This is a genomic window from Lactobacillus panisapium (genome assembly GCF_019469265.1).
Taxonomy (GTDB): Bacteria; Bacillota; Bacilli; order Lactobacillales; family Lactobacillaceae; genus Lactobacillus; species Lactobacillus panisapium.
Map to the genome: position 1 here is coordinate 527501 of NZ_CP048268.1, position 57285 is coordinate 584785.

The 57285-nt window shown below is 37.8% G+C and carries 57 protein-coding genes, 27 tRNA genes, 2 rRNA genes, 1 pseudogene and 1 riboswitch (2 of these 88 only partly in view); of the genes and pseudogenes, 82 read left to right on the plus strand and 5 right to left on the minus strand.

Annotated elements, in window-relative coordinates:
- The 39 genes from GYM71_RS02520 to GYM71_RS02710 form a co-directional block, all read left to right on the plus strand.
- A 23S ribosomal RNA gene (locus GYM71_RS02520) occupies window positions 1-388 on the plus strand; it begins 2520 nt to the left of the window's first position.
- A gap of 76 nt (window positions 389-464) precedes the next feature.
- A 5S ribosomal RNA gene (gene rrf / locus GYM71_RS02525) occupies window positions 465-581 on the plus strand.
- A 6-nt stretch (window positions 582-587) separates the two neighbouring features.
- A tRNA-Val gene (locus tag GYM71_RS02530) sits at window positions 588-660 on the plus strand.
- Window positions 661-666: 6 nt separating this feature from the next.
- Window positions 667-739: transfer RNA gene (locus GYM71_RS02535), tRNA-Lys, on the plus strand.
- A 12-nt stretch (window positions 740-751) separates the two neighbouring features.
- Window positions 752-833: transfer RNA gene (locus tag GYM71_RS02540), tRNA-Leu, on the plus strand.
- 35 nt (window positions 834-868) lie between these two features.
- Window positions 869-941, plus strand: a tRNA-Thr gene (locus GYM71_RS02545).
- Between the two features lie 12 nt (window positions 942-953).
- Window positions 954-1025, plus strand: a tRNA-Gly gene (locus GYM71_RS02550).
- Window positions 1026-1035: 10 nt separating this feature from the next.
- Window positions 1036-1121, plus strand: a tRNA-Leu gene (locus GYM71_RS02555).
- Window positions 1122-1129: 8 nt separating this feature from the next.
- A tRNA-Arg gene (locus tag GYM71_RS02560) sits at window positions 1130-1203 on the plus strand.
- A 5-nt stretch (window positions 1204-1208) separates the two neighbouring features.
- Window positions 1209-1282: transfer RNA gene (locus GYM71_RS02565), tRNA-Pro, on the plus strand.
- Window positions 1283-1314: 32 nt separating this feature from the next.
- Window positions 1315-1388: transfer RNA gene (locus tag GYM71_RS02570), tRNA-Met, on the plus strand.
- Between the two features lie 13 nt (window positions 1389-1401).
- A tRNA-Ile gene (locus GYM71_RS02575) sits at window positions 1402-1475 on the plus strand.
- Window positions 1476-1510: 35 nt separating this feature from the next.
- Window positions 1511-1584 (plus strand) — tRNA-Met (locus GYM71_RS02580).
- A 3-nt stretch (window positions 1585-1587) separates the two neighbouring features.
- Window positions 1588-1661: transfer RNA gene (locus tag GYM71_RS02585), tRNA-Asp, on the plus strand.
- 6 nt (window positions 1662-1667) lie between these two features.
- A tRNA-Phe gene (locus tag GYM71_RS02590) sits at window positions 1668-1740 on the plus strand.
- Window positions 1741-1760: 20 nt separating this feature from the next.
- Window positions 1761-1831: transfer RNA gene (locus GYM71_RS02595), tRNA-Gly, on the plus strand.
- A 4-nt stretch (window positions 1832-1835) separates the two neighbouring features.
- Window positions 1836-1909: transfer RNA gene (locus GYM71_RS02600), tRNA-Ile, on the plus strand.
- 5 nt (window positions 1910-1914) lie between these two features.
- Window positions 1915-2004, plus strand: a tRNA-Ser gene (locus tag GYM71_RS02605).
- A gap of 72 nt (window positions 2005-2076) precedes the next feature.
- Window positions 2077-2826: a hypothetical protein gene (locus GYM71_RS02610; RefSeq protein ID WP_220220806.1), complete on the plus strand. Its 750-nt coding sequence runs from the start codon at window positions 2077-2079 to the stop codon at window positions 2824-2826.
- Window positions 2827-3073: 247 nt separating this feature from the next.
- Window positions 3074-3145 (plus strand) — tRNA-Glu (locus tag GYM71_RS02615).
- Between the two features lie 30 nt (window positions 3146-3175).
- Window positions 3176-3262: transfer RNA gene (locus GYM71_RS02620), tRNA-Ser, on the plus strand.
- A gap of 9 nt (window positions 3263-3271) precedes the next feature.
- Window positions 3272-3345: transfer RNA gene (locus GYM71_RS02625), tRNA-Met, on the plus strand.
- A gap of 3 nt (window positions 3346-3348) precedes the next feature.
- Window positions 3349-3422: transfer RNA gene (locus GYM71_RS02630), tRNA-Asp, on the plus strand.
- A gap of 6 nt (window positions 3423-3428) precedes the next feature.
- Window positions 3429-3501 (plus strand) — tRNA-Phe (locus GYM71_RS02635).
- A gap of 7 nt (window positions 3502-3508) precedes the next feature.
- Window positions 3509-3590: transfer RNA gene (locus GYM71_RS02640), tRNA-Tyr, on the plus strand.
- Window positions 3591-3594: 4 nt separating this feature from the next.
- Window positions 3595-3665: transfer RNA gene (locus tag GYM71_RS02645), tRNA-Trp, on the plus strand.
- Window positions 3666-3676: 11 nt separating this feature from the next.
- A tRNA-His gene (locus tag GYM71_RS02650) sits at window positions 3677-3749 on the plus strand.
- A 7-nt stretch (window positions 3750-3756) separates the two neighbouring features.
- Window positions 3757-3828: transfer RNA gene (locus tag GYM71_RS02655), tRNA-Gln, on the plus strand.
- Between the two features lie 21 nt (window positions 3829-3849).
- Window positions 3850-3920: transfer RNA gene (locus tag GYM71_RS02660), tRNA-Cys, on the plus strand.
- 33 nt (window positions 3921-3953) lie between these two features.
- A tRNA-Leu gene (locus GYM71_RS02665) sits at window positions 3954-4038 on the plus strand.
- A 121-nt stretch (window positions 4039-4159) separates the two neighbouring features.
- Complete coding sequence (locus GYM71_RS02670) at window positions 4160-5338, plus strand: glycosyltransferase family 4 protein (protein WP_220220807.1); 1179 nt, start codon at window positions 4160-4162, stop codon at window positions 5336-5338.
- On the plus strand, window positions 5325-6368 hold the full coding sequence (locus GYM71_RS02675) for a glycosyltransferase family 4 protein (RefSeq protein ID WP_220220808.1): 1044 nt from the start codon (window positions 5325-5327) through the stop codon (window positions 6366-6368). The genes GYM71_RS02670 and GYM71_RS02675 overlap by 14 nt, the downstream gene beginning before the upstream one ends.
- Window positions 6368-7393 carry a lysylphosphatidylglycerol synthase transmembrane domain-containing protein gene (locus tag GYM71_RS02680; RefSeq protein WP_220220809.1) on the plus strand — a complete coding sequence of 342 codons (1026 nt, stop codon included), beginning with the start codon at window positions 6368-6370 and terminating at the stop codon, window positions 7391-7393. The genes GYM71_RS02675 and GYM71_RS02680 overlap by 1 nt, the downstream gene beginning before the upstream one ends.
- Before the next feature lie 69 nt (window positions 7394-7462).
- Complete coding sequence (locus GYM71_RS02685) at window positions 7463-9526, plus strand: LTA synthase family protein (protein WP_220220810.1); 2064 nt, start codon at window positions 7463-7465, stop codon at window positions 9524-9526.
- A 70-nt stretch (window positions 9527-9596) separates the two neighbouring features.
- Window positions 9597-9830, plus strand: a complete 234-nt coding sequence (gene secG, locus GYM71_RS02690) for a preprotein translocase subunit SecG (RefSeq protein WP_103751948.1) — start codon at window positions 9597-9599, stop codon at window positions 9828-9830.
- Between the two features lie 73 nt (window positions 9831-9903).
- Window positions 9904-12234: a ribonuclease R gene (rnr, locus tag GYM71_RS02695; RefSeq protein ID WP_220220811.1), complete on the plus strand. Its 2331-nt coding sequence runs from the start codon at window positions 9904-9906 to the stop codon at window positions 12232-12234.
- A gap of 9 nt (window positions 12235-12243) precedes the next feature.
- Window positions 12244-12702 (plus strand): SsrA-binding protein SmpB, encoded by a 459-nt coding sequence (gene smpB / locus GYM71_RS02700; RefSeq protein WP_103751950.1) that lies wholly within the window; start codon window positions 12244-12246, stop codon window positions 12700-12702.
- Between the two features lie 475 nt (window positions 12703-13177).
- Window positions 13178-13834, plus strand: a complete 657-nt coding sequence (locus tag GYM71_RS02705; protein ID WP_220220812.1) for a nitroreductase — start codon at window positions 13178-13180, stop codon at window positions 13832-13834.
- 77 nt (window positions 13835-13911) lie between these two features.
- Window positions 13912-15264, plus strand: coding sequence for a hemolysin family protein (locus tag GYM71_RS02710; RefSeq protein WP_220220813.1), 1353 nt, complete (start codon window positions 13912-13914; stop codon window positions 15262-15264).
- Between the two features lie 40 nt (window positions 15265-15304).
- Here the strand turns inward: GYM71_RS02710 and hpt are convergent, their stop codons facing one another.
- Window positions 15305-15874, minus strand: coding sequence for a hypoxanthine phosphoribosyltransferase (hpt, locus tag GYM71_RS02715; protein WP_103751952.1), 570 nt, complete (start codon window positions 15872-15874; stop codon window positions 15305-15307).
- A 227-nt stretch (window positions 15875-16101) separates the two neighbouring features.
- Between hpt and GYM71_RS02720 the strand changes: the two genes are divergently transcribed.
- The 4 genes from GYM71_RS02720 (at window position 16102) to GYM71_RS02735 (ending at window position 19410) form a co-directional block, all read left to right on the plus strand.
- A complete protein-coding gene (locus GYM71_RS02720) occupies window positions 16102-17184 on the plus strand; it encodes a M42 family metallopeptidase (protein WP_220220814.1) in 1083 nt (360 codons plus the stop codon).
- Window positions 17185-17254: 70 nt separating this feature from the next.
- Window positions 17255-17346: riboswitch (TPP riboswitch) on the plus strand.
- 44 nt (window positions 17347-17390) lie between these two features.
- Entirely contained in the window at window positions 17391-17969 is a 579-nt protein-coding gene (locus GYM71_RS02725; RefSeq protein ID WP_103751954.1) for an ECF transporter S component, read from the plus strand.
- 163 nt (window positions 17970-18132) lie between these two features.
- Window positions 18133-18879: a tyrosine-protein phosphatase gene (locus GYM71_RS02730; RefSeq protein WP_220220815.1), complete on the plus strand. Its 747-nt coding sequence runs from the start codon at window positions 18133-18135 to the stop codon at window positions 18877-18879.
- 42 nt (window positions 18880-18921) lie between these two features.
- On the plus strand, window positions 18922-19410 hold the full coding sequence (locus GYM71_RS02735; RefSeq protein ID WP_220220816.1) for a cupin domain-containing protein: 489 nt from the start codon (window positions 18922-18924) through the stop codon (window positions 19408-19410).
- 73 nt (window positions 19411-19483) lie between these two features.
- Here GYM71_RS02735 and udk read toward each other — a convergent pair whose 3' ends face one another.
- Entirely contained in the window at window positions 19484-20125 is a 642-nt protein-coding gene (gene udk, locus GYM71_RS02740; protein WP_103751957.1) for a uridine kinase, read from the minus strand.
- 182 nt (window positions 20126-20307) lie between these two features.
- Between udk and GYM71_RS02745 the strand changes: the two genes are divergently transcribed.
- The 20 genes from GYM71_RS02745 (at window position 20308) to GYM71_RS02840 (ending at window position 37609) form a co-directional block, all read left to right on the plus strand.
- Complete coding sequence (locus tag GYM71_RS02745) at window positions 20308-21183, plus strand: LysR family transcriptional regulator (RefSeq protein WP_220220817.1); 876 nt, start codon at window positions 20308-20310, stop codon at window positions 21181-21183.
- 94 nt (window positions 21184-21277) lie between these two features.
- The gene (locus GYM71_RS02750; protein ID WP_220220818.1) at window positions 21278-22753 is read left to right on the plus strand and encodes an FAD-binding protein; all 1476 of its coding nucleotides are present in this window, start codon (window positions 21278-21280) and stop codon (window positions 22751-22753) included.
- Between the two features lie 13 nt (window positions 22754-22766).
- A complete protein-coding gene (locus GYM71_RS02755; protein ID WP_220220819.1) occupies window positions 22767-23501 on the plus strand; it encodes an SDR family NAD(P)-dependent oxidoreductase in 735 nt (244 codons plus the stop codon).
- Window positions 23502-23514: 13 nt separating this feature from the next.
- Window positions 23515-24960: a vinyl phenol reductase gene (locus GYM71_RS02760; protein ID WP_220220820.1), complete on the plus strand. Its 1446-nt coding sequence runs from the start codon at window positions 23515-23517 to the stop codon at window positions 24958-24960.
- Between the two features lie 3 nt (window positions 24961-24963).
- The gene (locus GYM71_RS02765) at window positions 24964-26157 is read left to right on the plus strand and encodes an MFS transporter (RefSeq protein ID WP_220220821.1); all 1194 of its coding nucleotides are present in this window, start codon (window positions 24964-24966) and stop codon (window positions 26155-26157) included.
- Between the two features lie 178 nt (window positions 26158-26335).
- Window positions 26336-26806, plus strand: a complete 471-nt coding sequence (locus GYM71_RS02770) for a hypothetical protein (protein ID WP_220220822.1) — start codon at window positions 26336-26338, stop codon at window positions 26804-26806.
- Window positions 26807-26809: 3 nt separating this feature from the next.
- Window positions 26810-27538 carry a GntR family transcriptional regulator gene (locus GYM71_RS02775; RefSeq protein ID WP_220220823.1) on the plus strand — a complete coding sequence of 243 codons (729 nt, stop codon included), beginning with the start codon at window positions 26810-26812 and terminating at the stop codon, window positions 27536-27538.
- Between the two features lie 121 nt (window positions 27539-27659).
- Window positions 27660-28082 carry a PTS sugar transporter subunit IIA gene (locus tag GYM71_RS02780; protein ID WP_220220824.1) on the plus strand — a complete coding sequence of 141 codons (423 nt, stop codon included), beginning with the start codon at window positions 27660-27662 and terminating at the stop codon, window positions 28080-28082.
- An 18-nt stretch (window positions 28083-28100) separates the two neighbouring features.
- Window positions 28101-28574 (plus strand): PTS sugar transporter subunit IIB, encoded by a 474-nt coding sequence (locus GYM71_RS02785; RefSeq protein WP_220220825.1) that lies wholly within the window; start codon window positions 28101-28103, stop codon window positions 28572-28574.
- Window positions 28575-28589: 15 nt separating this feature from the next.
- Window positions 28590-29375 (plus strand): PTS mannose/fructose/sorbose/N-acetylgalactosamine transporter subunit IIC, encoded by a 786-nt coding sequence (locus GYM71_RS02790; protein WP_220220826.1) that lies wholly within the window; start codon window positions 28590-28592, stop codon window positions 29373-29375.
- Window positions 29365-30207, plus strand: a complete 843-nt coding sequence (locus tag GYM71_RS02795; RefSeq protein ID WP_220220827.1) for a PTS system mannose/fructose/sorbose family transporter subunit IID — start codon at window positions 29365-29367, stop codon at window positions 30205-30207. The genes GYM71_RS02790 and GYM71_RS02795 overlap by 11 nt, the downstream gene beginning before the upstream one ends.
- A 19-nt stretch (window positions 30208-30226) precedes the next feature.
- Window positions 30227-31231, plus strand: a complete 1005-nt coding sequence (locus GYM71_RS02800; RefSeq protein ID WP_220220828.1) for an SIS domain-containing protein — start codon at window positions 30227-30229, stop codon at window positions 31229-31231.
- Window positions 31232-31517: 286 nt separating this feature from the next.
- Window positions 31518-32243: a GntR family transcriptional regulator gene (locus GYM71_RS02805; protein WP_220220829.1), complete on the plus strand. Its 726-nt coding sequence runs from the start codon at window positions 31518-31520 to the stop codon at window positions 32241-32243.
- The gene (locus GYM71_RS02810) at window positions 32243-32932 is read left to right on the plus strand and encodes a GntR family transcriptional regulator (RefSeq protein ID WP_244986842.1); all 690 of its coding nucleotides are present in this window, start codon (window positions 32243-32245) and stop codon (window positions 32930-32932) included. The genes GYM71_RS02805 and GYM71_RS02810 overlap by 1 nt, the downstream gene beginning before the upstream one ends.
- A gap of 14 nt (window positions 32933-32946) precedes the next feature.
- Window positions 32947-33414 (plus strand): PTS sugar transporter subunit IIB, encoded by a 468-nt coding sequence (locus tag GYM71_RS02815; RefSeq protein ID WP_103751960.1) that lies wholly within the window; start codon window positions 32947-32949, stop codon window positions 33412-33414.
- Between the two features lie 17 nt (window positions 33415-33431).
- Complete coding sequence (locus tag GYM71_RS02820) at window positions 33432-34259, plus strand: PTS mannose/fructose/sorbose/N-acetylgalactosamine transporter subunit IIC (protein ID WP_103751961.1); 828 nt, start codon at window positions 33432-33434, stop codon at window positions 34257-34259.
- Window positions 34240-35061 carry a PTS system mannose/fructose/sorbose family transporter subunit IID gene (locus GYM71_RS02825; protein ID WP_103751962.1) on the plus strand — a complete coding sequence of 274 codons (822 nt, stop codon included), beginning with the start codon at window positions 34240-34242 and terminating at the stop codon, window positions 35059-35061. Before GYM71_RS02820 ends, GYM71_RS02825 begins: the two co-directional genes overlap by 20 nt.
- Window positions 35062-35082: 21 nt before the next feature.
- A complete protein-coding gene (locus GYM71_RS02830; RefSeq protein ID WP_220220830.1) occupies window positions 35083-36153 on the plus strand; it encodes an SIS domain-containing protein in 1071 nt (356 codons plus the stop codon).
- Window positions 36154-36184: 31 nt separating this feature from the next.
- Window positions 36185-37180, plus strand: coding sequence for an SIS domain-containing protein (locus tag GYM71_RS02835; protein ID WP_103751964.1), 996 nt, complete (start codon window positions 36185-36187; stop codon window positions 37178-37180).
- A gap of 15 nt (window positions 37181-37195) precedes the next feature.
- Window positions 37196-37609: a PTS sugar transporter subunit IIA gene (locus GYM71_RS02840; protein ID WP_220220831.1), complete on the plus strand. Its 414-nt coding sequence runs from the start codon at window positions 37196-37198 to the stop codon at window positions 37607-37609.
- 277 nt (window positions 37610-37886) lie between these two features.
- Here GYM71_RS02840 and GYM71_RS02845 read toward each other — a convergent pair whose 3' ends face one another.
- Window positions 37887-39791: an alpha/beta hydrolase family protein gene (locus GYM71_RS02845; protein WP_220220832.1), complete on the minus strand. Its 1905-nt coding sequence runs from the start codon at window positions 39789-39791 to the stop codon at window positions 37887-37889.
- 325 nt (window positions 39792-40116) lie between these two features.
- Between GYM71_RS02845 and GYM71_RS02850 the strand changes: the two genes are divergently transcribed.
- The 4 genes from GYM71_RS02850 to GYM71_RS02865 all read left to right on the plus strand — a co-directional run bounded on the left by GYM71_RS02850 (window position 40117) and on the right by GYM71_RS02865 (window position 41547).
- Window positions 40117-40332 (plus strand): hypothetical protein, encoded by a 216-nt coding sequence (locus GYM71_RS02850; protein WP_103751967.1) that lies wholly within the window; start codon window positions 40117-40119, stop codon window positions 40330-40332.
- 119 nt (window positions 40333-40451) lie between these two features.
- Entirely contained in the window at window positions 40452-40688 is a 237-nt protein-coding gene (locus GYM71_RS02855) for a hypothetical protein (RefSeq protein ID WP_220220833.1), read from the plus strand.
- A 149-nt stretch (window positions 40689-40837) separates the two neighbouring features.
- The gene (locus GYM71_RS02860; RefSeq protein ID WP_103751969.1) at window positions 40838-41173 is read left to right on the plus strand and encodes a PTS sugar transporter subunit IIB; all 336 of its coding nucleotides are present in this window, start codon (window positions 40838-40840) and stop codon (window positions 41171-41173) included.
- A 14-nt stretch (window positions 41174-41187) separates the two neighbouring features.
- Window positions 41188-41547 carry a PTS sugar transporter subunit IIA gene (locus GYM71_RS02865; protein WP_103751970.1) on the plus strand — a complete coding sequence of 120 codons (360 nt, stop codon included), beginning with the start codon at window positions 41188-41190 and terminating at the stop codon, window positions 41545-41547.
- Between the two features lie 85 nt (window positions 41548-41632).
- Here GYM71_RS02865 and GYM71_RS02870 read toward each other — a convergent pair whose 3' ends face one another.
- Complete coding sequence (locus tag GYM71_RS02870; RefSeq protein ID WP_103751971.1) at window positions 41633-43078, minus strand: 6-phospho-beta-glucosidase; 1446 nt, start codon at window positions 43076-43078, stop codon at window positions 41633-41635.
- A 154-nt stretch (window positions 43079-43232) separates the two neighbouring features.
- Here GYM71_RS02870 and GYM71_RS02875 point away from each other — a divergent pair, with 154 nt between their 5' ends.
- From GYM71_RS02875 to GYM71_RS02945, 15 genes are all read left to right on the plus strand, one after another.
- The gene (locus GYM71_RS02875; RefSeq protein WP_220220834.1) at window positions 43233-43733 is read left to right on the plus strand and encodes a PTS cellobiose transporter subunit IIA; all 501 of its coding nucleotides are present in this window, start codon (window positions 43233-43235) and stop codon (window positions 43731-43733) included.
- 91 nt (window positions 43734-43824) lie between these two features.
- Window positions 43825-45180: a PTS cellobiose transporter subunit IIC gene (gene celB / locus GYM71_RS02880; protein WP_103751973.1), complete on the plus strand. Its 1356-nt coding sequence runs from the start codon at window positions 43825-43827 to the stop codon at window positions 45178-45180.
- 153 nt (window positions 45181-45333) lie between these two features.
- Complete coding sequence (locus GYM71_RS02885; RefSeq protein ID WP_220220835.1) at window positions 45334-45921, plus strand: hypothetical protein; 588 nt, start codon at window positions 45334-45336, stop codon at window positions 45919-45921.
- Window positions 45922-46023: 102 nt separating this feature from the next.
- Window positions 46024-46494, plus strand: coding sequence for a Dps family protein (locus GYM71_RS02890; RefSeq protein WP_103751975.1), 471 nt, complete (start codon window positions 46024-46026; stop codon window positions 46492-46494).
- Window positions 46495-46620: 126 nt separating this feature from the next.
- On the plus strand, window positions 46621-47313 hold the full coding sequence (gene rpiA, locus GYM71_RS02895; RefSeq protein WP_103751976.1) for a ribose-5-phosphate isomerase RpiA: 693 nt from the start codon (window positions 46621-46623) through the stop codon (window positions 47311-47313).
- Between the two features lie 145 nt (window positions 47314-47458).
- On the plus strand, window positions 47459-48379 hold the full coding sequence (locus GYM71_RS02900; RefSeq protein ID WP_220220836.1) for a nucleoside hydrolase: 921 nt from the start codon (window positions 47459-47461) through the stop codon (window positions 48377-48379).
- A 12-nt stretch (window positions 48380-48391) separates the two neighbouring features.
- Window positions 48392-49117, plus strand: coding sequence for a GntR family transcriptional regulator (locus GYM71_RS02905; protein ID WP_220220837.1), 726 nt, complete (start codon window positions 48392-48394; stop codon window positions 49115-49117).
- A gap of 81 nt (window positions 49118-49198) precedes the next feature.
- The gene (locus GYM71_RS02910) at window positions 49199-51190 is read left to right on the plus strand and encodes a BglG family transcription antiterminator (protein WP_220220838.1); all 1992 of its coding nucleotides are present in this window, start codon (window positions 49199-49201) and stop codon (window positions 51188-51190) included.
- Complete coding sequence (locus GYM71_RS02915) at window positions 51183-51644, plus strand: PTS sugar transporter subunit IIA (protein WP_220220839.1); 462 nt, start codon at window positions 51183-51185, stop codon at window positions 51642-51644. The genes GYM71_RS02910 and GYM71_RS02915 overlap by 8 nt, the downstream gene beginning before the upstream one ends.
- Window positions 51645-51652: 8 nt before the next feature.
- Entirely contained in the window at window positions 51653-51967 is a 315-nt protein-coding gene (locus GYM71_RS02920) for a PTS fructose transporter subunit IIB (RefSeq protein WP_220220840.1), read from the plus strand.
- Between the two features lie 24 nt (window positions 51968-51991).
- The gene (locus GYM71_RS02925; RefSeq protein ID WP_220220841.1) at window positions 51992-53041 is read left to right on the plus strand and encodes a PTS fructose transporter subunit IIC; all 1050 of its coding nucleotides are present in this window, start codon (window positions 51992-51994) and stop codon (window positions 53039-53041) included.
- 13 nt (window positions 53042-53054) lie between these two features.
- Window positions 53055-54449, plus strand: a complete 1395-nt coding sequence (locus tag GYM71_RS02930; protein WP_220220842.1) for a glycoside hydrolase family protein — start codon at window positions 53055-53057, stop codon at window positions 54447-54449.
- A 6-nt stretch (window positions 54450-54455) separates the two neighbouring features.
- Window positions 54456-55229, plus strand: coding sequence for a Cof-type HAD-IIB family hydrolase (locus GYM71_RS02935; RefSeq protein ID WP_220220843.1), 774 nt, complete (start codon window positions 54456-54458; stop codon window positions 55227-55229).
- Window positions 55230-55242: 13 nt separating this feature from the next.
- Window positions 55243-55623 (plus strand): VOC family protein, encoded by a 381-nt coding sequence (locus GYM71_RS02940; protein WP_220220844.1) that lies wholly within the window; start codon window positions 55243-55245, stop codon window positions 55621-55623.
- A gap of 5 nt (window positions 55624-55628) precedes the next feature.
- Window positions 55629-56501, plus strand: coding sequence for an ROK family protein (locus GYM71_RS02945; protein WP_220220845.1), 873 nt, complete (start codon window positions 55629-55631; stop codon window positions 56499-56501).
- A 68-nt stretch (window positions 56502-56569) separates the two neighbouring features.
- On the opposite strand, the pseudogene GYM71_RS02950 reads toward GYM71_RS02945, so the two are convergent.
- Window positions 56570-57285, minus strand: a pseudogene (locus tag GYM71_RS02950) (IS1182 family transposase); it runs 1061 nt beyond the window's last position.

A 57285-nucleotide genomic window follows, 5' to 3' on the forward strand; every position in this document is an offset into this window, starting at 1 on the left:
CTCGTCGCATCCTGGGGCTGAAGTAGGTCCCAAGGGTTGGGCTGTTCGCCCATTAAAGCGGCACGCGAGCTGGGTTCAGAACGTCGTGAGACAGTTCGGTCCCTATCCGTCGTGGGCGCAGGAAATTTGAGAGGAGCTGTCCTTAGTACGAGAGGACCGGGATGGACATACCGCTGGTGTACCAGTTGTCTTGCCAAAGGCATAGCTGGGTAGCTAAGTATGGACGGGATAAGCGCTGAAAGCATCTAAGTGCGAAGCCCCCCTCAAGATGAGATTTCCCATACGAAAGTAGTAAGACACCTCAAAGACTAAGAGGTAGATAGGCTAGGAGTGGAAGAGCCGTGAGGCTTGGAGCGGACTAGTACTAATCAGTCGAGGACTTGACCACAGGCTCAAGCAATCTGGTGAGGTTTTTTTAGAGGATTATATTTAGTTTTGAGTGTAAGAACTCAAGCAAAGAAAAGTACGGTGGCAATAGCAAGAAGGAAACACCTGTAACCATGCCGAACACAGCAGTTAAGCTTCTTCACGCCGAGAGTAGTTGGTGGGAGACTGCCTGCGAGGGTAGGAAGCTGCCGTGCTTTGATGGAGGATTAGCTCAGCTGGGAGAGCATCTGCCTTACAAGCAGGAGGTCACAGGTTCGAGCCCTGTATCCTCCATTTACCGAGTCGTTAGCTCAGTCGGTAGAGCATCTGACTTTTAATCAGAGGGTCGACGGTTCAAGCCCGTCACGACTCATGGCCCCATTTTGCGGGTGTGGCGGAATTGGCAGACGCGCTAGATTTAGGTTCTAGTGTTTTCGGACGTGTGGGTTCAAGTCCCACCACCCGTATTCGCCATAATAATTATATACCATATTTACATCTTGCCGATTTAGCTCAGTTGGTAGAGCATCTGTCTTGTAAACAGGGGGTCGTACGTTCAAATCGTATAATCGGCATTTCATATTAATGCGGAAGTAGTTCAGTGGTAGAACATCACCTTGCCATGGTGGGGGTCGCGGGTTCGAATCCCGTCTTCCGCTTTCATTACATGCCGGGGTGGCGGAATTGGCAGACGCACGGGACTTAAAATCCCGCGGTTGGTTTCAACCGTACCGGTTCGACTCCGGTCCTCGGCATTAATGATGCGCCCTTAGCGCAACTGGATAGAGTGTCTGACTACGAATCAGAAGGTTGAAGGTTCAAATCCTTCAGGGCGCATATCCCGGGAAGTGGCTCAGTTTGGTAGAGCACCTGGTTTGGGACCAGGGGGTCGCAGGTTCGAATCCTGTCTTCCCGATTGTAATTTGTTAATTAACGGTTACATTTGTTGGCGGTGTAGCTCAGCTGGCTAGAGCGTCCGGTTCATACCCGGGAGGTCGAGGGTTCGATCCCCCCCGCCGCTATTTGCTAGAGCTTGGACCTTTAGCTCAGTTGGTTAGAGCAGACGGCTCATAACCGTCCTGTCGTAGGTTCGAGTCCTACAAGGTCCATTAAACATGGGTTTTGTACTTTTATATTTTAACATCGCGGGATGGAGCAGTATGGTAGCTCGTCGGGCTCATAACCCGAAGGTCGGTGGTTCAAATCCACCTCCCGCAATATGGTCCATTGGAGCAGTGGTTTATCTCGTCTCCCTGTCACGGAGAAGATCATCAGTTCAAATCTGATATGGACCGTAGAATGGCTCGGTAGCTCAGTCGGTAGAGCAAAGGATTGAAGCTCCTTGTGTCGGCGGTTCGATTCCGTCCCGCGCCATTTTTTATTAGTTTGTTTTTGCGGGTATGGTTTAGTGGTAAAACGAAAGCCTTCCAAGCTTTAGTCGCGAGTCCGATTCTCGTTACCCGCTTTTGGGGCCTATAGCTCAGCTGGTTAGAGCGCACGCCTGATAAGCGTGAGGTCGATGGTTCAAGTCCATTTAGGCCCATTAATGGAGACTTACTCAAGTGGCTGAAGAGGCGCCCCTGCTAAGGGTGTAGATCGGGTTATTCCGGTGCGAGAGTTCAAATCTCTCAGTCTCCGTAATTAATAAGTTTGTGAGTGTTAAAGCTTGCAAGCTTTTTTTGTTGTTATGCATATTACCGGGTAAAAAAGATGAAAGTAAATGTTCTAAAGTCAATCGAACACATTGCACAGATGTACGAGGATGGCGTTTTCGGATCTAAAGAATTGCCTGAAGATACCAATCCACATCTTGCTCAAGATTCTGAAGAAAATGCATTGTATTTTACTTTGCCAACAGCACTTAACTATCAGCGAAATTCGTATTCTTTATGGGTGAGTGCAAAGAAGACGTATTTAGATGAATCGACTAACTTCCTCTTTAACCCCAAAAAAGTTGCTGAGAGCGATTTTAGCACTGTTCAGGCAGCTTTAACCAAATACCGCTTAGCTTTACAAGAAAACAAGCAGACGGCTATTTGGTGCCAAATATGCCAAACACTGAATGATAATTTCGCTGGCAGTGTATTAACCTTATGTCATGAAAATCATGATGACGTGGTTCAAATAAGAAAGTATCTGCAAATTGATAATAAAGCCGGATTTCCTTATCTTTCTGGCAGAAAGCTCTGCAATTACTGGTTATTTGTTTTGGATCATTATACAAGTCTTCAATTAAAAAACGTGTCTAAAATTTCTATTGCAGCTGATCGTCACGTGATAAAGGCTAGTAGAAAATTAGGTTTGATTACAGCTGAAGAAGAAAATAGTTCAAAAAAGCAGGATCTTGTTATAACTGCCTGGTTTGATTTACTGAAAGATACCAAGTACAGACCAGTTGATTTTCAAACGCCAATTTGGTTTTGGGGAAGAAGTGGCTGTCCAGCAATAATTGAGAAATAAGCCTAATTCTAAAGCTTTTGTACTAGGTTTTTGCGCCCTGATAAAAGCAAAAGTAATGCAATCATTACAAAAAATTCATCTTTTTGAATAAAACTCTTGCAAGATGACTAGGAATCCTGTATTATAAATAACGTTGTGATTGAGGAATCGCAATTGATACACGAATTAATAAAAATAAAAAGTTGTTGACATTTTAAATTAAATTCGGTATTATAATTAAGCGTCTTGTGACGTAAGAAGAGAATATGACCCGTTGGTCAAGTGGTTAAGACATCGCCCTTTCACGGCGGTAACATGGGTTCAAATCCCGTACGGGTCATTACCAACGTTTATTGGTATTTTTACATTTGGAGGATTACCCAAGTGGCTTAAGGGGACGGTTTTGAAAACCGTTAGACGGTCTTGCCGTGCGTGGGTTCAAATCCCACATCCTCCTTTATAACATCGCGGGATGGAGCAGTATGGTAGCTCGTCGGGCTCATAACCCGAAGGTCGGTGGTTCAAATCCACCTCCCGCAATATGGTCCATTGGAGCAGTGGTTTATCTCGTCTCCCTGTCACGGAGAAGATCATCAGTTCAAATCTGATATGGACCGTAGGATGGCTCGGTAGCTCAGTTGGTAGAGCAAAGGATTGAAGCTCCTTGTGTCGGCGGTTCGATTCCGTCCCGCGCCATCAGCCTGGAGGAGTAGCGAAGTGGCTAAACGCGGCGGTCTGTAAAACCGCTCTCTCTGAGTTCGGCGGTTCGAATCCACCCTCCTCCATAATAGGGATATAGTATAAAGGTAGTACATCGGTCTCCAAAACCGCTAGTGTGGGTTCAATTCCTACTATCCCTGTTTACCTCATGGCGGAATTGGTGAAGGGGTTAACACACCGGTTTGTGGATCCGGCATACATGGGTTCGAATCCCATATTCCGCCCTAGCATTGGGATATAGCCAAGCGGTAAGGCACTAGACTTTGACTCTATTATGCGCTGGTTCGAATCCAGCTATCCCAATCTATTAAATAAATATTCAATGGCGGTGTAGCCAAGTGGTAAGGCAGAGGTCTGCAAAACCTTAATCGTCGGTTCAAATCCGATCCCCGCCTTAATGGTTCACTCATTGAACTTCATAAAATTATGGCGGTGTGGCGGAATTGGCAGACGCGCCAGACTCAAAATCTGGTGTCCGTTTAGGACGTATCGGTTCGACCCCGATCACCGCTATTAGGTAACAGCTTCTATACATGAAGCTGTTTTTTGTTTATAAAATTACGCGCTTTTTCTATTATAAAAATTGCACAAGCAAAGCGGAATCTTTATAATACCTTTATACGGAGGTATTCAAATGAATATTGGTATTTTTACCGATACATATTTTCCACAAATCAGTGGTGTAGCAACGTCAATTAAGACTTTAAAAGACGCCCTTGAAGAGCAGGGACATAATGTATTTATTTTTACGACGACGGATCCGCACGTGAAAAAAGGTACTATTGAGGCTAACGTTTTTCGCTTCAGTAGTGTGCCATTTATTTCATTTACAGATCGCCGAGTAGCATTTAGAGGATTTTTTGAAGCAACTAAAGTAGCACGTGAAGTAAAACTGGATGTTGTTCATACGCAAACAGAGTTTGCTTTGGGAATGATTGGTAAATATGTCGCTCACCAATTAAAAATACCGGCAATTCATACTTACCATACGATGTATGAAGACTATTTACACTACGTGTTAAACGGGCATTTGTTGCGGCCATATCACGTTAAGCAATTTACCAATGTTTACCTTAAGAACATGGATGGTGTTATTGCCCCTAGTAAGCGCGTTGAGGCTCTTTTGAAGCGCTATGGTGTATCTATACCTTTACGTGTAATTCCGACTGGTGTGGATGTTAAGAGCTTGAATAAGCCCGCAACCCATGATGTGCGTCATGAACTAGGAATTGCTCCCGATGTCCCCGTTTTGTTAACCTTGAGCCGAATAGCTGGGGAGAAGAAAATTAATCGGATTTTAAATGTTATGCCAGAAATTGTCGATGAATTTCCTAACGTACAGCTTGTGATAGCGGGAGATGGCCCAGACGTCGAGATCTTGCAAGAGCAAGTTGAGCGACTGACTTTAGAGGATAACGTTCAGTTTGTTGGCGATGTTCCTCACGATGATGTTGGGGCATTTTACAAGATGGCCAATTTGTTTGTTTCAGCAAGCGATACTGAAACGCAAGGTCTTACCTATATTGAGGCACTCGCTGCGGGCACAAAGTGCGTTGTTTATGATACCGAATATACGGAAAATGTCTTCGATAACCCTTGCTTTGGCAAAGTTTTCACTCGGCCTAGCGAAATGCGTGACGCAATTTTATCTTATTTAAGAGAAAATCAAACTGAAATTCCGCCAGATAAGTTGAAAGCTAAAATGAAGCAAATTTCGGCTGAACGTTTTGCTAGCGAAGTACATCAGTTTTATAAAGAAGTAATCGAAAATTACCAGGAAGAGCGCGAAGAGGATAGCAATGATAAGAATTAATATGTTCTCACAAGCTGATTCAGTTAAGGGCCAGGGTGTTGGCTCTGCCTATAACGAGCTGATCAACTTATTAAGAACCCACTTAGTTAATGAATTTTATGTAACGAATAATAAATATGGTGCCAGCGATTTAACCCACTATCACACCATAAATCCTACTTATTTTGTTAACAGTTTTTCCCCAGCGCGTGGACGTAAAATTGGTTATGTCCATTTTTTACCAGAGACTTTAGAAGGCTCGGTCAAGCTGCCGAATTATGCCAAAAAAGTCTTTTATAAATATGTCATCGACTTTTATCAAAGAATGGATCAAATTGTTGTGGTTAACCCTATTTTTATTGATAAATTGGTTAATTACGGTATCAAACGGGAAAAGGTTAAGTACATTCCTAACTTTGTGGCAAAAGATGAATTCTATCCTGAACGGCAGGAAAAAAAGAATGCCTTTCGGCATCAATTAGGTATTCCTCTTGATAAATTTGTAGTCTTTGGTGATGGGCAAGTTCAGGCTCGTAAAGGAGTCGATGATTTTGCAAAATTAGCACAGGCCAACCCAGAGATGCAGTTTATTTGGGCAGGTGGTTTTTCTTTTGGCAAAATTACTGACGGCTACGATCACTTTAAAGAATTAGTGGCCAATCCGCCAAAGAACTTAACATTCACCGGTATCATTGACCGGCAACAATTAGTTGATTATTTAAACATCGCAGATCTATTTGTTTTGCCATCATTTGATGAGCTTTTTCCAATGTCTGTTTTGGAAGCTTTTAGCTGTGGGACACCGGTTTTATTGCGCGATCTTGCTTTATATGACGCCATTATCAAAGGTTACTATTTAAAAGGGAAAAACTTTGAAGAACTGAATGCGCAGTTGCGCCAAGTGGCGAATGATCAGGCACTTTTGCACAAATACAGTAATCTATCTAATATGGCTAGTGAAAAATATTCAGAAGATAATTTAGCCAAAATTTGGTGTGATTTTTATCACGAGCAATATGAACTTGGCAGGGAGTTAGGACAGATCCGCTAATGAATAAAAAGCACTTTTGGGGAATTGCGGTTGTTTTACTCATCAGCCTTGGCGTTTTGTATGTTGATTTAAAAGATACACCAGTATCGCAACTGCGGCAGGCAATGAATAATGTCAATGTTGGTGCACTGCTATTAGTTTTCTTGTTAATGCTGCTATCATATGTTTTTGAAGCTAGCATTTTAGCCGTTCTTGCACAACGTCCTGGTGAGCCTAAACGATCAAAGTGGTCATTTTTACGAATTCCAATTATTCAGGCACTCTTTAATGCAATTACCCCTATGTCAACTGGTGGTCAGCCGTCTCAGCTGGCTGCAATGGTACAGATGGGAATTGAAGGCGGCCGTGCTACTTCACTTTTGTTGATGAAATTTATCATTTATCAGATTGTTGTTTTCTTGGCATATGTTGTTACCATTATTACTGGTTTTCATATGGTTGCGACTAAATTTGCAGGTCTTGCCTTTTTTATTGCAATTGGTTTTTTAATTCACGTTAGCTCAATCATTTTTTTATTAGCAATTTTGTTTGCCTACAACTGGACTAAAAAAGCAGCTAATTGGTTAATGAATTGGCTAGCCAAAATAATTAATCCCCAGCGTGTAGAGGGCTGGCGGACCGCAACGATGGCAAAGATTGACACTTTTTATACCGAAAGTCAGAAGCTAAAGCGTGAAAAAAAGAAATTAGTGCTTAGTGCCGTGTTAACAGTGCTGCAGCTGCTTTGCTTTTATTCAATTCCGTTTATGGTTCTGGTAACTTTACGCGTTCCGGCTGATTGGGTCAGTGTTACGCAAATGAACATTATGATTATCATGTTTATGGCAATTATTCCCATTCCAGGAGCTTCAGGCGGGGCAGAATATAGTTTTCAAACGCTCTTTGCCAGTTTCATTTCATCTAAAGGTGCGCTTGTTTTTGGGATGTTTTTGTGGCGCTTTGTAACCTACTTTTTCGGGATGATTTTAGGTATTTTTGGCTGGATTTTCAAACCGAAAAAAGTTACTAGCTCAGCAAAAGATTAATTTTTACTAAAATCACTATGTTTAATTGAGCTTAAGGGTAAGATATTAGCATAGTGAGAGGAGAATAGAATGACACGGACCAAGTCTTTCTTGCAATGGTTAACATCAACCAAATTAGGTTTTTTTACCATTGTGTTAATAACTTTTTGGCTAAAAACGTACGTAATTTATTTGACCAAGTTTAATTTAGGTGCTGTCGGTGCGATGCAAAATTTTCTTTTGTTTATCAATCCGTTGCCAACAGCTTTGTTGCTGCTGGGAATAGGCCTATTTTTTAAGGGACGTAAATCCTATTGGATTATCATTGTTATTGATTTAGTTCTTAGCACATGGCTTTTTGCTAATATTTTGTATTACCGCGAATTTTCCAATTTTTTATCCTTATCAATCATTAAAACATCTGGTTCAACGGCTGATAATTTAGGAAAAAGTATTGTCGGGATAACGCGGGTAACTGATTTTTTAACTTTCATTGATGTTTTGGCAATTATTGCTTTAATGATTGGCAAAGTGATTAAGTACGATTTGCGCCCATTAAAATTAAAGTTCAATCTTTTACTTGAAGGGTTGGCAGTTGTGCTAATTGGCGTTAACCTGATGATGGCGCAAAAAGATCGTTCAGGACTTTTAACCAGAACATTCGATAACAGCTATATCGTTAAGTACTTGGGAATGAATCAATATGCCGTTTACGATAGCTTTAAAACCGCTCAAACTAGCGAGCAAATGGCCAAGGCTAATGTCTCTGATTTAAGTTCTGTCAAAAAGTACTTAAAGGCCAATTATGTTAAGCCTAATCCCGAATATACAGGCGTTGCTAAAGGGAAAAACGTCATGGTTATTCACCTTGAGAGTTTCCAGCAGTTTTTAATTGGTTATAAGTGGAAGGGCAAAGAAGTTACCCCCAACTTAAATAAACTTTACCGGTCGAAAAATACATTAAGTTTTGCTAATTTTTATAACCAAGTTGGTCAAGGTAAGACTTCTGATGCGGAAATGATGCTGGAAAATTCCTTATATGGTTTACAATCTGGCTCGGCAATGTCTAGTTACGGGACTTCCAATACTTTTGAGAGTGCTCCAGCGATTTTAAATCAACAAGGTGGCTATACTACTGCCGTAATGCACGGTGGAGCCGGTTCATTTTGGAATCGTAATAATGCTTATAAGCAATTTGGTTATCACTATTTTATGCCGTTGTCTTATTATGAAAATAAGCCTAAATATTATATCGGCTATGGTTTAAAGGATAAGATCTTTTTTGACCAATCAATTAAGTATATTGAGCGCTTGCCGCAGCCATTTTACTTAAAATTGATAACTGTTACCAACCACTATCCTTATGATTTAGATAAGAAAAATCAGTCGATTGATCCAACCGATACCGGAGATGAAACGGTTGATGGCTATGTTCAGACGGCACACTATCTAGATCAGGCAATTGGCGAATTAATGCGCTGGATGAAGAAAACTGGATTGGATAAAAATACCATGCTGGTGCTCTATGGCGATCATTATGGGATATCCGGTAATCACCATAAGGCTAGTGCAGAACTGCTTAACCAAGATGAATTTACCAATTTTGATAACCTGAAGTTTCAGCGAGTACCCCTGATGTTCCATATGCCCGGATTAAAGGGTGGAATCAAAAAGACTTATGGGGGAGAAATCGATGTTTTACCGACGCTTTTAAATCTTTTAGGAATTAATGATCGCAAAACAATTCAATTCGGTCATGATTTATTAAGTAGTAAAGCACCACAAATTGTCGCCCAGCGTAACGGTGATTTTATTACGCCTAAATATGCTAAGGTCGGAAGTACTTATTACGACACTAAGACCGGTGAAGAAATTGAGGATCCTGATGAGAAGCTAAAAGCAAAACTTGTGGCGATTTCGAATAAGGTCACTACCCAGTTGTCTTTATCGGATCGGGTAATTGCCGGCAACTTGTTACGCTTTTACCATCCGAAATGGTTTAAAAAGGTCAATCCGCATGATTATAACTATAACGAGGAAAAGGCACTGAAAAATCTGTATTCTTCACAGAACAAAACTTCGCTTTGGTATCATAATCATAAAAAATCGACGCAAAATAAATTTAAGACGGATGCGCCTGAACTTGAAAAATAAAAACTCGAAAAAAAACACATTTTGTGCTAAAATTTATCAGTAATCGTATGTGTATATTGGAGGCAGCGTATTGTATAATTTATTTATGACGCTACTAATTATTGTTTCAATTTTAATCGTTGTTGCAACAATGATGCAGCCACAAAAGCAACAAGATGCTTTGAATGCCTTATCTGGTGGTGCAGTATTTAGTGGTCAAACGAAGAAACGTGGTTTTGAAGCATTTATGGAAAAAGTGACTTCAGTTTTACTGGTTCTCTTTTTCGTTTTTGCTATTGTATTAGCTTATTTGTCTTCAAAATAGTATTGGTTCCTCCCGATCAAAACGATGGGAGGACTTTTTTTATCTTTTTAAGTAGGAAACGGAGATTAAGTGCATGGCACAAAACGAGAAAATCTTAGCTAATGTTTTAGAGATCTTTCGCCACAATCCCAAAAAGCAATATCAGGTTGAACAAATTGAGCGCATGCTCAGACGCGACCGACTTGGTAATTTTTCTGATCTCGTAAAAGCATTATCTTTTTTAGAACAAGAGAAAAAGATAATCACTGACGGCAATGGTCACTATCAACTGGCTCAAGAAAATATCGTTGTCGAGGGAATGTTTAAAGCCAATAGCAAGGGCTTTGGTTTTGTTAAAGTTGAAGATGAAGAAACCGACGATATTTTTATCGCCAAGGATTATACTGCATATGCAGTTGATGGTGATGAAGTTCGCGTTAAAATAACTGCTGGTGGAAATCCGTGGAACGGTAAGGGACCAGAAGGCCAGGTTCATGAGATTATCTCTCGTGGAGTTAGCTCCTTAGTGGGAGAATTTCATCCGCTGACTGATGAGCAAACTAAAGTTAGTCATTTTGTCGGCTATGTGTTGAGCACTAATAAAAAGTTAGCTAATTATCGGGTTTATGTTGGTGAAAATGGCTTGTGTCCGCAAAAAGGTGACATGGTCAAGGTTTCAATTAGCAATTATCCTGATAAGGATAATCCTGACTCAATGGTTGGTGTTGTCACCAAAATTATTGGTAATAAAAATCTCCCGGGCGTTGATATTATGGCAATTGTTTCTGCTCATGATGTTAAGACAGAATGGGCTCAGGATGCACTTGATCAATCCAATGCTATCCCGGATCATGTGTTGCCCGAAGAAATGGCCGATCGTGAGGACATTAGGGAGCAGCCAGCAGTCACAATTGATGGCGATGATTCAAAGGACTTTGATGATGCTGTAGTATTGTGGCAATTACCTAATGGCAATTATCATCTAGGTGTTCACATTGCTGATGTCGCTCATTATGTTAAAGAAAATTCGCCCCTTGATAAAGAGGCGTTTACTCGGGGCAACAGTACTTATTTGGTTGACCGGGTAATTCCGATGCTGCCATTTAGATTATCAAATGGTATCTGTTCTTTAAACGAGGGCGTAGACCGCTTAGTTCTTTCATGTGACATGGAAATTACGCCAGAAGGTGAGCGGGTAAATTACCGGATTCACCCCTCTGTAATGCGTTCACACGGCCGAATGACGTACAACAATGTCAATAAGGTCCTAGATCCAAATAATGAAGAGCCGCTGGAAGAAAAATATGTTAAATTAGCACCAATGCTAAAAGAAATGGCCGAGTTGCACAATGCTTTGTATCAGAAGCGCCACCAACGCGGAGCAATTGACTTTGAAGAGCCAGAAGCTAAAATTATTGTTAACGATCAGGGTAAGCCAACTGATATCGTCTTGCATAATCGGGGTACAGCCGAAAAGATGATTGAATCGTTTATGTTGATGGCTAATGAAACCGTTGCTGAAGACTTTTACAAAAAGCATGTACCATTCTTGTACCGTGTACATGAAACGCCAGATGGCGAAAGAATTAAGAGCTTCTTTGAATTTTGCAGTGCATTTGGCTTGAATATTACGGCTGATCCTAATCATGTTAAGCCGATTGACTTGCAAAAAGTGGTAGCCAAGACAACCGGAACACCTGAGGAAGCCGTTGTTCAAATGATGATGCTGCGAAGCTTAAAGCAGGCACATTATTCAGAAGAACCCCTCGGACACTTCGGCCTAGCTGCCAAGTTTTACACCCACTTTACCTCGCCAATTCGCCGTTATTCCGATTTAATGGTCCACCGCATGATTCATGCATATAGCGAGGAAGGAACTGATAAAAAAGTTCAGGATCATTTTGCTAATTCCTTACCCGAGGTGGCAGATCAGACTTCTACGCAAGAACGTGTTTCAATTGACACTGAGCGTGAGACCAACGATTTGAAGATGACTGAATACATGGCAGACCAAGTTGGTGAACATTTTGACGCTGTGGTATCCTCAGTAACTAGTTTTGGGATGTTTATTCAATTACCTAATACGGTTGAAGGATTAATCCATATTTCCAATTTAACAGATGATTTCTACAGCTTTAATGAAAAGAGCATGACGCTTACTGGTCGTGGTACCCATAAACAATATCATGTGGGGATGCCGATAAAGGTGACGTTGACTAATGCAAACGTTGAGCAGCATCAACTAGATTTTGAAATTTATGACCCCAATGCTCCTAAAAAGGAGCATAATAACCGTGGCAATAATAATCGTCGGCGTGGAAATCGGGGATTTCGCAACGATCACGGTCACCGCGGAGCTACGAATGGCCGCAATAATTTTCATAAAAATGGCAATCACCCACATTTTAGCAAGTATAAGCATTAGGACGGGAAATTGAAGAAACAAAATAATGAGAACTTAATTGCTCAGAATAAAAAAGCACATCATGATTATTTTATTAAGGACACTTATGAAGCAGGAATTGCACTTACAGGAACCGAAATTAAATCAGTACGTGCAAGAAGAATTAATCTGCGCGATGGCTATGTTCAAATTATTAATGGTTCCGCTTATCTCGAAAATGTTCACATTAGTGAATACAAGCAGGGCAACCGCTATAACCATGAGCCCCTGCGCCAACGCCAGCTGCTATTACATAAAAAAGAAATTGCTCGTTTAGCTAAGGAGCAGGAGCAAAGGGGGATCGCCATTATTCCCCTCAAAGTTTACCTTAAACATGGCTTTGCCAAAGTGTTAATTGGCGTGGGTCAAGGTAAGAAAAAATATGATAAGCGCGAAACGATTAAGAAAAGAGATCAGGAGCGTGAATTACGCCGCCAATATAAAGTATAAAATGACAGTTTGATTAGCTCGCTAATTGAACTGTTTTTTATTTATCCTAACGCTGAATAAAAGTGATTAGCCTATTTTTCATTTTAAAATAGGACTAGTAATGCTTGGGTGATTTTGGTAATATAATTATTAGGATACATGAATAGCTTTGTTTAACCAAAACAGAAAAAGTCTATGAATAAATTAAACAAAATGTGAACAAAATGTGAACAAATTCTTTGGCGGTCTTTTTCTAATGGCATTGCAATATTGTCGATTATTTATTAAGATTATTAGTATATATATAACTGGCTTTTGCAAATAGTATATTCAGATTTAAGCTTCAAAAAGTCAAACAGATGTTATAAGTTATGCATTAGTTTGTCTCGGCCATGACTTAATTCCGTTTTCGGAATACTATTTTGCCGAAAGTAAAGTATAAATAAGTAAAGTATTATTGTTATGCCAAGTTTAGTTTGTAAGGATTTGAATGGTAATGGAATTTAATGATGTCTATAATCAAGAACGAGTAACACGCAAATTTACTAATAGGAAAGTTAATGAAAAGTTATTAGCCAAAATAATTGAAAGAGCCCAGCAATCACCATCATTACTGAATTCTCAACCTTGGAAGGTTTATATCTTAGCTGGAGAAGCACTTGCTGGATTAAAAAAAGAAGTAAAAAAGCAAATTGATACTGGTGTTGATCCCCATGAAGATTTCGCAAAAATGTTATCGCTTAACTGGGAATCATTTCCGAGCCAAAATTTAGCTGCTGTCGGAGCATCGCAACCGTATTTCTTCCATAATAAAATGGATCTTTTTGAAGACTCAAATAATACGATGTTTAATGCCCAAGATGTAGTCTTCTTAACAATTCCCAAGGCATCGCCTGCCTGGTCTGTTTATGATTTGGGGATTTTTTCACAGAGTATAATGCTTCTGGCAATTAATGAAGGAATTGCTGTTATGCCAGCTCATTCGATGGTGTCATACCCTGAACTTGTTCGGAAATATGCGGAAATTCCTAATGATGAATTAGTCGGGATGGCAATTGGTTTAGGTTATAAAGATAAATCTGCCGAAGTTAATGATCCTAAGTATATTCCTGCAAGATTGCCGTTCAAGAAAATCTATAAATTAATTAAATAAAAAAACATTTTTATCAAGATAAAGCGCTATTAATGTTAAAATATATCAAATGATTTTTACAAAAGGTGATATAAATTTTGAATACAGCTCAAATAATTACTAATTTAATAGCAACTTTAGTGATTTTTGTTTTTGCAGCCTTCTTTGTTGCTGCCGAATTTGCATTAGTCCAAACAAGATCAAGTCAGCTAGAAGATATGCTAGCAAATAATACTGGTAATAGCAGGAAGGTTAAGCGTGCTTTACATATGACGCATAACCTGAATGAGTATTTATCGACAACGCAAGTCGGCACAACTTTAGTTGGCGTTGTTTTAGGTTGGTTTTCTGCCGATACGTTTGCAGCGATTTTTGCAAATTTATTTAAACTAACTCAACTTAATCATTCTGTAGTGCGTTCCGTTAGTGCTCTTTTAGGGGTAATTTTATTGACTTACCTAGAAGTAGTTGTGACAGAGATTGTTCCAAAAAATATTGCAATTGACATGCCAGTCAAAATATTGCTGGGAATTGTTACGCCATTGCAATTATTTCATACTTTGGTTTATCCTTTTGTCTGGCTTTTAAATACCAGTTCCAATGGTTTGCTTAAAATTATGGGCTTTGAGCCAGCAGATGAGGAAAATCAGGTTTATTCGCAGTCTGAGATTATTAAATTATCCCGGAAGGCCGTCCATGGTGGGTCTCTTGATAAAAACGACCTGACATATATGCAGCGTGCTTTTGAACTCAATGATAAAGTCGCAAAGGATATTATGACGGACAGAACCAGGCTGGTGGTGATTAATTCAACAGATACGATCAAGCAAGCACTAAAAATGTATCTTGATGAAGGGTCAAGTCGTATTCCTGTTGTCCGTGATAATAATAAAGACGATATTGTGGGCTATATTTATGCTTTCGATGTGGTTCAACAAAATGAAATAGATGATCAGGTCCCTGTAACCCGCATCATTAGGACAATGATCACCGTCCCGGAATCAATGCCGATTCAGGATATTTTGCATTTAATGATAAAAAAGCACACGCCGATTGTTTTAGTCGTAGATGAATATGGTGGAACTAGCGGAATTGTGACTGATAAGGATATTTACGAAGAGCTCTTTGGTACGGTTAAAGATGAAATTGATGATGTTTCAGATGACTATATTATCAAAGATAAAAAGGGCAATATTCATGTTTCGGGTAAAACGACCTTATATGATTTTGCCAGATATTTCCGCAAAGATCTTAAGAGTTTCCAAAATAGCGATATTATCACTATTGGTGGCTATATGATGGAACATTATCCAGAATTAAAGAAGAATCAAACGGTTGAGCTCGAAAATTTTGAATTTAAACTTGAAAATATTGAGCAGGGTTTTATGCGGTGGTTTATTGTCAAGCCGTTAGCACCAAAAGCTAATAAAACAACAAACGAAGAAAACTAACTGATAAATAAAAAGGAGCTATTTGAATAGCTCCTTTTTATTATTTATTATTAGCTAGCTTGATGACTTCAGGCTTGAGAACGCCAATGTAACGCAAGTTACGGTAGAAGTTCATAAAATCTAGACCATAGCCTACAACAAACTCGTTTCCGACTTGTGAACCGTAATATTCAACCTCAACGTCAACTTTTCGATTAGCTTCCTTATTCAGTAAAACGCAGCACTTAACGCTTTTAGCACCACGCTTTTGGAGCAAATCCTTCATATATTTCAAGGTTAATCCGGTATCAACGATATCTTCAACGATTAAAACATCACGATCTTTGACATCTGTTGCCAAGTCAGAAATGATTTTTACTTCGCCAGAAGATTCAAAACTATCGCCGTAACTAGAAACGTCCATAAAATCAATTTCTTCTTTGACGTTCATTTCACGCACTAGGTCAGTTAAAAAGAAAATTGCTCCTTTTAACGCACCTATAACTAACGGCTTTTTACCAGCATAATCTTCAGTTAATTGCTTACCCAATTTGACACACATTTGGTGAATATCATCTTCGGTAAACAATTTATGATCAATAATATTATCAATATTGTCGTTTTTCGGCATTTATTTACCCTTCACTTAAAACTCAAAATTCCTAATAAAATCGATTATATCATTTTTAATATGAAAAAGTAGCTCGTTTTAAACTTTTTTAGCAGTTTTGTACCCAAATTACGGACAAAATTGTTAATTTTGCTAAAAGCAGTAGGATTATTTCAGAAATAGCTTAAATTACTGCTTTTTGCTACAATGAGACATAAGGTTTAATAAGCGAAAGGTCAATTACAACGATGGAAAAAGAACAAGAAATAAAAATGCTCAAAGCTTTTTCGGATGCTAATTCAACTTCCGGCTTTGAAGGTGAATTCGTTAAGCTTTTTACTGATACAGTAAAGGATATTGCTGATGTAAAAGTTGATGGGATGCTCAACGTTTACGCTGCTAAAAAAGAAAATCAGGCTGGTCGGCCAATCATTCAGCTTGATGCCCACTCTGATGCCGTGGGTTTTATAACTCAGGCAGTTAGACCAAACGGAATGATCAAGTTTGTTCCGCTTGGCGGCTGGGTTAAATATAATATTCCAGCTTTACGGGTAAAGATTAGAAACCGTGACGGTGAATATGTTCCTGGCGTAGTGGCAACTAAGCCACCGCACTTCATGACTGAAGAAGAACGAGACAATGTACCAGAAGTAGAAGATATGTCAGTTGATGTTGGTTCTAGTTCTCGTGAAGAAACAATTAATGACTATAAAATTGATACGGGTTGTCCCATTTTTGTTGACGTCAAGTGCGAATACAATGAAAAAACCGGTCTTTTCTTCGGTAAGGATTTTGATGACCGTTTCGGTGCAGCTGCAATGGCTGATGTTTTGGATAATCTCAACGGCGAAAAGACTGACTTTAACGTTGTAGCCGCACTTTCAAGTCAAGAAGAAGTCGGCTTACGGGGAGCGTACGTAACAGCTAGAAGTATTAAGCCAGACCTAGGGATTGTGCTTGAATCATGTCCAGCAGATGATACATTTACTCCAAAATGGCTTTCTCAAACAGGCTTAAAGCGTGGACCAATGCTGCGTGATATGGACACTTCATTTTTACCTAATCCAAAATTCCAACAATACGCATGTGAATTAGCGGATAAAAACAATATTCCATATACTCGTTCGGTTCGGACCGGTGGCGGACAAGATGGTGCAGCAATTTACTATGAAAATGGTGCGCCAACAATTGTTATCGGAATTCCAGTGCGTTACGAGCATTCGGCCTACTGCTTTAGCGCATATCAAGACTTTAAGGCCTCAGTTGACTTAACTTGTGCAATTATCCGTGATTTAACTAAAGAAAAGTTGGCTAGTTTTAGTCAATTTTAATTAAATTGCTAGTTAATTGAATAACTTAAAATGTCTGCTTGATATTGTGTTATAATAGGCAAAAAGATAAGAAAGTCACTAGGGGTGCCACATTTAGCTGAGAAATACCCTCCGAACCTGAACAGGACAATACCTGCGCTAGGGAAGTGTTATTAAGTATATTAGAGTACTCCTACTGACTTAGAATGTTAGTTAGGAGTATTTTTATGTTTACAAGATCATCAAAATGGAACGTTAAAGCAATTATCCTGATTGCTTTAATTGGAATTATTATGGGAGTAATCTACACTTATGGATTTAATTGGGCTTACAATTTAATTAAGTTATTACTGCTTCCGACCGGCTTTGCTCCGGTAACAGATACTGTTTTTTCTGGATTATGGCTAATGGCAGCTCCTTTAGCGATGTATTTCGTGCCAACGGTTGGTTCAGGAACAATTGGTGAAACATTGGCAGCAGTTGTCGAAATGGCAATTGGCGGCCAATGGGGCGCAGTAACAATTTTGTCTGGTGTGATTCAAGGTGCAACTAATGAAATTGGCTTTTTCCCGCAAAAAAGTCGGTATCAAGCATTTTCTTGGCAAAGCGTACTAACAGGGGCCTTTTTTGCCGGCCTTGGTAGTTTCATTCCAACGTATTTTTTGTACGGTTGGAGTAAGTATAGCATCCAACTGCAAGTTATCATGTTTATTACTTGTATACTCTCTGCGCTTGTCTTTGACGGCGTTTTGGTAAAATTGATTACTAACTTATTTGATCAGGCATTAAAGCCCAAAATTGCTTAAATTAAAATTAGCACCGCAAAATATTTTTTGCGGTTTTTTTATAAAAAAGACTAAGAAACACAAATTAGTTTGCGAAAATCATGGACGTAGAATTCAATAAAAATTATAATATTCCTTTATGAAAACCAAAAAGTTTTAATAAATAATAAGTTTAAGGAGAATTATGACTACAGAGATAACAAATTGGCGTTCATTAGGTGGCTATGTTAGTTCGGATGGAAGAAAGGTTAAAGAAGGGCTGCTTTTTCGTTGTGGTCAACTATTTGATTTAACCGATGAACAAAAAGATCGTGTTCAGAACTACTACAAAATAAAGCGACTGGTTGATTTTCGCGGTGATGAGGAGAGACAAGAATATCCAGACTATCTTTGGTCAGAATTAGATTATGAAATAATTGATGTGCTGAAAGATACTGGCACAAATCAGGCTAGTGTTGATGAAATCGTTTCGGCCAACAGCAATGTTGAACAGGACATGTTGAAAACCTATGAAGAATTAGCATTGGCAGAATCTGCTAAGCAAGGCTATCACGACTTTTTGCTAACGTTAATGACTGATCCAGTTCCAGTTGCCTTTCATTGTTTTGCCGGTAAGGATCGAACAGGGGTAGCTGCAGCCTTAATTTTAAAGAGCTTGGATGTTAGTGAGGAGCAGATTTTCACCGACTACTTAAAAACAATTTCTGCTCGTAAAAAAGCTAACGAAGAAATATTAGAATACTTAAAAGATAAGATGGATCCTAATAACCTCAATGATGTAGCAATTGCGTTAACTGTTGAACGCCAATACCTGGAAAGATACTTTTCAACCGTTAAAAAGCATTACGGTGATTTTGATCACTACTTTACTGACGGCTTGAAACTGCCACAAGATTTTAAAGAGCAAATGCAAAAGAATTACTTGGTTTAACTTAATGAAGTTGACTGATTGAGCGTGGAGAGAGCAAAAATTATGAACCGAGAAGATTATATTAAAAGTTTGAACCTTGAGCCTCACCAAGAAGGAGGTTGGTTCCGTCAAATATATACTAGTGATGAGCAGTTCTTTGCTCAAGATAGTCAAGCAGATAGATTTTACTACACTTCAATTTATTTCTTACTTGATGATCAGAGCTGTTCCCATTTTCACCGCTTAAACCATGATGAACTATGGTATTATCATGACGGCACGGCGATTACAATCCATTGTATTGCTCCAGATGGTCATTATTATGCAGTTAAATTAGGTAAAAGAATTGACCAAGGTGAAGTCTTGCAATTTAAGGTACCAAAAAACACCATCTTTGCCTCAGAAGTCACGGAACCAGATAGTTTCTGTCTAGTTAGCTGCATGGTTTCTCCTGGCTTTGACTATCATGATTTTGAAATGCCCCACAAACAAGATTTGTTAAAACAATATCCAGATTATGCTGAAGTAATTAAGCGGCTGGCAAATGATTAAAATGAATAAGAAAACGCCAAATTCTAAAGCTAGAATTTGGCGTTTTTTGATGCTAATTTGGTTTATCAGTTTTTTATCTAATATTTTCGCTTAAAACAGAGTGTACCTTAGTGGTGAGCATGTCGATGGCGACATTATTTTCGCCGCCTTCAGGGATGATAATGTCTGCATAGCGTTTGGTTGGTTCAATAAATTGGTGATACATTGGCTTAACTGTATCTAAATATTGTTCAATGACCGAATCAATCGATCTGCCCCGTTCCTTAATGTCACGCTCTAATCGTCTGATAAAACGAATATCATCATCCGTATCAACGTAAACTTTAATATCCATTAAATTACGAATCTCTTCACTTGCCAGTACTAATATTCCTTCAAGAATAATAATATCGGCAGGCTCGATATGGATAGTTTCTTTGCTTCTTGTGTGTTCTTTGAAGTCGTAAACGGGCATTTCAATTGGCTCGTATTGTAATAACCGATTTAATTGCTCCTCTAAAAGGGGAATATCAAAAGCATCAGGGTGGTCATAATTGATATTCTGTCTGATGTTCATCGGAATACCAGTATTATCTTTGTAATATGAATCTTGCGTCATAATTAAGACATGTTCATTTTCCTGCATTTGGTCAACAATTTTGTGAGCGATGGTAGTTTTACCGCTGCCTGAACCACCGGTAATTCCTATCACAACGGGTTTTTCAAGTTTAGACATTGAGACACTCCTTTTTATCAAATAACATTTTACTTTACTTTTCCTTGAATTACCAACGGTTAAGGTAAAAAACATCTTTTTCTTCATAAAAAAAACCAAAATTTATGGTTTAATCTGTCATTTTTTTCTCTATGATGAAGATGTGAAGAAAATAACTTGGTTGAATTAAATAGGTGAGCAAAATGAATTATAACTTGATGCCAGTCAAATACTTTATTGATGTGGTGCAGACTAACGGCTTTATTTCAGCGGCTAAAAGAAATTATGTTTCTGAAACTGCCGTTAGTACAGCAATTAAAAAACTTGAAAGTGAATTAGGCCAAAAGTTGTTGAATCGGTCTGCAGGAGAATTATCGTTAACCCCGGTGGGAAAGGAATTTTACCACAGAGCGGTTGAAATTGTTGATTTGTATACAGAAATTTGGCGTCATCCCGATCCTCATCCTGACCAATTATTGCGGATTCATTTCTTTCAGGGATTAGAAAACGAAACCGCTAAGTTTGCCGCTAAATTGCCATCGTCTTATGAAATTAGTTTTGATGAAGAAAGTTTATCTACAGGGATAAAGCGATTAATCAACGGTAACTTTGATTTGCTAGTTGGCTTCCAACTTGCTTTCGTTGGTAATACTAAAATCTTAAGTTGGCCCTTTGAAAAAGTTAGCTTTGATTTATTGTTTAACAAGCAAGAATGCGAACAATTTCACGGAGAAATAAAAGATTTAGCGCAAAATTGCACGCTTTATATGCAAAACTGGAAGACAACTGGAATAATGGATATTCAAACGGCGATGTTAGATGCCTATAATCGTGATGGCTGGGGGCACGGAACAGTTGCGGAAGTCAATAGCTTTGCTGCCGCTTGCTTGAAAGTAAATTTCGGTGGCGGGATGACTATGGTTCCACATTCATTTACTTTGCCGAAGTATTGCGACAATATTAATCGGATTGCACCGCGGCACTTAAAGCAGGCGTTTAACGTGGTGATTGCTCTTAGTCCAGCAATCTCTGACGATGTTAAAAAAATGGTGCAAAAGGTAACAACTTTAAGTTATTGATGATAATTTTTTGATGTTAGCGCCTTCAAATAAAAAGACTTAGAATTCAATTGTAACCAAAATCACAATTACTAGAGAAAGGGTGAAGTTACAATTGGATTCTTTTTCAACTAAAGTTGTTGTTGTCGGCTCTGGTTCATCCGGCATCTCAGCTTGCTTTGAACTTTATCAACGAAAAGTACCTTTTATTTTGTTAGAAAAGGGCGATAAAGTTGGGGGTGCCGGAAAGTTTGGTGCCCATGGTGTTTTTGCCATTAATTCACAAGAGCAAAACAAGCGACACGTAAAATATGGCTATCGTGATGCCTTTAACGGTCTAACCAATTATAATCACTATTTTGTTAACGGCGAATTACTCAGTCGCTTTTTACAAAAGTCGGGGGCAAATATTGACCGTCTAAGCGAGATGGGGTTGCCAGTAACCGTTGAGCAAAGTGAGCAAAAGGCGCATCTGGATGATCCGCTTGTGTACCATAAGTTTAATAATTTTAACGAAAAAATGGCCAATTGGGATAAGTTGCCCGCATTGTTCACCGCAGCTGGAAACAAGGTTTTACTTGAGACGGCAGCTGTTGATGTTGAATATGATAACGGCTTAACGGCAGTCATTGCGCAAACTAAAGAGGGGCAAAAAATTACCATTAAAACTGAAAAAGTTATTTTTGCGGATGGTGGTTACTGCGGTAACCAAATGATGCTTGAGCAAAAATATTCCGATGCTGCCGAATTTCTGAATTTAGGTGAGCGCAAGTCGGACGGAAGGGGAATCAGAATTGCGCAAGCACTTGGTGCAGACACGCGCCATAATCCGGTGCTGTTTGCTCATGGTTGTGCGCCTAGTCGAACAATCAATCCGATGAGACGGGAAAGTTCTGTCGAGGCATTGACCAACTTGCCTTTGTTATGGCTTGATCAGACAGCTAACCGGTTTGTAAACGAAGATGTTGTTTACGATTTTGCTATGTGGGGAAATGCTGCCCATAATGTGAATGGCAAATATTACGTTATTGTTGATCAAGCAACAATTGATACCTTTAAAAAGACTACAGTAGGACTGGAAGATACATTCGAACGCCAATTTTGTGATGTTGGTCAAACGCCAAAAACAACTGTTGGGCCTTTACCAAATATTCAGCAAGACTTTGACAATGCTGTCAAAACGGGCGAAGTGGTGAAGGCAGGCACGTTAGAAGAGCTAGCTCAAAAACTGGGCTTGCCGCAACAAGCGCTTGATAAGAGTATTGCAAAATATAACGACGCAGTTGAGCAAAAGCAGGATAAGACCTTTTTAAAACCTGCTGCAGAACTGTTATTCACGGTTACTCAAGGCCCGTTTTATGCTATTTGTGAGCATTGTGCCATTCTGGGAACTTTAGATGGTGTAAATGTGGACCGTAATTGTCAACCGGTGAGAGAAGATGGTTCGCCAATTAGAGACATTTACGTCGTTGGTAATAATGCGAATGGATTATATTCGGATGGTTATCCAAGTTATGAAGGAATTGCAAATGGTTTTGCGTTCGTTTCGGGGTGGATTGCCGCACAAGAAGCAATCAAAAGTTTGAATTAGGAGGTTTTTTACGATGTTAGAAGGAAAAGTTGCTGTTGTTACTGGTGCTGCGCAAGGAATTGGTTTTGCGATTAGTGAAGAATTTGCTAAGCAAAAAAGCGATGTTGTGTTGACCGACTACAATCCAGAAGTAACTAAAGTTGCTGCTAAACTCAACGAACAGTACGCCGGTAAAATTAAGGGCTTGGTTTTAAATGTTATGGACACAGCTAGTATCAAACAGGGTCTGCAAGAAATTATTACCGACTACGGTAAGATTGATTATGTGATGAACAATGCCGGTGGTGGCGTACTAAAACCATTTGCTGAATTGACAGATGAAGATTTTGACAAAACTGTGAACTTAGATTTGCGCGGAACCTTTTTATGCATGCGTGAAGAAATTAAATTGTTTTTGAAACAAGGCTATGGTTCAATTGTTAACACCAGTGCACTCGGAAGTGTTTATAATCCGGGTGGAATGGGCGCGTATAATGCTGCTAAAAACGGCATCATTGGTATGACACAAGCAGCGGCAATTGATTATGCGGATAAGAATATTCGGGTAAACAGTGTAGCACCGGGCTTAACCAAAACACCGCTAAATGAAGGTGGCTTTTTGGATAAAATTTTACCAACTGTTCCAATGAAAAGGGCAGAAACTGCTGCAGAAGTTGCCAAAGTCTTCGTTTTCGTTGCTAGTCAAGCAACCTTTATGACAGGCCAAACCATTTTAAGTGATGGCGGTGTTTCTGTCGGCTTGAAGTAAGGAGGCGTTAGTAATGTTTCCTGAAAAAACAAACTATGATTTGGTCATTGTGGGAGGCGGTCTTGCGGGACTCGCTGCTGCCGTTAGTGCCGGAGAAAGTAATTTGACAACGTTGGTGCTCGAAAAAGGGCGAACACTTGGCGGTGATGGTAATTACGTTGAAGGCGCAATGGGCATCGATAGTTATTTGCAAAAAGAGCAAAACATCGCGATTGATGCTGGTGAGTTGCTACAAGACGAATTGAATTATTCTCATTATGAGGCCAATGCCCTACATTTACGCAAATATCTTTCAGCTAGTGGCAAAATTATTGATTGGCTGCATTCTTTAGGAGTTAACTTTAGCAAAGTGGGCCCGCAGGGTAAAAGCTGGCCAACTATTCATACTTTTGCCGGCGGTGGGCACGCGGTAGTTGAAATTTTACAGCAAAAAGCCACCTCATATGGGGTCGAAATTGTTAACAGTATCAGTGCCCAGCGAGTTATACAACGCAATGGTCACGTGACCGGCTTGCTTTTAAAAAATGAGGCAACTGGGCAGTACAGAGAAGTTGCAACCTCAAACGTTATTTTAGCTACGGGTGGTTATGTTGATAATCCGGAATTAGTTAAAAAAAGGATCCCTAACACTACACGCTTGCTTTCAGTTAGTGATGGTAAATCCACTGGGGATGGACTTCGCTTGGCTTGGCAAGCTGGCGCGGATCATTATCAAATGGGTGCAATCCAGTATGGTGGTGGTGCTATTTTAGATAAAACTCGTCCCGCCTATGTCCATATGCCAGCACAACTAGCTGCCGCTGCAACCCAGGAAGCCATCTTATGGGTAAATGAACAGGGGAACCGATTTATTAATGAGGATGTTAACGACAATATGTGTCACGCCGGAAGTGCCCTTTTGACCCAATCACGGACGTTTTCAATTTTAGACCAAATGGCAATTGATCATTTGACTAATGTGGGTCTTTATAAGGAAGTTGGTAATTCACCTGTTTCTCCAGCTAAATTTGCTAACTTAACTAGTGAAATCGAACGAGACTTAGCAAATCACGAAAAGTATTTGACTAAGGCAGCCTCGATTACGGAACTAGGACAAAAGCTCAACTTACCATGTTTAGCCCAAACAATTGCCCACTATAATGAATTGACGACTCAAGGCCGCGATACGGATTTTGGCAAGGCTAAAGAGTACTTGACGCCAATTACAACTGGGCCATTTTATGCCGTAGAACTAGGAATTGGTATGGCCTGTGCAATTGGCGGAATCCGTGTTGATAACGACAGCGCTGTCCTTAATAGTTATGGTTATCCTTTGCCCGGATTATATGCTGCAGGTAATGACGCCGCTGGTATGCTGGTGGGTGACACATATGCGGTTACGCTTCCTGGTAGCACTGCTGGTTATGCAGTCTTTTCCGGACGAAATGCGGTTATGAGCATTATTGTAAAAGCAGGTTGACTAATGGATAAGCAAGAAAAAGTCTCCGTTTCAAAAACAAGAATTGGTGTATTAGCTGTTAGTATGATGGGGATGGCTGCCTTAGCAATTACGCCATCGTACGCCGCAATTGCGCGAACTTTTTCACTAACTAATACTGGTGTGCAAATGCTAACTTCACTGCCGAATTTATTTATGATGCTGGCCGGAATTATCATTGGCAAATTGACTGCCAGCAGGTTTAACCTGAAAAACCTAACGCTTTTAGCGATATTATTAGTAACTATCGGCGGTTTGCTACCACTAGCATTTCATACTAACTTTGCTTTTTTGGTCTTTTGTTCTTGCTTAGTTGGATTAGGTCAAGGTGCCTGTACAAACTTAACGCAAGTCCTAATCTCACAAATTTTACCTAAAAAAGAACGCGAGTCAACAATGGGATTATCGACCACTTTCATCAATATCGGCGGTGTTGTCTTTATTATGGGAGGTGGTCAGCTTGCCTCAATGAGTAGTTGGGTCAATAATTATTGGATTTACCTATTTTCATTATTGATTCTGTTAGTTGTTTTAGTATTACTTCCGTTTAGACCTAAAGTGCTTGAGCAAAATCAAGCTGACGGGCTAAGCACCAAAATCGTGCTTAACAAATATGTTTTTTACAGTGCTTTATGGGCCTTTTTAACCATGCTGCTTAATAATGTCCTCAATAATAATATTTCACTATTTGTTGTTCATGAACATCTCGGCGCCACTACGCAAGCTGCTTTTACCTCAACCATTTCCCTGATTGGTGGCATGTTATGCGGCTTAATCGTTGGTTTAATTGGCAAAAGGTTTAAATACTCTTCAATTGCACTTTCCTTTTTTATCTATGGGTTGGCGTATTTACTGATCGGCGTCTTTCATTCTTTGTTAATTGTCTTTGTTGGCAGCTTTTTGGTAGGAGCTGCTATGAGCATTGCAATGGGACAATTTCCCTATTTGATTTCAATCTCTGTTGCTGATAATAGTGTTTCAATGGCTTTAGGAATCTATGTGGCGATTTATTCTATCGGAGGCGTAATCAGTCCGTTTGTAATTAATCCGTTGACAAGTTTAGTTAAAAATATGGGGTTAAATGTTTTTTCAGTTAGTGGAATTTTAGCCCTTGTTATTGGGTGTGTTTGCTTACTAGCTAAATATCAAAAAAATTTGGTTAATAATGCCCAAGCCTAAAATTAATTTTTAAAAAATCTTCTGTTGCATTAAGTATCTTGTAGCGGGAGATTTTTTGTTTCTAAAAAGTTCACCCCTAAAATAAGCATTGGTACTGGGGCTAAATGGTGGTAAACTGCATTTTGAATTAAATTTTTAACTGTGTAATAAATGGTTTTTAATTGATGGGAGAAAAGAATTGGAAATAATTGATTTAAAAAAATATTTAACACCCGTTGAAAACCAGAATAAAAATAAGCAATTGGAAGTTGTGCTTTTTTCTGATCAAGTGCTAGCAGGCTCGAATTTTTATAATACAATTTTTCAGAAAAATGTTCCGCAATTGCGTAAACGAATTTTTACTGTTGCCAAAAATGAAAAAGTAATTGAAATAATTACGTCATTAATTCCGCAGACAGGGGTTTTCCCACCACAACTTCATGATGTTGAAGCCTGGATAGACCAAAAGCAGCAGGTAGATAAAGTTGATAATGACATTATGCTAACTTGGCCTAGTAATGATGAAAAGAAACTACTTATGCATCATCATAAAGAACCAGAACAACAAGTCTTGCTGCGAAAGGCATTTTTTCAAAGCAAAGACCAAGAAATAATTAGATATGAAGAAAATGCCATGCTACCCGGCTATTTTAAATTACAAAAGAGATAAAAGATGAGCTCATTTTTATACCAAGATGCTAAAAAACAAATTTTAAATTTAATTTCTACTGGTCAATTTAAGCCTAATGCCAAGATTTGGAATGAACGAATCTTAGCTGAAGAACTTGGCTATACCAGGGCGACGATTAAAAATGCTATTAACTCTTTAGTTGAAGATAATATTCTAGAAAAGCGCCGTGGTGACGGCACTTATTTGGTTAAGGGGGCACTTAATAACGCTTTTGAAATCGGGGACGATTCACCGAATTCATTTACCCAGATTATGAAAATAAATCAGCGTCAGGCCGTTAACCGGGTAGAGTCTTTTAAATTAATTTATGATGATCCAGAATTGGCGCAGGTGTTTGCCAACCAAGATAGTGCTTTTTATGAATTATGTCGAACTAGGTCAGTTAATAGCACCGTTATTGCCGTGCAGAAATCGTATATTCCGTTTCGTCTTTTTGAAGATGCTCATCGCTATGATTTCAGTAAAATGTCCCTCTATGATTACATGGACTATCAAAATCACAAGCCAGTCAATTTTCAGACTGAAATAGAAACCCGCTCACTAGATGATAACGAATTTGTTGTCGAAAATATTCATTTAGACCAAGCCAAATATGCGTATTTATTATTTTTGGAATACCGTGGTTTTACAGCCAAAAATGAAATGGTTGAATATACGAAGTCATGGTACAACCCAGACTTTATAAGCTATAAAATCAACGTCAAACGGTAAATGGTTGCAATATTGGTCGCAAAAAAGGAACTACTTGAGAAAGCGGTTCCTTTTTATATTGCCTAAAAAAGTTTCGGGGATTAAATTAAGTTTTGTAGACAACAGAAAGGGAGGAAAAGTTATGGAAGTAGTCTTGGCAAGTCATTCCAACTTGGCCAAAGGAATGTATGAAACAGTTTCACTCATTATGGGGAAGCAGGAAAAGCTGTATTATCTTACCGCCTATGTAAATGGTGAAGATGATTTTAGCGACCAATTTGAAAAAGTAGTTGCACCAATTGCTGAACAGCAAATAATTTTTGTAACTGATTTACTTGGAGGATCGGTTAATAGTCAATTAATGCGAAAAGCAGAAAAGAATCCTAATTACTTGCTTGTTGCAGGGATGAATTTACCTTTCGTAATTGAGCTAGTTAATTTTATTGCTAATCAAAAAGTTGAACTTGCAACAGTGCGCAAAAAATTACCCGCTTTAATTGCGGTTGGTCAAAAAGGATTGCAGGTAGTTGAATTTTCTGGCACTGCAGAAGAGGACGAATTTTAATGAAAGGGAGATTGAAAAATGATAACTATGACGAGAATTGATTACCGCTTGCTTCATGGTCAAGTTGCATTTGCTTGGACAAACAACTTATCAGCCAATGCCATTTTGATTGCTAATGACGAAGTAGCAAATGACGTCTTTCGGAAGAAAACATTTCAACTGGCAAAGCCCGACAATGCTAAGTTAATTTTCAAAACAATTGAAGACTCAGCCAAAGCGATAGCTAGTGGAGTAACCGATAAATACCGCGTCTTCATCGTGGTTGAAACAATTACGGATGCCTATCGGCTAGCAATGAAGGTCCCAGAGATTAAGGTAGTTGACCTAGGCTTGGCAAATGACAAAGACGGGGCAATTAATATTGCTAAGTCTGTTTACGTTACTAAAAAAGAGATTAAGCAACTAACTGAACTCGAAGATAAGGGCGTGCAAGTGCTAGTTAAACAGGCACCAGGCGATTCTGATATTGAATTTTCATCGTTAATTAAATAGTTGGAGGCAATAAGTATGGCTTTACAAATTATTGGAATATTTTTGGTCGCTTTAATTGCTAACATGCAAGATTTTTTAGGTTCATCGTTTATTGGGCGACCAATTGTAACTTGTTTATTTATTGGCTTAATTTTTAACAACGTCCAACAAGGCCTGATTATCGGCGCTACTTTAGAATTAGCGTTTCTAGGTTTGATGGGTGTTGGGGCAACGGTTCCTCCTGATGAAATTATTGGAGGCATTTTGGCAACGGCGCTAGCTTTAAAAAATGGTTATGGGGTCAGTGTGGCATTAACCTTGGTTTTACCGATTGCTACCTTAGGCTTACTCATTAAAAACCTGCTATATGTTGTGATTTTTCCGGCAATGGCGCATAAAGCTGATGATTATGCCAACAAAGGTGAAGTTTCAAAAGCTGGTAATATGCATTTGTGGGCCTCGTTTACGCGAATTATTATGATGGCCTTAGTAACAACAATTTCTTTTGCCTTAGGTAGTAATCTGGTCGGTGCATTTGTCAAACTAATTCCCAAGTTTTTGATTGATGGGATTACCGTAGCCACTGAGATCTTACCAGCCGTGGGTTTTGCCATGTTAATTAATATGACTTTTTCTAAAAAAGTTGCACCATTTTTCTTTATTGGTTTCGTCTGTGCCGCATATTTGAAACTTGATATGATTGCCGCCTCAATTATAGGTGCGATTTTTGCTGGCATGATGTATCTAATCCTTGAAGAGATTCATCAAAATAATGGTGCGAGTGCTGCTAAGGAGACAGAGGTGCAAGAAGATGACTTTTAATAATACCAATTCAATCAAAAAGGAAGAAAAGAAACTAACTAAAAAGGACTTAAATGGTATTTTTTGGCGAAGCATGCCAATGGAGGCCTCTTTTAACTATGAGCGAATGATGAGTATGGGCTTTGCATACACAATGACTGGCATTATCAATAAGCTCTATGACAAAAAGGAAGACCGCAAAAATGCAATTAAGCGCCATCTGGAATTTTTTAATTGTACCTCGGCCACCTCGCCGTTTATTGCTGGTGTGCTCGCCTCAATGGAAGAAAAAAATGCCAATGATCCCGAATTTGATCCCAGCTCAATTAATACGATGAAAACTGGCTTAATGGGACCTTTATCCGGTATTGGTGATTCGATTTTCTGGGACAGCTTGAGAATTATCGCCAGTGGAATCGGAGTTTCACTGGCGCAGAAAGGCAGTATTTTAGGACCAATATTATTTATTCTCATTTATAATCTGCCCAACTTACTGGTCCGTTATTACGGCACAATGTGGGGCTATAAATTGGGGACCAATTTTGTTGATAAAATGGCTTCAGGATTAATGAATTCAATTACCTACGCTATTAATATCTTGGGCAATACGGTAATTGGAGCAATGGTTGCCTCAATGGTCGTAATAAATCTGCCGGTTCAATTGAGTGGTGGCAAAAATCCGGCAACAATTCAATCGCTGTTAAATTCAATCATGCCGGATTTACTGCCGCTAGCGGTTACCTTTTTCATTGCTTGGCTGTTAAAGAAAAAGCATGCCAAAATGATGTGGCTATTATTAGCGATTCTAGCAATTAGTATTTTAGGAACATTTTGTGGCTTCTTAAAACCATAAAAAATGAAAGGATAAATAAATGTACTTTGATCAAACAGATTTTTTAAATAATTATCAGGCTGCAGTGGATGAGTTGGATCACGTTGATCAAATTCTATCTGAATTAAGACAGAAAAAATTTAAAAATATTTTCTTTACTGGTTGTGGGGGCTCATACACCAAGTTTGTCGATTTACGCCCAATGATGTTTAAGAAATTACCAATTCCCTTTATGATTGCTGCGCCAGACGAACTGGTAAAGATGTATGACGCTGAAGTAACGGAAGACAGTTTAATTGTGGCTGGTACTAAAACTGGGGAAACAACAGAATTAGTTGCTGCCCTTGAGCAAATTAAAAAAGAAAAACCGCAATGTACCATTATCAGTTTTATTGGCGATGAAAATAGTCACCTGGAAAAAACCCGGGTCGTTGATTATCGGATTAAATCAATTGATACAGATGCTAATCTTCTTGAATTAGGTTGGTTTATCAGTAATTTTACGCAAGAAGCCAGCTTAAGCCAGCTAAAAATGCAAAAGTCACAGCTAGCAGAAATGGGTGCAAAAGTTGCTGCTGGGATTGCGGACCTGGTTCCTGCAACATTAAATCATGTTAACAATACTGATATCACCAAAATGCAGATGTGGGTCGGTTCTGGAACCGTTTGGGGAGAAGTGTGCTGTTTTGCCAATTATTTACTCGAAGAGATTCAACATATTAAGGCCCAAGCAATTAATTCCGGTGAGTTTTTCCATGGTCCCTTTGAATTAATTGATAATAACCAGCCTGTAAGTGTTGTAGTTAATAGCAATGCAAATCGAAAAGAGGATTTGCGGGTGGTGGACTTTGTTACTAAGTTTGCCAAAGATCCGTTAATAGTTGATGTCAAAGAGTTTGACTTAGCGGAATTTGATGAAGATCTTAGGACATATGTTGAAGCATATGCTTTAAATCACTACTTTGATACAATGTTTAAGATGTATGCGGTAAAAACAGGAAAATCGGCCAAAACTAGGCGTTACTACCGTTTATTAGATTATTAAGTTTAAAATATTTCAGTAATTAGAGTGGCTAGTTAAAAAATTGAACAGAGCATTATTTGCGTTATCACGCGTAAATAATGCTTTTTTTGTTTCCTTTTAGATAAATTAGCTAATTTTGTTTTAATAAAGTATTGACTCTATTAATGAAAGCGATTACTATTACTTTGGTACCGAAAAATGATGATTTATCATTTAATTTTAGAAAAAGGCCGGCTTTAATGCATTTTTTGACCATATTTCTTTTCAAAAAAATACATTTATTTTAAAAAGAGAACCAAAAAGCAAAATGGAATATAAAGAAAGAACTGCTGCTACACAAGCACAAGAATATTTACAGGACTTAATTCAATTTAAATTAGAAAAACCAACTTTACCGGCGCAAAGAGAGATAGCAGACAACTTAAACGTTAGTCGCAACGCCGTTTTGCACGCGCTGGATAGACTGAAAAGTGAAGATCAGGTTGTAGTGAAGGAACGGGCTGGGGTGGTTGCTAACGCGAAGATCGACATTAACATGCTGGGAATGGAGTCAATGACTGCGGAGTTAAAAGACCAGTCTGTTGCAATCAAACATGTGGCAACGCAAATAATTGCCACACCTAAGCGATTACAGGCTTTCTTTGGCACCTCAGTTAAGCAGGTAATTAAAATTAGCCGAATAAGACTCAAGTCTGGTATTCCATTGACCTATGAAATTGTTTATCTTGCTGCCGAAAAGTTTGCTGACCTTGCAAAAGTTGATTTTACCAATAAGCCTTTGTATGAATTCTTACAGAAGCGTTATCAGCTCAAACCGGCATACGGAAGAGAGAATATCAGCTGCTTTTTAGCTGATGAGAATATTAGTGAAGTCTTAAAGATCGCACAAGATACGCCATTATACTGTGTTAATAGTTTTAATTATTTAGAAAGTGATGAACCACTGGAAGCAACCACCCAATATTTGATTGGTAGCAGTTTTAAATATCATTTTATTGCTAACAATATTTATGATTACCGCGAGGAAGAATAGTGCTTTTTAAAGAAATTTATACTGACTTAGATGCAAAAATTGCTGCTGGTATTTATGCTCCAGGAAGCAGTTTGCCAACCGAAGCCGAATTGCAGCAATTCTACCAAGTAAGCCGAACCACGATTAGGAAGGCTGTTGATCAGTTAGTGGCGGCCAAAAAAGTGGTTCGCAAAAAGGGTAGTGGATTATTCGTTGCACCAACCATTTCAAAGCAGAATATCTTGGAAATGACTGGTGTTATTAAACCACCATATTTAGACTCATCAGATATGATAAAATTTAAAGATAGTTATTTAAGATTAGTTGGTCCGTATTATGCCGACATTTTTAAGATTAGTTCTAATGAACTTTTATACTATATTTCATTTATTACCCTGATTAAGAATCAGTTGGCTTGGGAAAAGTTACTACTTCCGTTAGCATTATTTCCTGATTTTGATCCCAGTTGCTTAAAAGTAACCTCAATTATTGAAGCTGTTGCTGCAGGCAAAGAGCGACCGGAAAACCTGTTTCAGGATTTTCAGTTAATTAAAGCAACCGATGAGGTCAGCAAGCAGCTGGGGATTAACAAACAAGGTCCTGTTTTTAAGACGACCAATCTTTTTTCAACTAATGATAGCAAAATTGTAGCTGTTGAGTACCGGCTGCAAGATGCTTTAACAACTAAGTACTCAATCGATTTTAATTAATGGAGGAATAGAAAATGATTAAGCTTGTAAGGGTAGATCACCGGCTGGTTCATGGTCAAGTCGCTGTTTCCTGGTTTAATAGTTTGGATGTTAATACCATTTTTGTCGTAAATGATGATGTGGCACATGATGATTTTCGTAAATCAGCGATTAGACTGGCAAAACCGGAAAATTCAAAGTTGGTTATGAAATCAGTGGATGACAGTATTAAAGCAATTAATTCTGGTGTAACTGATAAATATAAAATGCTGATCGTAGTGGAATCAGTTGCAGATGCTTTTAAACTGATTAAAGGTACTGGAGATAAGATCACCGGCTTAAACCTTGGTGGCACCAAGCCGAGAACAGATACTAAAAATTATTCCAAAACCATCAACTTGACTTCGGAAGAAGCCGATGAATTGACGGAATTACAAAATGATGGTGTTGAGGTTTGGATCCAGCAGGTTCCAAGCGATGATAAACAAGAATTTCATAAATAAAGTGTGGGAGCTAAGTTATGAATGTATATTTGACTGCAATTATTTTGGCATTAATTGCAATGTTGGGAAATGGTGAGTATTTCTTAGGCTCATCAATGCTATCTAGGCCACTGGTTACATGTACGTTGACCGGTTTAGTGCTGGGAAACCTGCACCAAGGAATAATAATGGGAGCTACTCTTGAGCTGGCTTTTGTTGGTTCCTTTTCTATTGGTGCTGCGATTCCACCAGAAATAATCTCTGGGAGTGTTTTAGGAACGGCATTTGCCATTGAAGCTGGTAAGAGTACGGCAGTTGCTTTGACACTGGGGATTCCAATCGCCTCATTAGTTTTAGTAATTAAGAATTTATGCTTTATCTTTATCTTGCCGTACTTCGTTCACCGTGCAGATAAGTATGCCGAGCAAAGTGACGGTAGCGGAGTGAGTCGGATGAATGTCCTCGGCGGCTTTTTCTCCGTTAACTTGCCAATCGGGCTTGTTGTTGGCATTTCCTATGTGTTAGGTAGTCCAGTAATTAAAGGGATCTTAGCAGTAATACCGCAATTTATTATTAATGGGTTAGGAATTGCCACAGGTTTGCTGCCAGCATATGGTTTTGCCTTATTAATGAAGATGATGATTAACAAGAAAAATGCCACTTTCTTTATTATTGGCTTTGCTTTAGCAGTTTACCTAAAGATTTCCGTTACTGGTGTTGCCATCTTCGGTGCTTGCTTAGCCCTTATTTTAACCGGCTATTCAGCTTTTAAGGGTGAGCCAATGGTTAATGCAGCGACAAGTTCAAATAGTGGAAAAGAAAATACTGATGATGGAGGCATTGATTATGAAGATGAAGAATTCTAAGCTGCTCACCAGAAAGGACTTAATGAAAACCTTCTGGCGCTCGTTTACGATGGAATGGGCTTGGAATTATGAGCGCCAAATGAACTTAGGTTACGCTTATTCAATGGTTCCAGCCTTGCGTAAGATTTATGGTAAAAACAAGGAAAAATTAAAGGCAGCTTATCAACGGCACCTTGAATTTTATAATGTAACACCTTGGCTCAGCACTTTTCCATTAGGAATTTCGATTGCCATGGAGGAGCAAAATGAACTTGACCCTGACTTTGATGCCGCTTCGATCAACAACATTAAAGTTGCATTGATGGGGCCATTAAGTGGAATCGGAGATTCCTTCTTTTGGGGCACATTGCGTGTTATTGCAACGGGAATCGGAACTTCGCTAGCCTTGCAAGGAAATATTCTTGGTCCAATTCTCTTTTTACTGATATTCAATATCCCTGCTTTATTAGCACGTTACTATGGCCTATTTGTTGGCTACAATGTTGGTTCATCGTTTATCGATAAGGTTCAAAAAACCGGTTTAATGGATAAACTGACCTATGGTGCTTCGGTCTTAGGCTTAGCGGTTGTCGGCGCGATGGTGGCCACAATGGTCACACTCAAAATGCCGTTAAAGATTGGTAGTGGTGCAGAGGCAACAACCGTTCAAAAGATTTGTGATGGAATTGTTCCTGGTATTCTGCCATTACTCTTTACCTTCTTTATCTTCTGGTTAGATCGTAAAGGTTGGAAATCACAGTATATTTTGCTGTTGATTGCTGCCATTGGTATTTTTGGTGCTTGGTCAGGGCTGTTAGGCTAAGTTGATTAGGGAGTTATTTAAGTGAAAAGTATTGAAGATTATGTGCACTTAGAACCTGCGTATTATCAAGACGTGTTAGCTAATTATCAACAACTGTTTGGTAAGTATTTTACAGCTTCAGAAATAGTACAAATTGATAGTGTCACAATCTATGCTACCGGCTCAAGCTCGAATGCGGCATATGGCGCTTTGCCTTTTATGAGTAAGGTGTTAGGAATGCCGGTGCAAATTGAGGAGCCGTCAATTGCAGAAAATTATTTGTTGAATGTTAAGCAAGGCACGCTTTGCATCGCAATTTCTCAAGGTGGGCACAGTTACTCAGTAGTTAAGCTGGTTCAGCGATTGCAAGAGTTAAACCAGCGGGTTTATACGCTTACTAGTGAAGCTGATAGCCCGGTGGCACAAGTGAGCCAAAATCTCTTAATGATGGGGATGCCGGTTGAAGAAATGCCATATGTTAGTGCCGGCTACAGTGTGGAAATTCTGGATCTAATGTTAATTTCGCTGACGATTGCTAAAAACAAGGGACGAATTTCGGCCGATCAATTTGACCAGATTTTTACCCAGATTAACAATGTAATCCACCAGCTGTCCGAGGTTATTAAGCGTTCTTCAGCTTGGGTTGATAAAAACTTACCTCAATTTAATAAGGCAAAGAGATTGCAATTTATTGGTTATGGCTCCGCATATGGTGTTAGTCGTGAAGGTGAAACAAAGACGACCGAAGCTGTTCGGATTAGCTCTTGGGGTAAGGAGCTAGAAGAATACATGCATGGTCCGTATTTAGGACTAATGCGTGAGGATTTTATTATCTTTCTAGAGCCTAATGGTGAATTACAGGAACGCGAAGAGCGGCTGAAAAAATTCTTACGCCAGCACGTAGACCATGTTTATACCATCTATGCCAATGAAGCGGTTAATAAACAAGAAAATGACTTGGAGCTGAAAGTGAAAACGGATGAATTGCTAACGGCATTATTTATGACTGTGCCTGTTCATCTGCTAGCATATCGGCTATCACAGGAAAAGGGTAATGACTTAGAACATTCGGCTTATCCTGATTTTGATCAGATTACAGAGTCAAAAATATAAGTAAAACAACAATAATAGTGAGGAATAAAAAATGCGTAAATTTGATAAACAAAAATTAATTACTAGTATGAATGGAGCACTCGAATTAAGAGGCAAGATTAATGAAATCATTGATCCATTATTTAAAAAAGGAATTACAAACATCTGCTGGTTAGGTATTGGTGGTACTTATGCTTCAGGGATGCAAGCTAATATTCATATGAAAGAAAAAAGTGCCCTTGAAACTTTTTACCAAAATGCCGCTGAATATATCGTGACTGGCAATAAGCGTATTACCGATAAAACGCTAGTTGTTATTTCTTCAGTAACGGGTAATACTAAGGAAATGGTCGACGCAGTTAAGAAATTAAACGAGGTAGGCGCCACAATTTTAGGCTTTATGGATGATCCTAAGGCTAAATTGGCAGCAGATCTAACTTATTGCATTTCTTATCCAGAAAACGAGCAATTGAAGTTCTTTATGGTTGGGGATCGTCTAATGTACCTGAACGGTGAATTTCCGGACTATGATGAATTTTATGAAGAAATGGATAAACATTTTGCTGAGGATATTGCCGAAATTGGAGTTAAAGCAGACGACTTTGCTAAGGACTTTGCTTTAAAGCATCACGATGATGAGATTCATTACTTTGTTGGTGCGGGTAATCAATGGGGCGCAACATACTCATACGCAATGTGCTATTGGGAAGAGCAACACTGGCTTAGAACACGTGCCGTTGAAGCAGCCGAATTTTTCCATGGCATGTTCGAAATAGTTGATCGTGACACACCAGTTACTGTTTATGTTGGAGAAGATTCTCAAAGACCACTCAGTGAACGTGTTGCTAAGTTTTTACCAGAGATTTGTGGTAATTACACTATTATCGATGCTAAAGATTATGACCTCCCTGGTTTTTCAGAGAAATATCGTGGGACCCTGTCACCATTTGTTTTCCATGCAATTAATAATCGGATTGATGTCCACATTGAACACATTAACCGGCACCCAATGGACATTAGACGCTATTATCGTGCGTTAGACTATTAGGAGCGGAAAATACTAATGGTTGGAGTTTTAATTTGTACACATGGCAGTGCTGGACAGGAATTGCTGAAATCAGCAGAAATGATTTGTGGCCAGCAAGAAAATTGCCAAACAGTCAAGTTTACAGACGGTGAGTCGCTTGATCAACTAGAGCAAGAATTGGAGCAAAAAATCACTGCTCTTTCTGGCAAAGTTATTTGCTTAACTGACTTAAAAGGTGGAACACCATTTAATACGTTAGTTCGAATACTGGAAAAAAATCCGGCAATTGAAATTGTTACCGGAGTTAATATCCCAATGCTGTTAGAATTATTGCTTAATCGTGACCAATTCCCGCTTGATGACCTGATAAAAATGATTCTAGAAGCCGGTAAAAGCGGTATTTATCATTTTCAGCCTACACCGGCTAAGGATGAAGATGAGGAATTTTAACTAAAGAATAAGGTAGATTGATACGACCCCGAAGTTAAGGTGAATTTGGGGGTCGTATTTTGATGGCTAAATTATCTAAGCAAGACATGGTTTGGGAAATTGTTACAAGATATTGTGTTTAAGCAAATTTTAGCAATTACAGGCAAATGCTGAAAAAGCGATTTTATCATCAAGTTCATTTAGTTGGCAGCAAATAATAGCAAAGAAAAATGCGTCCCTTAAGGATTATTTTTATCCTTAGAGATGCATTTTTTATAACACTAAATGTGCAAAATTTTTACTTTAGATATTTATCAAACCAGTTCAACGTTTCTTCTAATCTCTTAATCCGTCTGTTAGGAGCACCTTTCCTTGATAAGTCATGATTAGAACCTTGAAAGACTACTAATTTAGTTGGGACATTACGTAATTTCAATGCTTGGAACATTTGATAAGCATCAGGAATTGGACAGCGAAAATCATGATCTGAATGTAAGAATAACGTAGGAGTAGTCACATTATTGACATAGCGAAGAGGTGAGTGGAACCAAAGCTTATCAATATCGTCAGAATGTAAATCATCTGTGGCCATTTGATCGTTTACGAATTCAGGACCAATATCTGAAATGTACATTGCTGTCCAAGAAGCAATGCTGCGCATGCTAACGGCAGCACTAAAGCGATGAGTATGACCAATAACCCAATTAGTCATAAAACCACCATAACTTCCGCCTGCTAATCCAAGCTTTTCTTCGTTTATCTCTGGAACTTGCTTTAAGACTTCATCGGTAAATAACATTAAATCATCATAGTCCACAGTGCCATATTTACCGCGCACGTCACCATATTCATCTCCCCAACCTTCAGAACCGATGATATTGGTAAAGAAGACAAAATAACCAGCACTAGCCAGCATTTGCATTTCGTGGAAAAAGCCATCGCCATAAGTAGCGCGGGGTCCACCATGAACTTCTAGAATTGCCGGATATTTGTTGCCTTCTTGGTAATTCAGTGGATAGAGTACCCAGCCATAACGCCAATCACCATTATGATCCTTATAATCAATTTGCTTTGGCTCGGCAAGATATCTGTCTTTCAAAAATTCGTTAAAATGACTAAGTTGTTTGACCTGTCCATCTTTTTCAAACTGGTAGAGTTGCTGCGGACTTTGTGGACTATTTGCGATAAATTGTAAATGATCGCCTTGAAAGGCTAGGGAAGTAATTGAGCCATCCCACTTGCCAACTAGTTCTGTTTTTTCACCGTCAAACGTATAAATTTCATTATGAGTCGCAATTGTAGCAACAAAATAAAGTTTGTTATCGTGGACAAAAGTGGTTTTGCCTGGTACTACTTCCATGTCATGGATGACAATATTGGATAAGTTATGATCCCATTCTTGCACGAGCTGCATTTCATGAGTATCTTTAAGCAAATGATAAAAATTAGGGTTCTCTTCAATGCCATATTTTTTATTATCGGTGGCTGCTAGATATAATTCATCATTTAATAACGCCACTGTACTTATAGACCAAGTTTCAGGCTTAAGCAATTCTTGCAGCTTTTTTTCAGTAAAATCATATTCATAGAGACCTTTTTGAAATGGTTGATGATTTTGATATTGCGCACCGCTTAAGAACAGGTGGCCATCTTGGTACCAAAAATTGCTGATTTCAAAATCTTTTGGTACTAATGAGTGCAACTCTTTGCTTTTTAAATCAAAAATAAAAAGTTGATGTCGTTTACCATTTACATTCCCCTCAGCGTTGGTCCAATAAGGTACTTCAGTTACTTCGTGCCAGGGTAAAGCACCATCAGTTTCTGTTAAAAATGTCGTACCTGATAAGAGTAATTGCTTTTCTTGTATTACTTCTTGAACTGCCAAACTTCGCTTTTCAAATTCATGAACCAAGGTCAAATCTCGGGTATCAGTGCTTAATTTAAATAATTGCGTCTTTTGCTTATCATTTACCGTTGTAAAATACACGTTCGGTTCTTGATCAAAGACAAAAGCCGGATAAGTGTCGGTAGTTAAAATAGTAGATAAGCCGTCTTTACCATTTTGCTTAACAAGTGACCACTGATATTTATCCAAATCATCAAAATTAGGATCAGCAGTTTGGAAAATACTATTATTGCCTTGTGTCTTCAAACCTCCTGCATTTGTTAAGTTTAATAAGTCTTTTGCTGTTAATCCTTGCATGTTAGACCTCCATTTTAGTTAAAAAGCAAGATTAATAATTTATTAAATTCTAATTTTGGAAGTTTGATTTGTCAATTTTATTTTTAAATAATGTTTAGTAATGTCAGCGTACTATTTCAAATTCGGTTTACTAGTAGAAAAGTTACGTTAAAGGTAATTAGGTGTAATTTTACGTATCATATTGTGAAAAACTACCATTCTTGGCTTGCCCTAAAGAAAAAGCTGATTTTTCCCAGAATTTTTTGCTATTTGTTCTATTTTAGGGAAATCGTGCTATTATATTCGCATAAGAATATTTTTTATTTGAGTTGTTTGAGGCAAAAAAATGAGTCTAATTAATCCAGTAATTGATCGTGTTGTTTGTATTGCCGTCATTGTTTTGGGTGTAATCGAATTAATTTACAGTGTTAAATACGCCAAAACAATCTTTACTAAGGGAACTAACAATGCATTTTCATTGATTGCAGTTGTATTTGCCTTTTTCTTTGGCTTTGCCCTTTTGGGAACAGGAGTGTCAGGCTTTTTTCAATTATTTTTCTAAAATAACCGTAGCTACTAAAAATTCATTTATTTTTCATTGTAATTTATGTTAAAGCTAAAAGAAAGTGCTATCATAAACGTTAGGAAGACTATAATTTTTTACGATTGTGAGGTATAAAGATGTTATTGACTGAAAATTTATCCACGCTACTTAAAGGAAATTACGTTGTGATGATAGCAGGAATTATTCTTTTGGTTTTAGGTGTCGTTGAACTATTGTTAAGTATTAAAAATATGAGAAATCTTAAGAAACCGAAGGGGCAAGTTGGGTTTGCACCAATTTCGATGGTAGCTGCTTTATTCATCGGTGTTTTCTTAGTTCTTGTTGGACTTATGTTTTTAGTTGCCAGTTTATAAGTTTAAAGGCCAATTTGAGACGCAATTTACTTTTAAAATAAAAGACGGAAAATATTTTAAATAATCTTTAGTTTTAAATCGAAAGCGCTAACTTAAAAGTGCTATAATAGAATAAATCTTATGGATACATTTAGGAGGAACATACTATTATGGCAGAACAAACAATTATGTTAAATTGTAGCGCTGGAATGAGTACTTCATTGTTAGTAACGAAAATGCAGCAAGCAGCGAAGGACCAGGGCATTGATGCTAATATCTTTGCTTGTCCAGCTTCTGAGGCACAACAACATATTGAACAGGATCATCCAGATTGCGTTTTGCTTGGACCACAAGTTCGTTATATGGAAAGTGACTTTAAGAACAAGGTCAAGGGCCAAGGTAAAGACGGCAAGGATATTCCACTTGCTGTAATCGATATGCGTGCATATGGCATGATGGACGGTGTTCAGGTTTTGAAACAAGCTGAAGACTTAATTAACGGTTAACATAGGGGATAATAATGGCAGAAAACAAAACTACTGAACAAGAAGAACAAGCAACTTTAGAATCAGCTATGGGCTTAATTGCCAATGGTGGTAATGCTAAGAGTTTAGCTTTTGAAGCAATTCGGTTAGCTAAAAAGGGTGACATCGATGGTGCCCGGGCTAAGTTGAAAGAATCTGACGACTCATTAACTGAAGCACATAATTCGCAAACCGGAATGCTTACTAAAGAAGCTCAAGGTGAACATACTAAAGTTACTTTGTTAGTAGTTCACTCACAAGATCATTTAATGAATGCAATTACTTTTAGAGATTTAGCAGGCGAAATGGTCGATTTATATGAAAAATTATACGAAACTGGTACTTTAAAGAAATAAGCAATCAGTTACGCGATAATGATCGAAACAAAAAAACGAAGTTGTTACTAACTTCGTTTTTTTGTTAGTCTTAATTAGCTCTAATTTAAGCTAAATCTGCACCATTTGAATTGATGACTTTCTTGTACCAGTCGAATGAGTCCTTGCGTGAACGTTTCAATGTTCCTTCACCAGCATCATTTTTATCAACATAGATAAAACCATACCGTTTATCCATTTGACCTGTTCCAGCGGATACAAGATCAATTGGTCCCCAAGGAAGGTAGCCCATTAAATCTACGCCATCAAGTTCAACTGCTTTTTCCATTTCTGAAATGTGCTTTCTCATGTAGTCGACACGATAATCATCATGAATTGAGCCATCTTTTTCGACCTTATCATAAGCACCCAAACCATTTTCAACAATAAATAGTGGTACATGATAGCGGTCAGTTAAATGATTCAAAGAAATTCGTAAACCTTCAGGATCGATTTCCCAACCCCAATCACTGCGTTCTAGCGTTGGGTTTTTAGCAATAGCCTTGGATAAGTCATTTAATTCATCAGGCTTAACTTTTTCGGCAGAAACAGTGGTTGATTGGTAATAACTAAAACCAACGTAATCAACTGTTCCTTCTTTTAGAACTACACGATCTTCATCAGTAATATCGGGTCTGTAGCCATTACGCTCGATGTATGCCTCAACTTCTTTTGGATATTCACCAAAAACGTGAACATCTGAGAACCAATCACGTCTTTGCTCAAATTTGTCGGCCAGCAGAACATCATCTGAAGACGGGGTAAGCGGACGAACTGGTGAGTAATTGATCATACAACCGATTTGGAAGTCAGGATTAATCTTATGACCAATTTTGACTGCCAAGGCTGAAGCAACTAGTTCGTAGTGTGCAGCTTGGTACATAGCAGCTTCTTTTTCTTTATCTGTTAACCCGTTGAGAATAATGCCGGAGTTAGTGGCCATTAAGAAGTCTTCGGTGTATGCTGCTTGATTGTCGATTTCGTTAAAAGTCATCCAGTATTTGACACTGTCCTTATAGCGCTTAAAACAAACAGTCGCAAACCGGACAAAGAAGTCAATCAGTTTACGGTTAGTAAACCCATGATATTTTTTGACTAAATTAAATGGGATTTCAAAGTGCGACAAAGTAATTACTGGTTCGATGCCATAATGATGACAGGTAGCAAATAAATCATCGTAAAACTTCAAACCCGCTTCATTTGGCTGTTCGTCATCGCCATTAGGAAAAATTCTCGTCCAGGCAATTGAGGTTCTAAATGCCTTAAAGCCCATTTCAGCCATTAATTTAATATCTTCTTTGTAGTGATGATAAAAATCAATTGCACTGTGGTTAGGATAGTTTTTCCCTTCAATGACACCGTCAGTAATTTCACGCGGTTTAGTAGCTGAACCGACAGTCATGACATCGGCAACTGACATGCCTTTTCCGTCAACATTCCAAGCTCCTTCTAACTGGTGGGCAGCAACTGCACCACCCCATAAAAAGCCGTCTGGCATTTTTGCTGAGTACATTGTTATCTCCTTTTTATTGTATTATGCTGATAGCGCTAACAGATCTATTTTATACCAAATAAGTTTAGTCAAGCAAGTTAATCTCGGCTAGCTTTAATTAAGATATTAGGGATATAATGAAATAATATATGCATAAGTGTTAGGGGAATAAAGAATGTTGAATAAATTTCAATCAAAGAGCGTTGCCGAAAAGAAAAAAGCAGACAGTATTAAATACTTGTATTTTAGTCGATATTTAATGCTCCGTTATATCGTGATAATTTTTTTATTTACTAACCTTTTCTGGTTATTAGTTTTAACTCAATACCAGAGGTGGCTAGGAATTATTATTTCAGGAATAATGACGATCTTAGCAGCAATTGCCGCTATCGAGCAGCTAACTAAAATGCACAATCGGAAGCCGGATGTTCCTGCTACTAGGTATTATTTTTGGCTTCAAATCGGGGTCAATGTTGTTTTAGTCTGCTGTGCATTTTCACCGCTAAAAGACCAATTATTCCCGTTTTTATCTAATATGAGTTCTGTGTATTTAATTTGTGCATTTTTATTAATTGGTATTCTTTTATGCTATCTTAGCGAGCGGCGAATTCGGAATATTAGGGTAGGCAAAGATAAATATCAAAAACTAATAGCTACTTTCAAAAAAAATAATTGAAAAATGATTGCTTTTATAATGAAAATGCTTACAATAAATATATAACTAATTCAACAATATGAATTAATTATAGAAGGGAGTTATTAATATTATGGCTGATACTACAAAAAAGCCGTTAAAAGATAAGATCGGTGAAATAGCCGGTAAGTTTGCCGCAACACGCTTTGTTAGGGCAATCATGGATGCGGGCTACAGCGTTATTTCATTTTCAATTGTCGGAGCATTTTTCTTAATCCTGACTGTATTGTCTCAGGTTATTAAAATACCTGCTTTTATGAGTTTTTATGCAAATACAATTGGGCGCTTTTCAGTATTATTTAGTTCTGTTTATAATGCCACGATGGGAATTATCGCCCTGGTATTTTCAGGGACCTTTGCCTATTCGTACACTAAAATTTATCACGATGAGGAACACATTAATCTAATTCCAATGAACGGATTGATGATGTTCTTAATGGGCTTTTTCATTACCGTAGCTGAATTGGTCTGGAAGAATGGCCAAATGCAATTTGTTCAGGTTTTTACCAAAACCAAAATGGTTGCTAGTGGATATGAGGCCTCTGCTAGTGGTATTTACCGGATTGGTGCTGTCGGTATTTTCATTGGCTTGGTTATTGCCTGGCTGACTGTTCAAATCTATCGCTACACCATTAAGCATAACTGGCAAATAAAGATGCCGGCTTCAGTGCCATCGGGAGTATCTAATTCCTTTAGTGCCTTGATTCCGTCATTTTGTGTTGCAGTCGTAGTTGCTGCTTTAAACGGGGCATTAGTTATTGCAGGCACGGATATGTTCAACTTACTGTTCATTCCGTTCTCGTTTATCAGTGATATTGCCGACACCTGGTGGGGCTTCTTGATTATCATCTTCCTGATTCATTTTTTATGGTGGTTCGGGATCCACGGAGCAACGATTATCAGTTCTTTCTATATGCCAATTATTCTTGCCAATATGGCAGATAATGCTCAAAGAGGAGGCCATCACTTTTTTGCCGGCGATCCGACCAATGCATTTATTACGATCGGTGGTTCAGGCGCGATGCTTGGTGTGGCCATTTGGTTAGCATTTCGGGCTCGCTCGGCACAATTAAAAGAATTGGGGAAAGTGGAAATTATTCCGGCAATCTTTAATATTAACGAACCGTTAATTTTTGGCTTACCAATTGTTTACAACGTAGATTTATTTATTCCGTTTGTTTGTGCACCGCTTGCTTCGGGGATTATTGCATATTTAGGCATTGTTTCAAAATTGGTCCCAGTAATCAGAGTCCAACAACCTTGGCCGACACCAGTTGGCTTGAGTGGCTTCATTGCTACAACCAGTTGGCAAGGCGGCGTTCTTTCAATCGTCTGTGCAATTGTTGCTTTTCTTGTTTGGTACCCATTTATCAAACACTATGACAACACTTTATTAAAACAAGAACAAGAAACAGCAGCTGCTGAATAAACTTTAACTTAGATAAAAATTCTGTCTGAAGAGAAGTTAAACTAGTAAATGATGGTTTAACCTAAACTCTCAGGCAGTTTTTTATTTTATTTTTGGCAGCGCTTTACTATTAGCTGAAAGGTGCTAAAATAACTTTAATTTTAGCAAGAAAGTGTGAATGAAATGATTACTTTTGGCAAGAAAATGAATTTTCGCCCTTTAGTGATATCGTTAGCTTATTTTTTATTGGCTAGTTTGATTGCTTGGGATGTTTTAGCAATAGTTAATTCTCAAAATAAAAATTGGGCTTGGGTAATTGGCCTTATTTTCTTCGCTTTGGTAGCCTTTGGTTACTATCCAAATGTTTTACCTATTGAGTTTAATTATTGCGAGATTTCAGCTAAAAAAATTCGCTATTATGATCATGGCAGTTACTGGAATCGCATTAAGATGATCTTTCTTGGCAAGGCAAGTCCACTGAAAGACATTGCGACTAGTGAAGTTGTTGATGCGAAATTTTTAGGTAAAAAGAGCTTGGTTAAGATGGCACCAACAATCTTTTATCCAATGATTTTGATTTATTTTGTTGGAATTGTTTCAAGTGTAAATAACTTATGTGGTTTTCAATTGAAACTTGCAGACGGGCAAGAAATTACCTTGTCACTATCACGTGATAAGATTTATGAACCAGAGAAAACCATTAACCAGTCAGAAAAGGCTCTTGAGTTAATTAATCAAGGTTATACTTTGAGCAAATCATAAAACTGCTTGTTTTTAATTTGATAATCAATATTTTAGTAATTAATGCGCTTACTGGATATAATAAAAGTGTAACAATATTATATATTTGGGAGGCATTTTTAGATGAAATATCCTAAGACAAAAGAAATATTAAACCAACTTGTTGCTGACTTAACGCAATTACATATGGTAGTTCACCAACACCACTGGTATATGCGGGGCAATCGGTTTATAAAGCTGCACCCATATTTAGATAAAGTAATGGATGAATTAGCTAATCAGCTTGATGAAGTTTCAGAGCGGCTGATTACACTGGATGGCTCACCAGTTTCTACTCTGAGCGAAATTGCCGAGAAGACCAATATTAAAGATGAAAAAGGTAATTGGGACGAGACAATTGATGAGCGCTATGCCAAGATTATTGCGGGGTACCACTATCTTGATGACTTATATCGCGAAGGCATTAAGGCCAGCGATGAAGAGGGCGATTATGCCACTAATGATTTGCTTACCGGCTTTTTAGCTGAAGTAGAGAAACGGATTTGGATGATGTCTGGTGAAATTAATAAAGCACCAGAAATCGATCCTGAATAAGCTATGAAAATACTAAAAAAGGCAGTTTAATTAAATTGCCTTTTTTTGTGTCTTCTTTTAGGTTGATCTTTGCTATAATGAAATTAAATTGTAGTGTTAGTAACGATTGTGAAGAAAGCAAGAGCAATGGATAAGAAACAGCAGGATGAACTAAAAAATAAAGCAGCAATTAGGGCAGCAGAGTTAGTAGAGCCAGGGATGAAATTAGGTGTTGGCACTGGCTCAACAATTGCCTTTTTTATTGATGCATTAGGGAAACGAAAAAAAGAAGAGGGACTTGACTTAGAAGCTATTGTTACTACATCAAGCAGAAGTAAAAAACAGCTTGAAAAGTGGGGCTTCACGGTTAATGAATTAGCAGAAGTGGATCAGTTAGACTTGACAATCGATGGGGCTGATCGAGTTGACGTTAACTTTGACGGTATTAAAGGTGGCGGTGGCGCCTTAACAATGGAAAAAAATGTCGCCGCTAATTCGGAAAAAGTGCTGTGGATTGTTGATGAGTCGAAGTTAGTCGATCGTTTAAGCGGCTTTCCGTTACCGGTAGAAATTTTACCGATTTCCTGTGAACAAAATTTTCGGCGTTTTAGAAATGATGGCTTGAATCCGTCTTGGCGAATGGATGGCAATAAACGGTTTGTCACGCATTATGGCAATTATATTGTTGATTTAAACGTTGATCCAATTCCGATTCCGCGTGGATTAGATGATTACCTAGACAAAGTGGTTGGTGTTGTTGAAACTGGCCTATTCCTTGATATGTGTGATGAAGTAATTATTGCTCGTTCAGATGGCGAAATCGAAGATCGCGAAAAATAAAAAAGTAACATGGTAAATTGATTAGTATGAATCCGTCAAACGTAATCTGTTTTGACTGATTCATATTATTTTTTCAAGGTAAAAAGACAATCGTTAAATAGATTTGGTATGATGGTCTTATATCTTTCAAGGAAGAGGAATTTCGATGACTAAAAAACCTTTGATTATCAGTACTGACCCCGGCATTGATGACGTAGTAGCAATTACTATTTCATTATTTGCAAACGATCTTGATGTTAAATTGATTGCTGCAACTTGGGGCAATGTTCCTTTGGCTAAAACATTACTCAATGCTTTAAAATTGGAAACCTTCTTGGGAACAAAAGTGCCAGTTGTTTCTGGAGCTAGTCGTCCGTTATTGCGTGAAGCAATTGATGCATCGGACGTCCACGGTAAAAGTGGTTTGGCTGGCTATGACTTCCCGGAGCCAGATAAGTCATTACTTAAACCAGGAATTGCTGCAGATGCAATCCATGAAGTTGTAACTAACAGCCCAGAAAAAGTAACTTTAATGCAAATTGGTCCAGCGACTGATTTTGCTCTTTATTTTAGACAATACCCGGAAGATATGGCTAAGATTGAGCAGTTAGTAATTATGGGCGGTGCGATTGGTCGCGGTAATTGGGGCCCATACAGTGAATACAACGTAGCTGGTGATCCTGAAGCAGCCCAGATTGTTTTTTCTAGCGGTATTAAGATCTTGCTTGCTCCACTTGAATTAGGGCATGAAGCTTATGTGACCCAAAATACCCTTCAGGAAGTCAAAAAATTGGGCAAAACCGGTGACATGCTTTATCATATTCTAACTAATTTACATGATAAGACCGCAAATGATGGTCGTGAAATTTACGATGCTTTAGCTGCGGGAATGTTAATTAACCCGGATATGTATACCTTCAAGCCGGCCCATGTTGTTGTTGATACCAAGAGCCCATATGCCTATGGTGCTTCGCTGATTGATTTTGATAATTTCTTTGATAAGCCAGTTAATGCAGAAGTAGGGGTAGAGATAAATCAAGCTACATTTGCCCATTGGTTTATTGAAGCAATCAAAAAAGCAGAATAATTGAGGAGAAAAATGGCAGATTTCGTTTATCGGACTGTGATGCACGATATAAAACAGAATATTTTAGATAATAAGTATGATGGGATGCGCCTTCCTGATGAGCGAAGTCTTGCAGAACACTACCAAGTGAGCCGCTCTTCAATGAAGCGGGCAATGGAACTTTTATCTCAGCAAGGGATAGTTTTTAAAAAGCGTGGTAGCGGGACATTTATTAACCCTCTTTATCTGAAAAACCAGTCACTATTTCGCTATGAAGGGTCAAATTTAGGTTTAACAGATAGCTTAAAAGTTCCAGGTAAAAAACAAGGAATTAAATTGTTAGACTTCAATGTAGTTAAAGCATCGGAATCGATTAGGCAGGATTTATTTTTAAATGAAGATGATTTTGTTTATGAATTTCGGCGCCTCCGCTACCTTGATGCGCAGCCGTTTTTGATTGAAACCGGCTATGTTCCTATCAAAATTGTGCCGGAATTAAAGCCGGAAAATTTACAGAAATCTTTGTTTAACTATTTGGAAGATACTCAAAATAAGGTAGTAACCAAAGCATTTCTTAATATTACGGTTGAGCCTTCGAGTAAGGAAGACCAGGAACGAATGACATTAAAGACAACCGAGCCGGTGGGTGTTATAGAAGGTATTTTCTTTCTTGATGACGGCACGCCATTTGAAGTTTCAACAATGCGAATTCATTATCAATACATGAGATTCAATACATTTGTAAATTTGAATAAATAAAAAAGGTTAAAGGTAAGAAAAATTATTCTTACCTTTTTGTTTACTCAAAATTAACTTAGGTAACACAAAAGTATACTTTTGATGTTTTACTTTGCACCGTATCTAAAGCTAATTCTTTATCTTATAATTGTAAGCGTATTCAAGAGAGAAGGTGATCGTATTAATGAAAATGAGATAAAAATTATCAAGCAAATTTTAGATGAGGGCATAACTCATTACAAAAATATTGAACATAATATTGGCATGTCAAGGAAGACTATTAATAAGTATTTAAATGAAATTGCAAGTGAAGTTAAAGCATATCAGATTAAACTTGTTAGAAAACCAAGTGTCGGTATTTATTTTTCTGGCGATACTACTCACATACGCTTATCTCTTCAGAATGGCGAATTAATTGCTAACAGACAAAGTCCGCAAGAGATAAAGCTAGCTATTTTGTCTTTTTTATTAACGTCAAAAGAACATATTACTATTCAAAATCTTTCTGATAAATATTATGTGAGCAGGACAACTATAGAAAGTTATCTAAAGCAACTTAAAGATTGGCTAAAAAAGAAGGGTGCCAAATTAGTAAGTGATGAAAAAGGTATCTGTCTAGATGCATCGGAAAATGTTAGAAGACGATTAATGACTATACTTCTTGATTTTTATTGGGGAAATAATCTCGAAATTAAAAATAATGCTGATTTAAAATTAGCGGTTAATATTCCTAAAGAATTAAAAAGCATTTTTAATCCGGAAATTTTTTATAAAGTAATCAGAACCCTGAATCAGTTTCAGAAAAATAATTCTATCAGATTAAATGATTATCAGTTTCAATCGTTAGCGGTCCATTTAGTGATAGCAATCCAAAGAATAAAAAACAAGGAAATTATTATTGCTAATGAGGAATTGACTAACCATCCGTTATCACCTAAGACAGCCATTCTTTCTAAATTACTTGAGAAAAATCTAGAATTAACTATTCCAGTAGAAGAACAGGCATATATTAATATCCATATTCTTGCTGCTGAATCGAATTCAGGCGTTCACTTAAGTCTTAAAAATGACAAAAAGTTATTTAGAAAAAGTGAGTTAGTTCAATTTTTAAAAGTTAATCTGACTAACTATGATAAGGCATTGATTAGTAATTTGACATTGCACTTGGTACCGGCATTGCACCGCCTTAGTTTGGGATTAAGCATAAAAAATCCATATAAAAATAGTATTAAAGGTAACTTTCCTTATGCCTATAACCAGGCTGTAGATTTAAGTATTGAAATAGGTAAGCATTTCTTGGTCAATGTAAATGATGATGAAATTGCTTATATTGCCCTACATATTGAGAGCTTTTTAGAAAGAAGGGAAGAAAAAAAGATAAAAACCGTAATTGTTTGTAGTACCGGTCTTGGGACTGCAAGACTGTTAGAACAGAGAATAAAAAAATATTTCGCAGATGAAATTGAAATTAATCGAGTGGTCTCTGTATCTGAATTAATGTCTGCTCCAATTACGGAAGATTTAATAATAAGTACTGTAGATATTGATCTTCAAAATAAAAATGTTGTGGTTGTACCACCATTTCTTGATTATCAGTCAAAGGGAAGATTACAAGCAGTAATTAATAAATTTAAGCAATTTCAAGAAAATTCTGGTGAATTTATGAAATTAGTCGAACCTGATTTGATTATCGTTGATAACAAAAGAACTACCCGCAATCAGGCAATACGTACAGTTTGTGAATTACTATGTTCAAAACAATATGCTCTTTCTGGTATAGCAGATGCTGCAATTAAAAGAGAAAAAATGGCAAGTACAGAGATGGATTTTGTTGCCATCCCTCATGCACCTATTCAATATGTGAAGAAGGCGCGTATAGCTCTTTATATCAATTCAGAAGGTGTTGATTGGGATAAGGGAAGAGTCAATTTAGTATTTTTTATGGCAATGAATGAAAGTGTCAAGACTTCTATTGATCAAATTTATAATTACTTCAATACAATTCTTGAAGATAAAAAATTGTTAAAGACTCTATGCAGATTAACCTCAAAAACAGAAATAATTAAGCTTTTAGGAAGTGAAGAATTTGAATAAGAAGATTGATTTTATTTCAAAGAATAATATAGTCATTGGCTTAAAGGCGTCTTCTAAAGAAGATGCTATAAATCAGTTGGCACAAATTATGGAACGAAACAAAATTGTTAATGATGCTGATAAGTTTAGTCAAGATGTTTTAAAACGCGAAAGTCAAACCACGACTGGAATCGGTAATAATATAGCAATTCCACATGGTAAAAGTTCAGCAGTAAATTTTGCGTCTTTAATTTTTGCCAAAACTACTGAGCCCTTAGAATGGAATTCTCTTGATAATAGCAAAGTATCAATCATTTTTTTAATGGCGGCTAAAGAAAAAGATACTGGTAAAGAACACTTAAAGATGTTGGCAACGATAGCTGGTAAATTGATGGATGATAATTTTGTAAAAGAAATTAAAGCAGAAAATGATCCAAATAGATTAGTTGAAATTTTTAGAAAGATAAAAGACTAGGGAGAAAAATGAGTAAATTAGTAGCAGTAACAGCATGTATAGCAGGTGTGGCACATACTTATATGGCTGCCCAAAATTTAAAGAAATATGCTAAGAAGAATGGCGACCAAATTAAAGTTGAAACACAGGGAGCAATGGGATTTGAAAACAAGTTAAGTGCTAAAGACATTGCAGACGCTGATGCAGTGATATTCGCAGTAGATACAAATGTACGTGAAAAAGAGCGCTTTGAAGGCAAAAAGATTGTCAAAATGGGAACTTCAGATGTTGTAAAGGATGGCAGCAAAGCAATAACAAAAGTTCATGAAGTTATTGATGGTTAATAAAAATAAAAAGGAGGCTTTTTTATGGATAGTATAAAAAAGTTTTTTAAGGAACTAGTTGATCATTTTCAAACTGGAGTTTCATACATGATTCCATTAGTTTCAGCATCAGGACTGATGGTATCAATTGCCGTTATTGGTGGGGGAAATGGCGTTTGGAACCAGACCAATAATATTTGGGGAATTTTGAGAATGATTGGGCAGCAAGGGCTTGGGTTTATTCCAGTGATGATTGCTGCTTATATCTCATACTCAATTGCAGATCGCCCCGGGTTAGCGCCAGCATTTATTGTAGGATTAGTCGCCAATAAGCTCGGTATGGGTTTTATTGGAGGAATGGTAGTTGGTGTTTTAGTCGGTTACTTAGTGTATTGGCTAAAAAAAATCCCGATGCCAATAAGTTTAATTTCACTAAAGTCCATCTTTATTATTCCATTAGCATCTGTACTAATTAGTGGCTTAATTATCTTTTATGTATTTAGTAATCCTGTTAGAGGGATGCAAAGTGGATTAACATCTTGGCTTGCCAGCATTAGTGGGTCGAACAAGGTTTTAGTTGCCGCCATTATTGGGGCAATGATGGCTACGGATATGGGTGGTCCCATTAATAAAGTGGCGTATACATTTAGTATGGCCTCCTATACTTCTGGTGGCTATGCAATAAGTACAGCTTGCTTTATTGCAATTGGAATTCCGCCATTAATTATGGCTTTAGCGAGTTTTATTGGTAAAAAATATTATAGTCAAGATGAAAAGGAAAATTCTACTACTGCTTTAATTATGGGAATCATTGCAACAACTGAAGGAGCAATCCCATTTGCTGTTTCTGATCCTTTGGCAGTGATCCCTAGTTGTATGGTCGGGTCAGGCCTAGCTAGTGCACTAAATGCTTTTTTCGGTACTACACAAAAAACGGCACTGTCTACATTTATGGCTGCACCATTTGATTCAAATATTTTACTTTATTGTGTATCAATAGTTATCGGTGTAGTCGTAGGGGCTTTAATGTGCAATCTACTTAAAAAATTAATGCATCGTGACCGTAAGATAGCGACAGAAGCAGTTACAGAATAAAAGGAGGAATTGTATGTATAAAGTTTTTTATAAGCCAACAAAAGACAAATGGATGGGGGACATTATGCCTTTTGGCAAAAACGGCAAGTTTTACTTATATCATCAACGTGATCCTAGGAAACCTGGTCCGCTGACAGATAATGATGAACCATTTGGATGGTCACTAGCAACCACAGAAGACTTTGTAAATTATGAAGACCATGGGGATGCTATTCCTGCTGGTGATAAAAATGATCCAGCACAATGGATATATGCTGGTTCAGTTTTTGAAGCAGGAGGGAAAATCCATGCTTTTTACACTGGCTATAATAAAAAAGCTGAACAAGAAGGTAAGGCTTCACAAGTGTTACTTCATGGCGTTAGTCATGATTATGAGCATTTTCAAAAAAACGTTGATAAGTTATTATTACCAGCGCAAAAAGGTTATGACAAAACCGACTGGCGTGATCCCTGGGTAATTTGGAACCAGGATAAAAATGAATACCTTTTAATCTTGGGAACTAGGTTAGCTGGTCCAAAATCTAAACTTACTGGTCGAATAGTGTCTTTTACTTCTAAGGATCTAAAAAACTGGTCATTTAAGGGAGACTTTTTTGCTCCTAACCTATATACAGGGCTTGAAATGCCTGATCTCTTTAAAATGGGTGATTGGTGGTATTTGCTCTATACCGAATATAGTGAACAAAGCAAAACTAGATACCGCATGAGTAAAAAGATTGATGGCCCGTGGCTAAAGCCTCGAGATGATGCATTTGACGGACGAGCATATTATGCTGCTAGAACCGCTTTTGATGGCAAGCGAAGAGTATTATTTGGCTGGGTACCAACTAGAGAAAATGGCAAAGGTGATAAGGTAAATTGGGAATGGGGTGGTACATACGTTCCTTTCGAACTGATTCAAAGAAAGGACGGGACGCTGGCTACAAAACTACCAGACGAATTAACCGAACAATTTACTACTAAAATTAAAATTAATGACATTACAATTACCAATGAAACGGGACGAACGGAAAAAGTAATTGCACAAAATACTGGTCGACATTTTGTATTAGATATGGATGTTAGTTGTAATGAAGACATTAGTAATATTGCCCTAAGAATCTTTAAAAATGTCAAGACCGATGAGTCATATCAATATCTTCTTTCGGCTGATGATCAAAGAATTATTTTTGATAAAAGTCCAGAATGGCCATGGTTTCAAGTAATGAATAAGGGACTAGATCGTCCCCTTCCTAAAGTTAACTTTAAGAAGATGCATATTAAGTTAGTAGTTGATAAAGATATCTTTGTAATATTGGTAAATGGTATTAGTTTGGTTACACGTGTTTATCATAAATTTGGTAATGATTTAGCAATTGCTGTGGCAAATGGTAAAGCTAAATTTTCGAATATTACGTTAAGAAAATAAAGACTTATGAACAAGCAAATCAAGTCTTTAGTCTTCTTTGATTTAGATGGCACCCTTTTATCAAGTAAGTCTCTAGTATTGCCGGAAGTAAGTAAGGCTATCAAGCAGTTAAAGGCTAATGGAAATATTCCGATAATTTGTACAGGACGAGCAGCATTTGAAGTTCGATCAATCATGACAGAATGTCAGATTGATTCAGTTATTGCAACGAATGGTCAATATGTAGAATTTAACAACAATATTGAATTTAATTTCACGATTCCTAAATCTTTATGCCAAAAGGTTTTGAAATATGCCAAGAGTAGAGGGGATATTATCGGTTTTTATAATTCTAGGCAAATTGCAATATCTGAAGATCAGCCTCTTTCACGGCACTTTTATCAAAATATATCTGCACCATTACCAAAAATTGATTCTAATTTTTATCGGGCAAATTCTGTAAATCAAATGCTAGTGATTGCACATCATGCAGACGATAAATATAGTGAGCAATTTTCTGAATTAAATTTTATGATAACTGGGCCGCATTCAATTGATACTGTTTTGCGTGGAAATTCAAAGGGACAGGCAATTATTAATTTGATAAATGCGGAACATCTAAGAGTACCTACTTATGCTTTTGGCGATGGAAATAATGATTTAACCATGTTTGAAGTTGTAGATTATGGGATTGCAATGGCTAACGGCAATGAGGCAATTAAAGATGCGTCCTCATATGTGACTGATACAAATGATAATTTGGGTATCGTTAAAGGATTAAAAAAATTTCATTTAATTTAACAAGGAGCTGAATATGAATATTTTAAAAGGAATTTCTCACATTGGTATTCCAACAGATAATTTTGCAAAAAGTGTTCATGACTACGAAAAGATTGGTTTTAAATTAGTCAATCAAGAAGATAATCAGGGCAGTGCCACTGGCTTTTTTCAATTAGGCAATTTAGAGCTAGAAGTTTGGGAAACAAAAGTTAATTCTGTCAATGGTGCAATCAATCATTATGCAATTGATACAGATGAAATTGATCAAGCTTTTGAGTTAATAAAGGGCATGGGATTTAAGCTAATTAATCAGAAGATTATGCATTTACCATTTTGGGATCATGGTATTAGTTACTTTAATTTTTATGGTCCAAATAATGAAATTATTGAAATTTGTCAAAGAAATAAGAAGTAATCAAGATGTTATTAGGTTCAATTGAAGCAGGTGGAACAAAGTTTATTTGTGCTGTTGGTGATGAAAATTACAGAATAAAAAAAGCAATTAAAATTGTAACTACAACACCGCAAGAGACACTTCAAAAGGTAGTTGATTTTCTGGCTAATTATCCCGTGAGAGCTATTAGTATAGCCTCTTTTGGCCCTATAGAAATTCGAAAAACATCAAGTAGTTATGGGTATATAACAAATACGCCTAAAAAGGGTTGGAAAAACACTAATTTTGTTGGTTACCTAAAAAATAAGGTTGATGTTCCGATATTTTTTACAACAGATGTCAATGGTTCAGCATATGGTGAGTATGTGATGTCATTACTTTCAAATGAAGATGTTGATTCATTAGTTTATTATACTATTGGTACAGGTGTAGGTGGTGGAGCCTTAATAAATGGTCATTTACTTGGCAGTCAAGGGCATCCTGAAATGGGTCATGTTTTGTTGAAACGGCATCCTAAAGATAAAGGTTTTATTGGAACATGTCCGTTTCACCATGATTGCTTAGAAGGACTCGTATCTGGACCAACATTTGAAGCCAGATTAGGAAAAGCTGGGTCAAAAGTTCCCTTAAGTAATCCGGTTTGGGAAATAATGGGCTACTATGTTGCACAAGCGGCTTTACAAGTTACGTTAATTTTACGCCCTGATAAAATCGTTTTTGGTGGAGGAGTAGTTAGTGAAAAATTTCTAGAAAAAGTTAGATTTTATTTTAGGCAGATGTTAAACAATTACATCAAAGTACCACCGCTTGAGCAATACATAACAATGCCAGCTGTAGAAAATAATGGCTCTGCAACCATTGGAAATTTAGCACTAGCTAAAAATTTATTAAAACAATAAAGCTAACAAAATGTCCGAATAATTTAAATCGATTATCTATATTCACATTCTTATAGGAAGAAAACTGATTAGGAAAGTAACCTGAAAATTTTATTCCAATCAAAGCATGTATAAGGCGAAGAAGTTATAGTTATGACACAAAAATTTTTTGATGATAAAAAGCAAAAGAAAGAGTCTGGGAAGAAACTAGCTCTTTAAGCAAAAAAAGAAGCAGCCAAAACACTGGAAAAAGTGTTTTAGCTGCTTTTTGCTTCTTTCTGCCCGCCAAAGTTGACTATTAGGACCACTCCTTTGCCAATATTTTTTCAAATTCATGGTCATTAACATTAATCCTAGATCATTTTCAACTTTTGCTTGTCCTCTTAGGTGGACCCGGCGCATGCCAAATACGTTCTTCAAATGGCCAAAGACCGGTTCTACATCAATCTTGCGTTGACCATAAATCCGTTTGCCGGTTTTACTTTGAAGAGCTGCTTGTACCTGGGCTTTGAAGTACTGCCAGGTGGGATTGTAATTGAGCTGGCGCTGGCGCCCGCTGGGCGTTTTAGCTAGAGCAGTTTTGGCCGCATTTAGCTGAAACTCATCTGCTTCATAGACTTTAAACTGACGGGTAAAGCCGTAACGGTCGTGTCTAGTCGAGTAGTGTTTAAAGTTGAAGCGCACGCCCTGATGGTCTAAGTAATAATCCTCGGTTTCATCATAATACCAGTTGTCTAGCTTAGTCGGGTCATGACGATACTTGCGCTTCTGTTCTTTTTCATAAGTAGTGTAAGGAATTAAAAAT

Coding starts and splice junctions, on each gene's coding strand:
- GYM71_RS02610 (WP_220220806.1), top strand. CDS start 2,077: ATGAAAGTAAATGTTCTAAAGTCAATCGAACACATTGCACAGATGTAC.
- GYM71_RS02670 (WP_220220807.1), top strand. CDS start 4,160: ATGAATATTGGTATTTTTACCGATACATATTTTCCACAAATCAGTGGT.
- GYM71_RS02675 (WP_220220808.1), top strand. CDS start 5,325: ATGATAAGAATTAATATGTTCTCACAAGCTGATTCAGTTAAGGGCCAG.
- GYM71_RS02680 (WP_220220809.1), top strand. CDS start 6,368: ATGAATAAAAAGCACTTTTGGGGAATTGCGGTTGTTTTACTCATCAGC.
- GYM71_RS02685 (WP_220220810.1), top strand. CDS start 7,463: ATGACACGGACCAAGTCTTTCTTGCAATGGTTAACATCAACCAAATTA.
- rnr (WP_220220811.1), top strand. CDS start 9,904: ATGGCACAAAACGAGAAAATCTTAGCTAATGTTTTAGAGATCTTTCGC.
- GYM71_RS02705 (WP_220220812.1), top strand. CDS start 13,178: ATGGAATTTAATGATGTCTATAATCAAGAACGAGTAACACGCAAATTT.
- hpt (WP_103751952.1), bottom strand. CDS start 15,874: ATGCCGAAAAACGACAATATTGATAATATTATTGATCATAAATTGTTT.
- GYM71_RS02720 (WP_220220814.1), top strand. CDS start 16,102: ATGGAAAAAGAACAAGAAATAAAAATGCTCAAAGCTTTTTCGGATGCT.
- GYM71_RS02725 (WP_103751954.1), top strand. CDS start 17,391: ATGTTTACAAGATCATCAAAATGGAACGTTAAAGCAATTATCCTGATT.
- GYM71_RS02730 (WP_220220815.1), top strand. CDS start 18,133: ATGACTACAGAGATAACAAATTGGCGTTCATTAGGTGGCTATGTTAGT.
- GYM71_RS02735 (WP_220220816.1), top strand. CDS start 18,922: ATGAACCGAGAAGATTATATTAAAAGTTTGAACCTTGAGCCTCACCAA.
- udk (WP_103751957.1), bottom strand. CDS start 20,125: ATGTCTAAACTTGAAAAACCCGTTGTGATAGGAATTACCGGTGGTTCA.
- GYM71_RS02745 (WP_220220817.1), top strand. CDS start 20,308: ATGAATTATAACTTGATGCCAGTCAAATACTTTATTGATGTGGTGCAG.
- GYM71_RS02755 (WP_220220819.1), top strand. CDS start 22,767: ATGTTAGAAGGAAAAGTTGCTGTTGTTACTGGTGCTGCGCAAGGAATT.
- GYM71_RS02760 (WP_220220820.1), top strand. CDS start 23,515: ATGTTTCCTGAAAAAACAAACTATGATTTGGTCATTGTGGGAGGCGGT.
- GYM71_RS02765 (WP_220220821.1), top strand. CDS start 24,964: ATGGATAAGCAAGAAAAAGTCTCCGTTTCAAAAACAAGAATTGGTGTA.
- GYM71_RS02775 (WP_220220823.1), top strand. CDS start 26,810: ATGAGCTCATTTTTATACCAAGATGCTAAAAAACAAATTTTAAATTTA.
- GYM71_RS02780 (WP_220220824.1), top strand. CDS start 27,660: ATGGAAGTAGTCTTGGCAAGTCATTCCAACTTGGCCAAAGGAATGTAT.
- GYM71_RS02785 (WP_220220825.1), top strand. CDS start 28,101: ATGATAACTATGACGAGAATTGATTACCGCTTGCTTCATGGTCAAGTT.
- GYM71_RS02790 (WP_220220826.1), top strand. CDS start 28,590: ATGGCTTTACAAATTATTGGAATATTTTTGGTCGCTTTAATTGCTAAC.
- GYM71_RS02795 (WP_220220827.1), top strand. CDS start 29,365: ATGACTTTTAATAATACCAATTCAATCAAAAAGGAAGAAAAGAAACTA.
- GYM71_RS02800 (WP_220220828.1), top strand. CDS start 30,227: ATGTACTTTGATCAAACAGATTTTTTAAATAATTATCAGGCTGCAGTG.
- GYM71_RS02805 (WP_220220829.1), top strand. CDS start 31,518: ATGGAATATAAAGAAAGAACTGCTGCTACACAAGCACAAGAATATTTA.
- GYM71_RS02815 (WP_103751960.1), top strand. CDS start 32,947: ATGATTAAGCTTGTAAGGGTAGATCACCGGCTGGTTCATGGTCAAGTC.
- GYM71_RS02820 (WP_103751961.1), top strand. CDS start 33,432: ATGAATGTATATTTGACTGCAATTATTTTGGCATTAATTGCAATGTTG.
- GYM71_RS02825 (WP_103751962.1), top strand. CDS start 34,240: ATGAAGATGAAGAATTCTAAGCTGCTCACCAGAAAGGACTTAATGAAA.
- GYM71_RS02835 (WP_103751964.1), top strand. CDS start 36,185: ATGCGTAAATTTGATAAACAAAAATTAATTACTAGTATGAATGGAGCA.
- GYM71_RS02840 (WP_220220831.1), top strand. CDS start 37,196: ATGGTTGGAGTTTTAATTTGTACACATGGCAGTGCTGGACAGGAATTG.
- GYM71_RS02845 (WP_220220832.1), bottom strand. CDS start 39,791: ATGCAAGGATTAACAGCAAAAGACTTATTAAACTTAACAAATGCAGGA.
- GYM71_RS02850 (WP_103751967.1), top strand. CDS start 40,117: ATGAGTCTAATTAATCCAGTAATTGATCGTGTTGTTTGTATTGCCGTC.
- GYM71_RS02855 (WP_220220833.1), top strand. CDS start 40,452: ATGTTATTGACTGAAAATTTATCCACGCTACTTAAAGGAAATTACGTT.
- GYM71_RS02860 (WP_103751969.1), top strand. CDS start 40,838: ATGGCAGAACAAACAATTATGTTAAATTGTAGCGCTGGAATGAGTACT.
- GYM71_RS02865 (WP_103751970.1), top strand. CDS start 41,188: ATGGCAGAAAACAAAACTACTGAACAAGAAGAACAAGCAACTTTAGAA.
- GYM71_RS02870 (WP_103751971.1), bottom strand. CDS start 43,078: ATGTACTCAGCAAAAATGCCAGACGGCTTTTTATGGGGTGGTGCAGTT.
- GYM71_RS02875 (WP_220220834.1), top strand. CDS start 43,233: ATGTTGAATAAATTTCAATCAAAGAGCGTTGCCGAAAAGAAAAAAGCA.
- celB (WP_103751973.1), top strand. CDS start 43,825: ATGGCTGATACTACAAAAAAGCCGTTAAAAGATAAGATCGGTGAAATA.
- GYM71_RS02890 (WP_103751975.1), top strand. CDS start 46,024: ATGAAATATCCTAAGACAAAAGAAATATTAAACCAACTTGTTGCTGAC.
- rpiA (WP_103751976.1), top strand. CDS start 46,621: ATGGATAAGAAACAGCAGGATGAACTAAAAAATAAAGCAGCAATTAGG.
- GYM71_RS02900 (WP_220220836.1), top strand. CDS start 47,459: ATGACTAAAAAACCTTTGATTATCAGTACTGACCCCGGCATTGATGAC.
- GYM71_RS02905 (WP_220220837.1), top strand. CDS start 48,392: ATGGCAGATTTCGTTTATCGGACTGTGATGCACGATATAAAACAGAAT.
- GYM71_RS02910 (WP_220220838.1), top strand. CDS start 49,199: ATGTTTTACTTTGCACCGTATCTAAAGCTAATTCTTTATCTTATAATT.
- GYM71_RS02920 (WP_220220840.1), top strand. CDS start 51,653: ATGAGTAAATTAGTAGCAGTAACAGCATGTATAGCAGGTGTGGCACAT.
- GYM71_RS02925 (WP_220220841.1), top strand. CDS start 51,992: ATGGATAGTATAAAAAAGTTTTTTAAGGAACTAGTTGATCATTTTCAA.
- GYM71_RS02930 (WP_220220842.1), top strand. CDS start 53,055: ATGTATAAAGTTTTTTATAAGCCAACAAAAGACAAATGGATGGGGGAC.
- GYM71_RS02935 (WP_220220843.1), top strand. CDS start 54,456: ATGAACAAGCAAATCAAGTCTTTAGTCTTCTTTGATTTAGATGGCACC.
- GYM71_RS02940 (WP_220220844.1), top strand. CDS start 55,243: ATGAATATTTTAAAAGGAATTTCTCACATTGGTATTCCAACAGATAAT.
- GYM71_RS02945 (WP_220220845.1), top strand. CDS start 55,629: ATGTTATTAGGTTCAATTGAAGCAGGTGGAACAAAGTTTATTTGTGCT.